Source organism: Amycolatopsis sp. NPDC059027 (assembly GCF_042739735.1).
Lineage (GTDB): Bacteria > Actinomycetota > Actinomycetes > Mycobacteriales > Pseudonocardiaceae > Amycolatopsis.
Genome location: NZ_JBHYIK010000056.1, coordinates 1 through 57671, shown reverse-complemented (window position 1 = coordinate 57671; position 57671 = coordinate 1). Strand labels below are relative to the sequence as shown.

The window sequence follows — 57671 nt, the reverse complement described above, 5'->3', positions numbered from 1 at the left end:
CCTTCGTCGCCGCGGACACCTGCGTCAGGATGTCGATGCAGTACTTGTCCTGCTCGACCATCCGCTGCAGGCCGCGGATCTGGCCCTCGATCCGGCGCAGGCGCTTGAGGTAGGCCTCCCGTTCGCTGCTGTACCCCGCCATGCCACCTGACCCCTTCGTTGTCGTCCGATGCTCCCAGTATACCCACCCGGAGTATGTGGCCCACGATAGCTGACCGGGGTCACGGGATGATCTCCTTCGAGTTCAGCGCGTTGGTGAGCCGTTCGCGCAGCTCGGCGGCCGTGGCGGGTGGGTCGATGGCCGACGGCGGCGAAAGCACCTTCGAGATCACCGTCGACAGGCTCTGGTACGCCGGCGTCAGCGGGCGGACGGCGGCGTCGGACAGTTCGGCCAGGATGTCGGCCTTCATCGGGAACCGCGCGGCGATCGTCGAACGCGGCTGTGCCGGATCGAGCGGTGTGTTGTCGTCGTACACCGATCGGGTGGTGGGGGCGAGACCGTCCTCGATCGCCTGGTATTTCTGGTTCTGGGGATTGCGCAGGCACAACGCGGCCTCGAACGCCTCGGGCTTGTGCTTCGAGTAGCTGCTGACGGCGAAGTTGAATCCGCCGATCGTGACCCGGCTCGGCGTCCCCGGCAGCACCTCGGGGTATCGCGCCCAGCGCAGATGCCCGACGTCGTGTGGCTTCTCCTTGGCGTAGGAGGCGAGGACGTACGGCCAGTTCAGCTCGAACGCGCCCTGTCCACGCTGGAACGCCTGCCGGACCTCGTCCTCCTTCTGACTCGCCAGCGACGCGTCGGTGATCCCGGACGTCGTCAGCTTTTTCAGCAGCTCCATCGCCCGGACCGCGCCGTCGTCCAGCACCACGGACCGGCCGTCGTCGGACAGGATGTGGCCGCGCAGGGAGGCCACGAGCGTGTTGTAGAAGACGACGAGGCCCTCGTACTGGGCGCCGGTGAACAGGATCGACGACGGTTTTCCCTCGGCCTTCAGCCGCTCGGCCCGCGTGATCATCTCGTCGAACGTCTTCGGCGGCGTGGTGGTGATCCGGTCGTCGTACCAGAGCAACTGGACGTTGGTGTGTTTCGTGGCCGCGTAGAGCCTGCCGTTCCAGCGCGCGGTCGACAACGGGCCGGGCAGGACGTCGCGGGTCGCCTCGGCCTCGGCGGCGCCGGTCCACGGCTCGGCCCACCCCGCTTCGGCGAATTCCGGTACCCACGTGACATCGAGGCCCAGCACGTCCAGCGAGGTGTCGCCTGCCGCGAGCCTGCGCACCAGCTGTTCACGCTGGCCGTCCGCGCTTCGGGGCAGCTTGTGGTACTCGATCCGGTACCGCCCGCCCGATGCCGCCGAGCAGCTGTCCACCACGTGCTGGAGGTTGTTCTGCGGGTTGACGTACAGGGTGATCGTGAGCCCCTGGCCGCTTCCACAGGCGGTGAGCGTGCTCGCGCACAGCACACCCGCCAGCGCCGCACTGGCCATTACCGAATTCGGTCGCACGAAGCCCCCGCTCTCGCCGAGATCCACCGATGATCCGGGGACAGCGGCCCGGGGACAAGCCGGGGGTCAGCCGCCGCCCGCGACGTCGGTGAGCGCGGCGACCGGTTTGATCCGCTGGACCGGAACGGCGGGTTTCTCCGCGCCGGGTTCGGGATCGAGGGCGGAATTGGCCTTCGCCAGCAGGTCACGGCACCCGGCGAGGCTCGCGGCGAGCCTGGCGCGGACGTCTTCCAGTGCGGCCACCTTGCCCTCGGCTTCGGTGACGATCTTCTGGGCGCGGGCCCCTGCCTCGCGCACCCGCCGTTCGGCCTCGGCTTTCGCGGCCGCGTCGCGTTCGGCCAGCTGCCGCATCGCGTCGGCGCGCCGCAGCGCCATCGCCTGCGCGAAATCCTCTTCGAGACGCGCCCGCCGCGCGGCGGCCTCCTCGTCCAGCTCGCGGCGGCGTTGCTCGGCCTGGCGCGAGGCCTCCTCGGCGTCGGCGACCAGTTTCCGCTCCCGCCGGGTGAGCTCGACCGCTTCCAGTTCGGCGTCCCGCCGGGTCTGCTCGGCCTTTTCCCGCGCCCGCGTGGTGATTTCGGCGGCCTCTTCGCGGGTGAGCTCGATCATTCGCCGCGAACGCTCCTGTAACGCGTCCGGCGCGATCGGGGTACGGCTGATCCGGTCGATCCGCGCGCGCAGCTCGCGGTTCTCCTCGGCGAGCCGGGCCGCCTGGCGCCGCGCGTCGTCGCGTTCGGCCGTCCTCCGGCGTAGCTCGGTTTCGGCCAGCTCGACGAATTCCCGGACCTGGCCACGATGGAAACCGCGCCATGCCAGGTCGAAGCCGGTCGCTGAGCGGGCCTTCTCCTCGCCACCACCGGGGATCATGCTCACCTCCCATTTGGATGGTTTCTCCTCGGCCGCGTGTTTTCGTTGCGGTACCGGGGTTTCGGCTGCCACCAGTGTGCCGTATCCGGGGCGATCGCGCCCGTGCCGGTTATTCCTCGACCGGATCCTCCGCGCCCGTGGCGGTGCTGCGCACCCCGGGCAGCTCCGCGAGTTCGGCGGTGAGGTCGGGAAGATCACCGCGGCCGTCCAGCAACAGCGTGACCATCGCGACCCGTTGTCCTTCCTCGGAAACCGTTTCCCGGTCGACCGCGACTCGCACCACGATCCAGCCGCGGCCGGTGCACGTCTCCAGCACGGCGCGGAGCACGCCGTGCCCGTCGTTGTAGCTCAGCCGCACGATCGGCGGCTCCTTGCGGTGCCGCGCGACGAACTTCGCCAGCGGCGGGAAACCCCGCGTGATCACGAATAGCCCGATCGTGGTGGCCACGGCGAGCACCGGCAGGCCGGCGCCCGAGGCCATCCCGACCGCCGCCGCCACCCACACGGTGGCCGCGGTGGTCAGCCCGCGGACCGCGTCCCGCCGCACGAAGATCAGCCCGCCGCCGACGAAGCCGATCCCGGACACGATCTGCGCCGCGATCCGGGACGGGTCGAGCGCGACGTGCTCGGTGCTCAGCAGATCGGCGAAACCGTACTTCGAGACCAGCATGAACACCGCGGAACCGACCCCGACCAGGGTATGTGTCCGCAGGCCCGCGCTCTTGGCCCCGGCCTCGCGCTCCATGCCGATCGCGGTGCTGAGCACCAGGGCGAGCAGCACCGGCGGCAGCAGGGCCCACTGATCACCCGTGGACCACAGGGCGTGCACTGACGATCGCCTCCGTCCTTCGCGTCGATCACCGTCCTGGGTCACCTTGCACCTTCTCCGATTTCGCCGTGCGGGCACCCCGGTGCCCTGGTGCGCACGGCGTGAGAACCGCGGGCCCGGCACCCCGCACATACTGAGCGTCACCGAACTCGCGAGGAGGCCGGGTGTGACGATCAGCGAGCAGAACGCCGCGGTGGCGGAGGACTACGTCGGCTATTCCGAAGTGCGGCGCAACATCCGGAAACTGCTCGAGGAATATCCCGGCGCCACCACGCGGTACGTGCCCGCCTGTCCGGAGTGGACAGTCGGTGACCTGCTCGCGCACCTGGTCGAAATCGCCGAACGCGCGCTGGCGCGCTTCGGGGCCGCCGTGCCGCCCGTGCACGGGAAGCTCCGGCTCGGCGAGCTCCTCGACCGGTGGGACGTCCTCGGTGCCGAGATCGAACTGCGGCTCGAGTCGGCGGGCGGGCAGCGCGGCGACGTCCTGGTGACCGACGCCTTCACCCACGAGCTGGACCTGCGCTACGCCCTCGGCCTCGGCTTCCCCGCCGAGCACGTGGCGTGGGTGGCCAGTTTCGAAGTCCTCGTCCGCGGGTTCTCCGGGTCGATCGTGGAACGCGGGCTGCCCGCACTGCGCATCGTCACCCCGGGCGGCAGCGCCTGGCTCGCCGGGGCGGGACCCGCCGGTGCCATCCTCACCGCGCGGCCCGACGTGCTCTACCGCAGCCTCGCCGGTCGGCGGTCGCTGGACCAGATCAGTGCGCTGACCTGGTCCGCGGACCCCGGGCCCTGGCTGCCCGCGTTCGCATGGGGCCCGTTCCGCCCGCCCACGGCCCGCATCGAATGAGCCGCCGCCGGGTCGCGTGACTCAGCCGGTGGGGGACATCGACGAGAGCATCGCCGCCAGCCCCAGCACCGCCGTCGCCAGCACCACCTCCGCGCCGACCGCGAGACGCAGGCGCCGCAACTGGACCGTCCGTACCGCGGTTCCGCCACCTTGCCCGGCCACCTCGTGCAGGATCGCCCGCCGCGCGACGTTGGCGAGCGCGAGCAGCCCGGCGAACCCGGCGAGCTTGAGCAGCAGGATCACCCCGTAGGTCGTCGACCACAGCGCGGCAAGCGACGGCACCGTCCGGACGCCCAGGTACGCCCCGCTGAGCACGACCACCACGACCGACGTCGCGGCGGTGCGGGAGAACCGGGCCACCACGGCGCCGGGGTCCTCGCCGTCGGAAGGGCGGCGCAGGCACAGCGCCAGCTGGACGAGCCCGCCCGCCCACACCGCGATCGCGCCGAAATGCGCCAGGTCGGCGGTGACCGAGAAGAACATGATCGGATCCGTCACCGCGTGCCCCGAGGCGGAAAAGGTCAGCAGCACCACGAACCCGGCCACCATCGCGAGGTTCTCGTACCGCGACCGCAGCCGTTCGGGCAGCGTGCCGCGCGGCACCAGCAGCCGGGGGACGAGCCAGGCCAGCGCCCCGACGGCGGCCAGCCGCAGCAGGAGGAGCTTCCCGTACGCGACCCGCAGCGTCGAGGCGAGCATCTCCGGGTCGAACACAGCCGACACCCCGCGGCCGGCCACGTACGGGCCCTGCAGGAGGAACCCGGCCACCGCGGTGACCGCCGTGAGCACCCAGCCGTAGCGCAGCACCTGGCGTACCCGCGGGTCGGTCCGCCCCGCCGGACGGCAGGTCAGCACGAACACCAGCCCGCCGAGCAGCGCGACCCCGGCGAACGAAACCCACCGGAACACGGTGAACAACACGTCCACCAGCGCGTCGGTGCCGGTCGCCGCCGACACCGCCCCGGCGGAGGTGACGAGCGGCCCCGCTCCGACGACGAAGGCGAACGTACCCCGTACGGGATGCGAGTCCGCCGAGACGAACGCGTACTCGACCAGGTAGCTCGCCTCGGGCAGGTTCGGCTTCAGCCGGACGGCGAGTTCCTCGGCGACGGTGCCGGGCTGGAACACCGGCCCGTCGTCGACCCGGTTGCCCCGCTGGTCCACGACGTGGATCGCGCCGGGCTGGATGCCGACGTTCTCCGAGAGCACCACCGACACCTGGGCCGGGGACGTGCCGAGCCGGGTGCCGTCGCGGGGTGTCGCGGAGATGATCTCGACGTGTGCCGACGCGGGTGCGGCGGCGAGCACGCCCAGCCCGAGCCAGCCCGCCAGGAACAGCAGCAGCGTGAGACCGCGCCGCGCGGTCCGCGTCCTCACGACCCGGACAGCGCGGGAGCCGTGGGCCGGGGCGCCCCGCAGGAGCAGCCGGTCCGCGCGCGTTCGGCGGCCGGCGCCCGCCGGTGCAGGATCACCGCGACGATCATCGGGATGGTGACGATCGTGTTGTAGAACAAATGCAGTTCCACCCGGGGGATGAACAGCTGAATGATGCTGGACGGCACCTTCTGCCCTGCAAAACGCCAGCCCGTCTGCGCCTGCAGCAGCAGGAGCAGATGTTCGATGTGGTGCCAGAACTGGATTCCCAGCGCCAGGTTCCACCATTGCCGCGAACGCCCCGCGAAACCCTTTCGCAGCAGGAACAAAGCGATCAGCATGACGATCGCGTAACCGTAGTGCAGCCATTCCGAACTGATCAGCCACGGAAAGGGAATACCGAGAACGCCGCGCGCGTCGGGGGTTTTCCACCCCAGCGCGTAGATCTGGAACGCCTGCGCGAGGTGCTCGGCCCAGTGTGCGAGCACGACGACCATGAACGCCGCGAGGGCCAGATGGTGGTATCTGCTGTTCAGGCTTCCCAGAAAACCGGTCGGCCGCGTGATTCCGGACGTCGACATGGCAGGCCCCTTAAGCCGGTCACGAACACGATCGTTTCGACGATAGTCGTTCGTCCTGCTTGGACGGTTACTCCGGATTGCCGATAATGGACGGCCGGTTGCGCCGTTCGGCGGATTGTCCGCGGGTTTTCCGGGGACAATCCGCGCCGTGAAGGTCAGCCGATGCCTTCGGCAGGCGTGGGCGGCGCCGGGATGTGGAACAGCTTCGTGAACAGTTCGAGATGCCCGATCTCGCCCTCGATCCGCACCTTCCCGGTCCGGACGGCGTCCGCGGCGGTCAGCCGTCCGGCCAGGACGTCGACGAAACCGGGGCCGGTCGGCGCGACGACGAGGTCGGCCCCCGGATGCGAGCCTTCGCCCGCCTTGAGGGTGCCGTTGTCGATCAGCGCGTGGACGACCACGCCGTTCTGGTGCCGGATCTCGTAGGCGATGTGGACACCGACGGCGTTGTCGGGGCGGAAGGTGGTGTAGAGCGAAAGAATGGCGGAATCGAGGGTGAGGATTTCGCCGGGCGCGGGATGACCGAGGGAGCGGGCTCCCCACAGGCCGAGGTCGAGCACGATCTGGTCGAGTTCGCTGCCGTATTCGGTGAGCTCGTACACCACGCCGGCGTCCAGCTGCGGCAGGACCCGGCGGCGGATGACGCCGGACTGCTCGAGTTCGTTGAGCCGCGCCGAAAGGAGGCTCATCGGGATCTTCGGCAGGGTCCGCTGGAGATCGGTGAACCGCTTCGGGCCGAGTACGAGGTCGCGGATCACGAGCAGCGACCAGCGCTCCCCGACGAGATCGAGCGCGCGGGCGAGGCCGCAGAACTGTCCGTAAGTGCGCGTGGTCATACGTCGGTCCTTACTTGCTCGGTGGTGCCCACAGTGCGCCCGGTGCCGAAGGCGCGGCGGGCGCACGTCCTCTTCGTCGACTGTGACCGAGACGCCGCCTCGAAACCAGTGCCCTCGGCACCCGTCGGGCGTGGGTTCCTCCCCGGTGGCACATGCGTTTCGCATATCAGGCCGGTGTGGCAGGCACTGGCCGTCCACCCGCCGTCGACAGGAGGATCTGCTGCAACCCGGTACGTCCCACCACGGCAGGGAGTGCTCATGCGTGAGTCAGTGTCGGTACCAGAGCGATCCCGGCCCGGTGCGCGATGACCACCGGGGCGGTCAGTCCGACGCTGGCATTCAAACGGCATCTGCGGGCGGAGATCAGCGAGGGGAACGGTGCCTACCTGTTCTCCGAACAGGGCGTGATCGCCATGCGCGGCGCGCACATCGCGTCGCTGGCCGCCCTGCTGGACGGGACCCGCGGCCTGGACGACCTGCTCCGCGCCCGGCCCGACGGGATGGTGCCCGAGCAGGTGACCGGGCTGCTGGCGCGGCTCGTGGAGGCCGGGCTGATCAGCCTGCGGACACCGGAGGACCAGGCCGCCGACGAGCGCACACTGGCGTACTGGGACGCGGCGGGCATCGACGCCGCCGCCGTCGCGCGGGGAAAACCCGCCGGCGTCCGGCTGATCGCCGTCGGCGACGAGGTCGACACGGCACAGGTCGAGCGGGCGCTGGCCGATGCCGCGCTCGAACCGGACCGCGGCGACCGCGGTCTGGCCACCGGCCTTTCCGTCGTGCTGTGCGAGGACTACCTCGACCCGCGGCTGGCCGACATCGACGCCGAGCACCGCCGGACCGGGCAGCCGTGGCTGCTCGCGCGCCCGGTCGGCGCGCAGGTGTGGATCGGCCCGTTCCTGCAGCCCGGCGAATCGGGCTGCTGGCACTGCCTGGAGAGCAGGCTGTGGGGCCACCGGCACGCCGAGGCCTGCGTCCAGGCGGTCCTCGGCCACGTGGGCCCGGCGCGGCGCCCGGTGTCCACGGTGCCGCCGCTGACCGCCGCCGCGGCGCATCTCATCGCGCTCGAGACGAGCAAATGGCTTGCCGGGTACCGAAATCCGGGACAGCGGTGCGTCTGGGTGCTCGACACGCTCGATCTGCACGGCAGGCTGCACGAGCTGCGCCGCAGGCCGCAGTGCCCGGAATGCGGGGACCCGGGACTGGTGGCCGCGCGGACGGCGCATCCGGTACGGCTGCGCCCCGCGGTCAAGGTGACCTCCTCGGGCGGTGGGCACCGCACGCTCACCCCGGTGCAGGTGCTCGACCGCTATCGCCACCTGGTCAGCCCGGTCACCGGGATCATCAAGGAGATCCGGCGCGACCGGAACGCGCCGCCGTTCATCAACGCCTACCGCTCCGGGCTGAACACCGCCCGCGCGGTCACCGGGCTGGCCGGGCTGCAGGCGGGACTCCGCGGGGAGAACGGCGGCAAGGGCGCGACCCCGATGGACGCCGAGGTCGGCGCGCTCTGCGAGGCGGTGGAACGGTTTTCCGGCAACTACCAGGGCGACGAGCTGCGGGTGCGCGGGTCGCTGCGCTCGCTCGGCGGCGAAGCGGTGCATCCGAACAGCTGCATGCTCTTCGACGAGCGGCAGTACCGGGACCGCGCGCGGTGGAACGCCGAGCACGCGCCGTTCCAGAACGTCTGCGAGCGGTTCGACGAGGACGAAGAGATCGACTGGACACCGGTGTGGTCGCTGGCCGGGCGCCGCAGGCTGCTCCCGACCGGTTACCTCTACTACGGCGCGCCGCTGGAGTGCGGGATCCGCGGCGTACGCGCGGATTCGAACGGCTGCGCGGCCGGAAGCAGTCTCGAGGACGCGATCCTGCAAGGGACACTGGAACTGATCGAACGCGACGCGGTGGCGTTGTGGTGGTACAACCGCACGCCGGTGCCGGGCGTCGACCTCGGCGCGTTCGGCGATCCGCTGATCGCGGAGATGGCCGGGCACTACACCGACCTCGGCCGCGAGCTGTGGGCGCTGGACGTGACCTCGGATCTGGGCGTGCCGGTGATGGTCGCGCTGTCCCGGCGGACCGACGGGCCGCAGGAGCAGATCATGATGGGCCTCGGTGCGCACCTCGACCCGCGGATCGCGCTGCGTCGCGCGGTGACCGAGCTGAACCAGCTGCTCCCCGCCCTCGGCGCCGAGGGCGCGGCGTTCGGCGACGTCGACGCGGACCGCTGGATGCGCTACGCGACCGTGGCCAATCAGCCGTACCTGCGGCCAGCCGCGGGCGTACCGGCCAGGACGCAGGCCGACTTCGAGTTCGTGCACCGGAAGGACGTGCGTGACGACGTGGTCGCGCTCGGCCGCCTGCTGGCGGCCCGCGGCATGGAGATGCTCGTCCTCGACCAGACCCGCCCCGACGTCGAGCTGCCGGTCGTCAAGGTGATCGTGCCGGGGCTGCGGCCGTTCTGGGCGCGCTTCGCGCCCGGCAGGCTGTTCGACGCCCCGGTACGGCTGGGCAGGCTGACCGAGCCGACGCCGTACGAGCGGCTGAATCCGTTCCCGCTGTTCCTCTAGGGAGGACGGCTCCGGGAAGACCGGCGACACGGAGTACAGGAGTTTCAGGGTGACATCGCAAGGCAGGGGCGGGCCGGGCGAGACGATCCAGCTGTGGTCGCTCACCGAGGACGCCTTGGTCGAACTCGGCGAGGACGGCTCGGTCGTCGTGGTCACCCGCTGGGGTGAATTCGAGTTCCCCGAGACCGACGAGCTGATCCGCGAATCACTGCGGCGGATGGCGCTCGGGCCCATCTCGCTGACCAATGTGGCGGCGGCCGTCCACTACGCGGAGCCCGCCACCGAGTACTGGGCCGTCGCGCTGCGCAAGGTGCTCGACCGGCTGGGTGGTTCGGTGGTGCGCACCCTCGGCCTCACCGACGGCGGGGCACCCCTGCTCTCGGCGATCCCGGTGACGCTCGCGCCGAGCTTCGCGGTCCGCCCGGTGCCCGGCGAGCAGCCGGTCAAGCTGTCCCGGTTCGTGTCGATGCGGCCCGCCGAAGGCGGGATGCTGCTGGTTTCGCCCTGCGCCCGTTACCAGGTGCTGCTCGTCCGGCACGCCGCGATCGTGATCGCCTCCTCGCTCGCGGTGCCCACCACGATCGCGCAGGTCGTCGCGGTCACCGGGCTGTCGTGGGCGGTCGTCGCGGACGTCGTGGCGTTCCTGGTGGGCGCCGGGGTCGTGCTGGCCGGTGACGAGCTGGGCGGGTTCGCCGAGGACGACGACCCGGAGCTGGGTTTCTGGGCGCCCGACGATCTGCTGTTCCACATCCGCAGCCGCACCTGGCCGAGCGCGGGCCCGCCGGACTTCGGGGCGGCGCGCGACGGGACGCCGCCGCCGGTGGTCAAGCCGGTCACCGCGGGGCCGACTTTTCCTTTGTACCGCCCCGAAATCGCCGCGGACGCGCCCGGGCCGGCGCTCACCGCGCTGCTGGAGGACGATCACGTCTGCCCGGCGTTCACCGAACGCGAGCTGGACGCGAGGCAGGTGGGTGAATTCCTCTACCGCGCCGCCAGGGTCCGTTCGGTCGGGCCGGCACACCTGCCCTCCGGGCCGAGCCATGAGGCGTCCCAACGGCCGTATTTCAGTGTCGCGTGCCTTTACGAACTCGAGCTGTACGTGAGCGTGAATCGTTGTTCCGGCCTGGCGAAGGGCGTCTACCATTACGATCCGCTCTGGCACACGCTGACCTTGATCAATGACGACGGCGCCGATCTCGGCGCGATGCTGGACATGGCGATGGTCGCGGGCGGCAGCAACCGCAGGCCGTCCCTGCTGCTGACCATCGCCACCCGGATGTCCCGGATCGCCTGGGTGCTCGGCGGCGCCGCGTACACCACGACGCTGGTCCACGTCGGGGCGCTGCAACAGGTCCTGTACCTCACCGCCAAGGGAATGGGGCTGGCCGCGCACGCCGTCCCGGTCGACGCCAGCGACCGGGTGGACCGGGCGCTGAAACTGGAATGGCCCGCCGAGGTGAGTGTCGGTGAGTGCGTTCTCGATTTCCCTTGGTGACCGGATGATCGTTTTCCGCCGCCGGCGGTAGCCGCGGGCGAAGTGCGCGCGCGATTGTTCCTTTCGGCTGGTAATCGTTTTTCCTGTTACCTTTGTCGCCACTGGGGAAGTGGGACGCGGAGGGCGACCGTGGTACCAATGGCGAAAAGGATCAGGGCAACAGGCAGACGGACGCGACCGGCGGCGGCGAACGGAGTATCCGGCGGCGCGGCGGGGTCACGAGCGGTCCCGAGTGGTCTGGACCGGTTGTCCGAAGGGCCCAGGCCGCTCATGATCTCCGCGGTGCACGGGGTGGTCTGCGCCGGGATGGCGCTCCTCGCCGCGCTCCCCGTCCTCGCGCTCGCCGCGTCCTGGTTCGCCAAGGTCATGGGGCTCGGTTACCTGGCCGGGCTGGTCGCGGTGCAGCTGACCTGCCTGGGACGGCCGGGCGGCCGGCGCCACGGCGTTCCCGCGCTCGTCGTGCAGGCCGCGCTGGGCATTCTCCCGATCCTGCAGTTCGGCGTCGCGTGGAGTGTGTTGTCGGGTTTCTTCGCGGGTGGGTTGCTGCTGGTGGCGAAGCCGATCCTCGCGATACCGGGGATGCTCGCGGTGGCCGGGGGCGTGGGGGCGCTGACCGGCTTCCCGGGGCAGGCGGGGACGGGACCGGCCGCGGCGCTGGCCACCGCCGTGACGGCGCTGATCGTGTTCGGGCTGACCTGGTCGGCCCGGCTGGCCGCCGAACGGTCCGAGACCCGTTCGGAGCTGACCCGGCGCGCGGTCGCCGAGGAGCGCATGCGGTTCTCACGGGACGCGCACGACCTGCTCGGCCTCAGCCTTTCGGCGATCACGCTCAAGGGCGAGCTGACCCACCGGCTCATCGTCGACCAGCCGCAGCGGGCGATGGAGGAGCTGGTGGAACTCCTGGACATGTCCCGCAAGGCGCTGGCCGACGTCCGCTCGGTCGCGGCGGGATACCGCGACCTCTCCCTCGACGACGAATGCCTGGCCGCGATCGGTGTCCTGCGGGCCGCCGGGGTCGAGGTGTTCGTGGACCGCGGCCCCGTCGAGTTGTCCCCGCCGGTGGCCACCACGCTGGCCACCGTGCTGCGGGAAGGCGTCACCAACGTGATCCGGCACAGCAAGGCGAGCCGGTGCCGGCTCACCCTGCGGGCTTCGGGCACCGCGGCCTGGCTGGAGCTGGTCAACGACGGCGTCCCCGAGGAGCCGGAGACGCCGTGCGCGAGCGCGGGATGCGGGCTGCGGAACCTGCGGCACCGGGTCGGCGCGCTCGGCGGGGAGCTCACCGCGGACGTGCGGCCGGACGGTTCGCACCGGTTGTTCGCCAGGGTGCCGCTGACCGCCTGCGAGGTGCGGCGCCACCTCGGGTGAGCCGGTGCGCGGGGAGGGCTGCCCGGTCGCTCAGAGCCACTCGGCTTCGGTGGCGATCCGGATCGCGTGCACCCTGTTGCGGGCGTTGAGCTTGGTGACCACCGCGGCCAGGTAGTTCCGGACGGTGCCGGGCGAGAGGAACAGCTCGGCGGCGATGTCGGCGACCGTGCGGCCCCGCGCGGTCAGGCGCAGGATCTCGACCTCGCGCGGGGTCAGCGGGCACTCGTCGGTCTCCCAGGCGGTCAGCGCGAGCTCGCTGTCGATGACCCGGCGGCCCACCGCCACCGACCGCACCGCGTTGGCGAGCTTGTCCGACGGCGCGTCCTTGAGCAGGAAGCCGTTGACCTTGGCGTCCAGTGCCCGGCGCACGGTGCCGGACCTGCCGAGCGAGGTCAGGATCAGGGTGTGGCAGCCGGGCAGGCTCGCGTGGATCTCCATCGCCGCGGTGAGCCCGTCCTTGCCGGGCAGGTCGATGTCGATCACCGCGACGTCGGGCTGCACGGCCTTCGCGGTCGGCAGGATCTCCTCACCGGAGGCGACCTCGGCGACCACCTCGATGTCGGACTCGAGGTTGAGCAGCGCGACCAGCGCACCGCGGACCATGTGCATGTCCTCGGCGAGCAATACCCTGATCACGATGGTCCTCACCCCAGTCCGTTTCCTGTTCCCCGCACACATCGTACGCCATTGTCCCGACCCGACAGTGGTATTCGGCCGCCATACCGGTGATTGCCGCGGCACCCGATCAAGCGGCGATCGTACGCATCTTGTCCGGCGACCGGCGGTATATCGCCGAGGGGAATTCGAGGCCGGGAAATGGGGCCGCTAGCGGTGTCGTCTTCGCCGCCCCATCGGCGGGATTCCCGGCCGCGGTCAGATTGTTCGGGCACGAACGATTTCCGTTGTCCCCGTCCCGCCGGTTCCCCCGTCCGGCCCACCGGGAATCCGCCGTTCAGACCGCGAGCGGCTGCGGGACCACGCGGCGCAGGTCCGGGAGTGCCAGCAGGGCCGGCGGGTCGAACCCGCGGCGGGGCCGGAGCCGGACGTCGGCGAGGCTCGCCGCGACACCTTCGTGGATGGTGACCGGCCCGGCGACACCGACGTACGGACGTGGTCCCCCGTCTTCGAGCCGGCAGGCGCCCCACGCGTGTGCCAGCACGTACCAGCGGCCGACCGGCACGTCCTGCAGGTGGTAGGGCCCGGCCCCGGTCAGGAACGTGTGCCGCGCGGGTGTCCCTTCGGTGATGCGGCCGGGGAACAGGCCGAGGAACACCATGCCGACGTCGGTGGCGGGCGGGCACCGGAGCTGGCCGCGCACGCCCGCCCCGGAACGGGCGCACTCCCGCTGTTCGGGCACGCGCGGGGTCCGCCCCCGCAGCTGCCGGTAGGACGACGGCGGAACGCCCACGCTGCTGCTGAACCGCGCGCTGAACGTGCCGACGCTGTTGTACCCGACCTGATGGCTGATGTCCGTCACCGACGTCGAGGTGGACACCAGGAGGCGCTTCGCTTCGGCCAGTCTCAGCGCCGAGAGGAACCGGCCCGGGGAAAGCCCGGTGACCTGGTTGAACACTCTCGAGAAGTGGAACTTGCTGAACATGGCCGACCGGGCCATGTCGTCGATGGTGAGCCGTTCGCCCAGGTTGTCCTGCATGGTCACGATGGCGCGTGCCACGGCGCGCCGGACGATCTCGTCCATGCTGGCCGCCCTCCTCCTCGTCGCCGGTTCCGCCGATCGTGCCGCCCAGCGAAAAGGCCGATCGGCTGAGAATTGTTTCTGCTACGACTCTAGAAGGGTTCGCGTCTACTTCTTAAGTGCTCCGTGCAATGAGTGGATATGTGTTGTCCACGGCGGGGACATGCGTTTCGCATACCCATTTCCGTGCGTCTTGAGCCGTGGTCACGTTCGGTGATCGCAGCAGGTGGGTCCCGTGTCGGCCGGTCGGACTCGTTGTCGAGGGAAGTTCGGTGTATCCGAGTCGAGCGGCTACTTCGGGTGACGATCACGAGGTGAATTCCCGCTAAATCCTCGTTCTGGTAGCTCTATCGGTCTAGTGCTGCGTGCGCTGCCCGGAGCATGAGCAAAGCACGGACGCACGGTGATGTGGGCACTGGAATTCGAGTGACCGCGAGGGGACTATTTGAAATACGTGAAACGTGCTGATTCACCACTGGGAGCAAAGAATGATCAAGGCAATTTCTGGCGATGTTGTTTCCGTCCTCGCCGACCTCGGTGTCGATGTGAAGAATTGCGATCGCTCGACCGAGCTCGAGATCGCCCACTTCGACCAGTGGGCGAATGGCAATCTCGCCCTCTCACCCACGTCGCTTTGTACATCGCCGGTTCTCGAGGCGGCCTGACCTCCGGCGGCGACCACCAGGGAGGTCGGTGCCCGGCCGGCACCGTGGCAGACCGGTCGTCGGTGGCGCGGCAGGCGCACCCGGCGACCGGTTTTCCATTTTTTTTCGAAGGCGGAATTGTGCGCTGCCGGGGGCTGGTTCTCGAACAGTGCACGAGTCACGTTTGGTGATCGGCCGAATGCGAGCGGATATCCTCACAGCCCTTTCGAACCGGTGGTCCGCCCGTTCTTCCGGCTCCGTGTGACCGCGCTACCCGAATGGCTCAACGATAGTCACCAGCGAAGTGTTTAACTGACACTCCGGGGGCGTGGCGAATGGGGGCCTGGTGATCAAGGTAATGGTTGCCGAGGACATGCACATTGTCCGAGGGGCGCTGGTCGCATTACTCCGGCTCGAGCCAGACATCGACGTCGTCGCGGAAGTCGCCTCGGGAAACGAGATCCTGCCCGTCGCGCGGTCCACCGGCGTCCAGGTGGCGGTGATCGACATCGACCTGCCGGGAAAGGACGGACTGACCGCGGCGGGGGAGCTGCACGAGCATCTGCCCGCGTGCCGGACCCTGATCCTCACCAGCCTTGGCAGGCCCGGCACCCTGCGCCGCGCGCTGGCCGCGAAGGTCAGCGGCTTCCTGCTCAAGGACGCCCCGCCGGACAAGCTCGCCAACGCCATCCGCGGCGTCGTCGCCGGACGGCGGATGGTGGACGGCGATCTCGCGCTGGCCGCGTGGGACACAGTGGACTGTCCGCTGACCGGCCGTGAGATCGACGTGCTGCGGCTGGCCGCCGAGGGCTACGAAACGGTCGAGGTTGCCGCACAGCTGTACCTCTCGGCCGGAACCGTGCGGAACTACCTCACGACCGTGGTGGCGAAGCTCAACGCGCGGAACCGGGTCGACGCGATCAGGATCGCGAAGGAGGCGGGCTGGCTGTAGCCGGGTCTCACGCCGGGACGACGGCGTGCAGCCGGAACCGGCCGTCCGGCTCGATTCCCGCGGTCAGCCTGCCGCCGAGGGCGGTCACCCGCTCGGACATGTTCTCGATCCCGCTGCTCGCCGCCTCCGTGCGGCCGTCGGCCTTGAGCGTGACCGCGCCGTTGCCAGACCGGACACCGTCGTTGACGATCTCCAGGCTCACCCTGTTCTCCACGCGCCGCACCGCGATCTCGCAGTGTTCGACCTCGCTGTGCCGGAGCACGTTCGTGACGCCTTCGCGCAGCACGACGGCGAGCACGGTGCGGACGGGCGCGGGAAGGTCCTGATGCTCCATCTCCAGCCGTACCCGGACATCCGCGGCGACCAGAATGGACTGTGCGGTGCGCGACTCGCTTTCCAGCGACAGCTCCCGATAGCCGCTGGCGACCGAACGGACGTCCGAAAGCGCCTGCCGGGTGAGGCCGAGGATCTCGTCGACCTCGTCGCTCGCCTTGTCCCGGTCCAGTTGCAGGACCCGGCAGGCGAGCTGGCTCTTCAGCGTGATGGCGGACAGCGTCATCCCGAGCAGGTCGTGCAGGTCCCTGGCGAACCGCAGCCGCTCTTCGGCGATGGCGACCTGCGCGAGACGCCTGCGGGTGTTGTCCAGCTCGGTGGCCAGCCGCAGCAGCCAGATCAGCCCGAACACGATCATGCTGGACAGCACCGCCGAGGTCGCGGCGTAGACGACGTAGGTCACCTCCACGCCCTGCGCGATGTTGATCCAGACGACACTGCCGACCGTGAGCGCGAAGACGCTCCAGCCGCCGATCGGGCGAAGCACGAGCAGCGCGTTGCCGGCGAGCATGCCGGGAATGCTCACCCAGTGTTGCTGGAGCGGGATGAGGGGCAGGTAGATCAGACACGCCTGGACGAACAGCAGGGCGTACGTCTGCGGCGACCGCAGGCGGGTGGCCGGGCGGCTGAAGTAGGACAGCTGCAGGGCGAGCAGCGCCAGCAGGTAACCGGCGGTGAGCGCGATCTGCCACCACTCGCGGGTCAGGTACAGCAGCCGCAGCTCCACCCCGATGGTGAAGGTGGTGAAGGTCGCGATGAGCAGGTTCCGGACGAGCCGCGCGTCGGCGGGAGGGCGGCCTTCGCCGGTCCCGCTCGTGGTCGTGTCCGGGATGCCGTCCGCCGGCAGGGGCAGCTCGACACCCAGGCGGTGGCGTCCGCCTTCGTCGAGCCCTGCCGACATCGTGCCGCCGAGCGCGGCGACTTCCTCGCGGAGGGCGGCGAGCTCGTCCTGGTCGATGGCGTCTTCGTCGTGGTTCCCGTCGTCGGTGACGACGAGCGAGAGCCGGTTCTGCCGCTGGGACACCGAGATCTCGCAGTGCGCGACGCCGGTGCGGCGCAGCACGTCGGTCACGCCCGCGCGCAGCGCCTTGGCCAGTGCGGACCTGGTCTGGACGGGCAGTGCGTCGTGGTCCAGATGCACCTGCACGGCGATGTCGGACGCGTTCAGCAGGGATTCCGCGGTCCGGAACTCGTTGGCCAGGGAGACCTCGCGGTACCCGCGCGCGACCGAGCGGACGTCCGAAAGGGTCTTCTGCGCGAGATCGGTGATCTCCGTCAGTGTGTGCTGGGCCTGTTCGGCCGACCGGGTGATCAGGCGGCGGACCAGCTCGCCCTTCAGCGCGATCGCGGACAGGCTCAGCCCGAGCAGGTCGTGCAGGTCCCTGGCGAACCGGAGCCGCTGTTCGGCGACCGCGCGCCGGGCCAGCTCGGACCTCGCGTCGTGCAGCTCGGTGACCATGCGGGCGAGCTTGCTCGTCAGGTAGACGTCGAGCGCGAACGTGCACATGCCGAACAGGGTGTAGAGGATGTCGACGAGGTCGCCGGTCAGCGCCGCCTGGATGACGGCCCCCGAGGCCACGACGGCCCCGAAGACCGGCCAGGCGAACCGGACCGGGAGCACCAGCAGGGCACTGCCCGCCACGAACCCGGGAAGGCCGATCCACAGCTGTCCGAAGGTGACGATGGGGAGGTAGGCGAGGACGGCCTGGCCGAACAGCATGAGCACGCTCAGCCGCGAGCGGAGCCGGGTGGTCGGCCTGCTGAAGTAGAGCAGCTGGATCGCCAGCAGCCCGGCCAGCGCCAGTACGGCGTAAGCGGTGCGGGCGAACCCGAGATTCGCGTTGAGGACGGTCGTCAGACCGACCGCGACGTGACCGAAGAAGACGACTGTGACGACGACGCGGGCGAGCAGCCACGCACGTTTCGGCCGCTGGTCGACGCTCGCGGTGCCGGGCGGCTCCGTGGGCGCGGTCAGGTGGCCTGCTTCTCTCCCGGGTACCGGAGGCGTCACACGGATCTCCTCCGGTATCTCGACGGCCGCGCCTTGTCAAAGGCTTTTGTGCAGGTGCGATCCTAACTCAGCCGAGGCCGGGACCCACGCGGTCGAAGCCGGGTCGTTGCCACGAAAAGGATTCTGTCGCCGGGGTGGGGATGAAGATTACGCCGTTCCGACGCACCATGGGCGGAACGGACTACGGCGGCGGCCGCCGGGTGCTAGCCGCACGGGGTCACCGGCGCGGGATCCAGGACGTCCAGCGCGCGCATGAGGAAGACCAGTCCGGGAACACCGATCGAGCCGATGTGGACGATCCCGTCCCCGGTGCGCCGGAAGAAGCTGACGCCGGGGATCTCGTCGTCCCACGTACCCGCCGAAACCCCGGACGTGGCGGGAAAGTCCGCGCCGAAGTCGTGGCCGATCGCCGAGTAGCAGGGCAGATCCCAGCCGAGGTTCCGCCGGTACTGCGCGAGCTTCCGGTACCGTGCACGGGAAACCATGGCGAGCCGGCAGTCCGCCCGGAACGGGCCGGACAGCATGCGCTCCACCTCGGCCGAGGAACTCGTGCGCGTGATCCGGTCGGGGATGGTGTGGTGGACGAGGAGCCACTGGCGGTCGAGGAACATTTCACGAAGCGTGACCAGACCGTTGTCTCCTTCGAAGAGATAGGCCGTCATCGGAACCGGCCGCGCGGTCCCGGATCCGGGTCTGACGAGCTCCGGCACTGTCATCGTGTATCCCTCCCGCTCCGGCGATGTCTCGCCGGGGCACCGAAAACAGGGTGCTCCGCGATTGTGCCCCCGGCGCTCTCGCCTGCGCACGGGCACGGCGGCGAAGAGCGCACGCTGGAAGACGTGCGCGCCGCCGGGCCCCCGAAGGTTTCGCGGCCTAAACTTCCGACATGGCGAAGTACTTCGACATTCATCCCGAGAACCCGCAGCGTCGCGCGCTCGGGCAGGTCGTGGACATCCTGCGTGCCGACGGGCTGATCGCGTATCCGACCGACTCCTGCTTCGCGCTCGGCTGCCAGCTGGGCAACCGGGACGGGATCGACCGGATCAGGGCGATCAGGAAGCTGGACCACCGTCACCACTTCACCCTGGTGTGCCAGGACTTCGCGCAGCTCGGCCAGTTCGTGCACGTGGACAACACGGTGTTCCGCGCCGTCAAGGCGGCCACACCCGGCCGGTACACGTTCATCCTGCCCGCCACCAAGGAGGTGCCGCGACGGCTGATGCACGAAAAGAAGAAGACGGTCGGGGTGCGCATCCCCGACCACGGTGTCACCCAGGCTCTGCTCGCCGAGCTGGGTGAACCACTGCTGTCGAGCACGCTCCTGCTGCCCGAAGCCGGTGAACCGCTGACCCAGGGCTGGGAGATCAAGGAACTGCTCGACCACGTCCTCGACGCCGTGCTGGACTCCGGCGACTGCGGGGTCGAACCGACCACGGTGATCGACTTCTCCTCGGGGGAGGCCGAGGTCGTCCGCCACGGGGCGGGCGACGCCTCCCGGTTCGAATAGCCGCGAGCGGGGACGCGAGCAGGACGCGCCGGGAGTGGGGGAGCCCGGGCGCGTCCCGCTCGCTCGGGGCGGCTCAGCGGACGCTGAGGCCTTCGGGCAGGTCGGGCGGCGCCGGGATGCGAAAGAGCCGGGTGAACAGCTCGAAGTGCTGGGGCTCGCCGTCGATGTGGACCGCTCCGCACTGCAGGGCGTCGGTGGCGCGGAGCTGGCCGGTGAGGACGTCGATGAAGACCGGGCCCTGCGGCGTGATGACGAGGTCGGCGCCGGGATGGGAGCCTTCGCCCGCCTTGACCGTTCCGTCGTCGACGATGGCGTGGACGATCATGTCGTCGGGGTGCCGGACCTCGAAGGTGATGTGGACGCCGGCGGCGGCCTCGGGGTTGAAAGTGGTGTACAGGGAAAGGATGGCGGAGTCGAGGGTGAACACCTGCTCCGGTCCGGGGTGGCCGAGTGACCGCGCGCCCCAGAGCCCGAGTTCGAGGACGATCTGGTCGAGTTCGCTGCCGTACTCGGTGAGTTCGTAGACGACCCCGGCGTCGAGCTGGGGGAGCACCTTCCGCCGGACGACGCCGGACTGCTCGAGTTCGTTGAGGCGCGCGGAAAGCAGGCTGGTCGGGATCTTCGGCAGCGTGTGCTGGAGGTCGGTGAACCGCTTCGGGCCGAGCATCAGGTCCCGGACGACGAGCAGCGCCCAGCGTTCCCCGATGATCTCCAGCGCGCGGGCGAGGCCGCAGAACTGTCCGTACGTGCGAGTTGTCATACCTCGGTCCTCACATGATCTCGATGGGGCTCAACGATTTCCGGTGATCTCCGTCTTCCGTCACACCGCTTGTTCGCCTTCGGACAACAGGTCGTGGTGCAGCACCTGGAGTTCGTCGCAGGGCTCCACGCCCAGCTCGTCGGTCAGCCTCGCGCGCAGGTCGCGGTAGACGGCCATCGCGTCGGACCGGCGGCCGCTGCGGCCGAGCGCCCGCATCAGCTGCCCGTGCAGCGCTTCGTCGAGCGGGTTCTCCGCGGCGAGCGAACGGAGTTCCCCGATCAGCTCCAGGTGCCTGCCGCTGTTGATCTCCGCCTCGAAACGCAGATGCAGGGTGCCACGCTGCTGTTCGAGCAGGTCCACGGTGTAGCCGGACAGCACCGGTCCACAGTGGACGTTGGCGAGCGGCGGGCCCGACCACAGGTCGAGCGCGGCTCGGTAGGTCATGGCCGCCTCGGCGTGGCGGTGCTGGGACTGCAGTGTCCTGCCCTGCTGCTGGAGCCGGGTGAAGGCGTGGACGTCCACCTGCGCGGGGTCGATGCGGAAGACGTAGCCCGGCGGTTTGGTGACGAGCATGGTTTCCGCGTTGGCGGCCAGCTGGTTCTGCTCGATGCACCGGCGCAGATGGTAGACGTAGGTGTGCAGCGTGGTCCGGACGCTGCGCGGTGGCTGGTTGGCCCACAGCTCGGCGATGATCGAATCGCTGTGCACCATCTTCCCCGGCCGCAGCACGAGCAGGGCGAGGAGCTGGAGGATCTTCGGCGTGGTCGGTGCGTGATCGACGCCGTCTCGGAGCACTTCGAGCGGGCCCAGCAAGGTGAAGCGGACGTCGCTGCCCGAAGGGTCGGCCGCGCCCGGAGCGTGGGCACCGGCGAACCGGTCCGACAAGCCGCTCTCGGAGTACATCAGCGAGCCTCCACTCGATAGTCTTCATCCCCAGTGCGGACCTCGTACCGAACGGCGGAAAACGGGGTCCTGACATCGAATGTGACAGAGCCTCATCGCTCGATCCAGTGAACGGACCACAAGCGGTGACGTGTGTTCCGCAGGTGTTCGTATGTGTTTCGCGGGGATCTCCGGCGGTGCCGGATCTTGCCTGTTCCGGTCTGCGCGCGGCGTGCGGAGAGCGCGTTCGCGGACGGCGTATGCCTGGCCGATAAGCCAAAAGGCGGCCGGGCGGCCGCTGTTGTCACCGAAAGCGGTGCCGCGGTCACTCTTCGCCCTCCGGGCGGGTACCGAGTCGGAGAAAGCGCTTTCCGGCAGCTGCGTAATACCCGTCGGTGACCTGCGTTTCGCATGGGCTCTCCTCTGCGTCCTTCCTGTCCTCCCCCTGCGAATCGCACGTCCAAATTGTGCGGCCGATCGGTTCTCGATCGCTTGTCGACAGCATCGCGATCGGTGGCGTCTTGGCTGAGCAGCAGGAAAAGAGCAGGAGAGAAAAGCGGGGTGGGTCTCATGGTGCTACGAGCGGTCGCGTCCTTGACGCACGAGACGATGTCCGACGAACCGGAATGCCGCGTCGCGTCTTCGGCTTCGCCGTACCCGGTGCCGCCTCCCGTGCTGCAGGCGATCTCGTCGATGCAGGCACGGTACTTCGAGCCGATCACGTTGACGGATCTGGCCTCGGAGGTGTTCGTCAGCCCGTTCCATTTCTCACGGGTGTTCGCGCGGGCCACCGGGGTGACGCCGGGGAGGTTCCTGACCGCGGTCCGGCTGTTCGAGGCCAAACGACTTCTGCTGACGACGTCGCTGACGGTGTCGGACATCGTGTGCAGCGTCGGCTACAGCAGTGTCGGGACGTTCACGAGCCGCTTCACCCAGGCCGTCGGGATGACGCCGACGCAGTACCGCGATCCCGAGGTGGGCGAGGTGCTCGTCGCCGTCGCACCGCACTTCCAGCGCCTGCCCTCGCTGCACACGCTGCGCGACACCGGGTACAACTGCTCGTCGCTGCGCGTGGGCACCGGGGTGATCACCGCCAGGATCGAGATGCCGAAGGGGGCCGCGCCCGCCGACGTCCTCGTCGGCGTCTTCGCCGACGACATCCCGCAGAGCAGCCCGGTCGCGTTCGGCGGGATGGCGGGCGCCGGTTCCGGCGAGGTGACGATCCCCGGCGTGCCGGAGGGGGAATGGACCGTGCTGGCCGTCGCCGCGCACGCACCGGGGACGCCGGGTACGACCTTCTCGGTCGGCACACTGGCCAGCCGGGTGACCGTCGGCTGTCACGGCCGGGTTCGCGCCACCTTCGCCATGCGCGAGCCGCGGCCCATCGAGCCGCCCTTCGCCGTCACGCTGGCGGAACGGCCCACACCACTGGCCGGCCGGTCGGGCCTGCCCCGGCGGCCGTACCTGCGTGCCGTCGCCTGAGCTCAACTATCCACAAAGGACGAATCATGTCGACGCTGTTCGGTTTGTTGCGCAAGAAGATGCTCGCGCCGTCGCTGGCTTCGGTGGGCTTCGCCGAGCGTGGCTTCCCGGTGACCCCGTCCGCGGCGACCGTGAAGCTCGAGGCTGTTCCGCAGGCGGTGGTGTGCGGGTTCGAATGGGCCATCGAAGGCGCGTCGCTGTGGGAACTGGAGCGACGGCTGGAGCTGGTGGAACCGGAGCAGCGCGGGTTCGCCTACGAGGGCGCGACCATGGGGTGCACCATCCTCGACGCGATGCCCGGCGGCGGCCGGAACAGAACCCGCGAACTGCTCGAAGGACCGGGAAAACCACACATCTTCCTGACCTACATCGGGATCGGGTTCGCGATGGCGAGGCTGCCGAGGCCGCTGTGGAAGAACATCCTCCCGGAACTGTCCGGGGTTCCCTATCACCCGACGATGAGCTGGCTCGCCGTGGACGGCTACGGTTTCGACCGCGCCTATTTCGACACCCGCCGCTGGGTGGACGAGCAGCATGAACCGGAACCGTATCCGTGGGCGGACCACCCCGGCTACTTCCCGCGTGCCTTCGACCAGGGGGTCGGCCGCGCGCTCTGGTTCATCCACGGCGGTGATCCGCGCGCGGTGGCCGAGGCGGCGGAGCGTTTTCCCGAGCGGCGGCGCCCGGACCTGTGGAGCGGGATCGGGCTGGCCGCGACGTTCGCGGGCGGGTGCGACCGGGCCGGGCTCGCCGAACTGCGCCGCGCGTCCGGGCCGCACCACGACGAACTGGCGCTCGGCGTCGTGTTCGCGGTGAAGGCGAGGACCTTCTCCTCTTTCGTGCCAAGGCACACGATGACCGCCGCCGGGATACTCGCCGGCCTCACCGTGGAGGCGGCCCGCGTACTGGCCGACCGCACCGAGGTGGCATCGGACTTCGAGGCACCCGAACCACCGTACGAGGTGTGGCGGGACCGGATCCGGGCCGAGTTCTCCGCGGGCGACCAGCGCCGGGCGGGCTGACTCGCCGCCGCGGCGTGGCCGGGCAAGGCAGGAGAACCGCGGGGCAACGGTGAAGTAGACCGGCCTTCACGAAATATGTGAGCCTGAGTGAAAGAAATGCACGGAAGATTTTCCTACCCGCAAGGGGGAGAGTGCGTTGGGCAATGGTTGGCGCGCGCTCAGGCGCCGTATCCTGACTCCGGACGTCTCGGAGACCTCGCTGGACAAGCGTGGTTTCCACAAGAAGAGCCCAGCCGCTCAGGAATTGCTGGAGACGGTGGGTGAAAAGTTCCTCCTCGGGTACGCGCACGCGGTGGAGGCACGGTCGTATCGGCAGGCCGAAGAATGGCTGGAGCGCATTCCCGCGCAGTTCAGGGGATTCGCCTACGAGGGCGCGGGAATGGGCTACGCGATGCTCGACGGGCTGCCCGGCGGCGGCCGTTCGCACATCACGGACTTCCTCGACGGCCCCGGGGACAAGCACAACTACATCATCTACGTCGGTGTCGGCTGGGCGATGGCGCGGCTGCCCCGGTTCCGCTGGCCGTCGCCGTCGGACTTCGACCCGTTGCTGCGCTGGCTCGTCCTCGACGGCTACGGCTTCCATCAGGCCTACTTCAGGACCGAGAAGTACGTGCGGCAGCAGTATCAGGAGCAGGGATTCCCCTGGCCGGACAAGGAACGGAGCGCGTACGCGCTGCGGGCCATCGACCAGGGAATCGGGCGGGCGCTGTGGTTCATCTGCGGCACCGACGTCGACCTCGTGACCGAAACGATCGCCGGGTTCGCGCCGGAGCGGCACGGTGATCTGTACGCGGGCGTCGGCCTGGCTTCGACGTACGCGTGCGGGGTCGACGCGGAAGAACTACGGAAGCTGGCCGAGTTCGCGGGCAAGCACCGCGGCAGGCTCGCACAGGGCAGCGCGTTCGCCGCGGAGGCCCGCGTCCGCGCGGGTCTGCTCATCCCCGAAACGGAGGTCGCCACCGAGGCGATCTGCGGGCTGCCCGCCACCCGCGCGGCAGCGATCACGCAGGAGGTCCGCCCGGCGGTGGTGGTCGACGGCGACCTGCCGGCTTTCGAGACCTGGCGGCAGGAGATCGCCGACGGAGTGTTGGCACACGGAGGTGTGGAGGAATGACCGCGACCTTGGGCTGGCTGCGCAGGCAGCTGGCGGGCATCGTGGCGTTGGTGCTGGTGCTGGGATTGTTCATGGTCGCCCGGCTGCCCAGCGTCTCCGCTTCGGAACAGGACACGATGGCGTCGAAGTACGCCTTCCAGCCGATGTCGATCGCGCTGCCCGCGGCGAAGAAGCAGCAGTCGATCCGGCCGGTGAACAAGACCTACGAGCACATCCGGGCCTGGGTCTCCTCGGTCGGTGCCGGGATCGCGATGGCGGATCTGTCGGGCACGGGCAAACCCAAGGACCTGTGCCTCGTCGACCCGCGCAGCGACCAGGTGGTCGTGACACCGGTGCCGACGTCGGGCCCCCGGTACGCGCCGTTCGCGCTGGACGAGGCCCCGCTGCCGACGAACCCGAACATCGCGCCGATGGGTTGTGTCGCGGGCGACTTCAACGAGGACGGCCGCACCGATCTGCTGGTCTACTACTGGGGCCGCACCCCGGTCCTGTTCCTGGCCAAGGCGGACGCCGCGAAGTTCGACGCGAGCGCGTACGAACCGGTCGAGCTGCTGCCGGGCGAAAACCGCGCCAAGGACGGCACGTACAACGGTCCCAAGTGGAACACCAACGCGGCCACCGTCGGGGACTTCGACGGGGACGGGCACCAGGACATCTTCATCGGGAACTACTTCCCCGACAGCGCCGTGCTCGACCCGGATGCCGACGGCGGTGTGCAGATGAACCAGTCGATGTCGCACGCGCCCAACAGCGGCGGGAAGCACATCTTCCGCTTCACCGGTGCGTCCGCGGGTGCGAAGCCGGCGGCGGCCTTCGCCCACGAGCCCAAGGCCATCCCCGAGGCACTGCAGATGGGCTGGTCGCTCGCGGCGAGCGCGACCGATGTGGACGGTGACGGGCTGCCCGAGCTCTACATCGGCAACGACTTCGGCCACGACCGCCTGCTGTACAACAAGTCCAAGCCCGGACACGTCGAGTTCGCCGAGGTCACCGGGGTCCGCGGGATCACCGATCCGAAGTCCAAGGTGCTCGGCAACGACTCCTTCAAGGGCATGGGCGTCGATTTCGGTGACCTGAACCACGACGGCCTGTACGACATGTACGTCTCGAACATCACCACCTCGTGGGGTATCGAGGAGAGCAACTTCCAGTTCATGAACACGGCCAAGGACACCGCGGACCTGCGGGCGAAACTGGCCAAGGGCGAGGCGCCGTGGACCGATCGCAGCGCCGAGGCGGGCACCGCGTGGTCCGGCTGGGGCTGGGACGTCAAGATCGCCGACTACAACAACAGCGGCGACGCGGTGATCACCCAGGCGACCGGGTTCGTCAAGGGCCAGGTCAACCGGTGGCCGCAGCTGCAGGAACTGGCCACGGCGCACGACGGGCTGCTGTCCAACCCGTTCTGGTGGCCGAACGTCCGCGCCGGTGACGACATCGGCGGTGACCAGACGCTGCACTTCTTCGCCAAGAGCCCCGGCGGTCGCTATGTCGACCTCGCGCCGAAGCTGGGACTCGCCGTCCCGGTGCCCACGCGCGGTATCGCGGTCGGTGACCCGGACGGGACCGGTCTGCTCGACTTCGCCGTCGCCCGGCAATGGGAAGCGCCGGTGTACTACCACAACGTCAGCCCGAAGCCCGGGAAGTTCCTGGAGCTGGAACTGACCACCGACGCGGCGAAGTCGGCGGGTCCGCTGACCGCGCCGGGCAGCCCGGCGATCGGCGCCGAGGTCACCGTGACCACGGCCGACGGCAGGAAGTACATCGACCGCGTGGACGGCGGCAGCGGCCACTCCGGCCGGCGCAGCCACCAGGTCCACATCGGACTCGGGGAGAACGTGTCCGGCCCGCTGAACGTGCACCTGCAGTGGCGGGACCGCACCGGCCAGCTCCGGCAGCAGGATCTGAAGCTGGAGCCCGGCTGCCACATGTTCCAGCTCGGTACCCAGGCCATCCAGGAAGGAATGTGACGGTCATGGCCCAGACAACGGCCCCGGCGCCGCCGAGGCACACCAACAAGGTCGTGACCGCGCTCCGGCGGTTCGCCATCTCGATCACCGTGTTCAACATCGTCGGCTACACCGTGCTCGGCTTCGAGCAGCCGTGGCTGTACCCGTTCATCGCGCTGGCGACCGCCTATGTCACGGAGATCGGCCTCGAGATCATCGGCGCCAACGCGCAGAAGCGGCCGGTCCGGTTCAAGGGCAACGGGTTCAAGGGGCTCGCCGAGTTCCTGCTCCCCGCGCACATCACCGGGCTCGCGCTGAACATGCTGACCTACGTCAACGACCAGTGGCTGGTCATGGTGTTCGGCGTGGCCGTGGCCGTCGGGGCGAAGTGGGTCCTGCAGGCGCCGGTGCGGGGCAGGCTGCGGCACTACATGAACCCGTCGAACTTCGGCATCACGGTGATCCTGCTGGTGTTCCCGTGGGCGAGCATCGCCCCGCCGTACCACTTCACCGAGAAGGTCGACACCTGGATCGGCTGGCTGATCGTGGGCATCATCATCGTGTCGGGCACGGTGCTCAACGCGATGCTGACCCAGCGGATGTGGCTGATCGGGGCGTGGCTGATCACCTTCGCGCTGCAGGCCGTCGCGCGTGGCCTCGTCTTCGACACCGCGATCCCCGGCGCGCTGGGCATGATGACCGGCGTGGCGTTCGTGCTCTACACGAACTACATGGTCACCGACCCGGGTACGTCACCGTCGAAGCCGTCTTCGCAGATCCTGTTCGGCTCCGGGGTGGCGCTGGCGTACGGATTCTTCATGGTCGTGCACGTCGCCTACGGGCTGTTCCTCGCCACGGCGGCGGTGTGCCTGATCCGCGGATTGTTCCTGTGGGGCCTGCACTTCTCGAACAAGGCACGGCTGAAGTTCGAGGCGGAGCAGGCGAAGCTGGCGCAGCTGCCGAGTTCTGCCGGTGAAACGAAACCCGACACCGGGGCCATCGCGGCATGAGTGACCACCAGGACCCGGCCCGGACGGCGCTGCCCGCGCCGCCCGGGCCGCCGCGGCGGCAGACGGTCAAGCTGCTCAGGCAGTTGTTCACCGACCGGCTCGCGCTCATGACGGACTCGGCGGCCGGGTACGGCGACGTGGTCCGTATCGCGATCGGGCCGAAGGCGATGTACCTGGTGAACCATCCGGAGCTGGCCAAGCACGTCCTCGCGGACAACAGTGCCAACTACCACAAGGGAATCGGCCTGCAGGAAGCCCGGCGCGCACTCGGGGACGGGCTGCTCACCAGCGACGGCGAGACCTGGCGTGCCCAGCGCCGGACGATCCAGCCGGTGTTCCAGCCCAAGCGGATCGCGCGCCAGGCGGAGCTCGTGGCGTCCGAAGTGGACGGTCTGGTCGGCAGGCTCGCGGCACACGACGGCCCGGTCGAGATCCTGCACGAGATGACCGGCCTGACGCTGGGCGTGCTCGGCAAGACGCTGCTCGACGCGGAACTCGGCGGGTACGAAACGCTCGGCCACTCCTTCGAGGCCGTGCAGGACCAGGCGATGTTCGAGGCCGTCACGCTGAGCATGGTGCCGGAATGGGCGCCGCTGCCCAAACAGCTGCGGTTCCGTACCGCGCGCGACGATCTGCGCCGGATCGCCGACGAACTGGTCGAGCAGCGGCTGGCGAACCCGGTCGAGGGCGGCGAAGACGTGCTGTCCCGCCTCATCGCCTCGGCCGGTGACGACGTCGAAGGCGCCCGTGAACGGATGCGGGACGAGCTGATCACCCTGCTGCTGGCCGGGCACGAGACGACGGCGAGCACGCTGGGATGGGCGTTCCACCTGATCGACGAGCACCCCGAGGTCGGCGAGCGGCTGCACGCCGAAGCCGTCGAGGTGCTCGGCGATCGGCTGCCGGCGCACGAGGATCTGCGGAAGCTGCGCTACACCGCGATGGTCGTCGAGGAGGTCATGCGGCTGTACCCGCCGGTGTGGCTGCTGCCGCGTGTCGCGCAGGCCGACGACGAGATCGGCGGCTACCACGTCCCGGCGGGCTCCGACGTCGTCGTGGTGCCCTACACCCTGCACCGGCATCCGGGCTACTGGGCCGATCCGGAACGGTTCGACCCCGAACGGTTCGATCCGGACAATCCGGCGGGCAGGCCGCGGTACGCCTACATCCCGTTCGGCGCGGGGCCGCGGTTCTGTATCGGCAACAGCCTCGGCGTGCTGGAGGCGGTGTTCGTGCTCGCCATGGTTTCCCGCGACCTGCGGCTGCGCAAGCTGCCCGGCTACGAGGTCGTCCCGGAGGCGATGCTCTCGCTGCGGGTGCGGGGCGGGCTGCCGATGACCGTGCACGCCAGGACCAGCCAGACGCGGTCGCTGGCCGCGTAAATCCATTATGGACAGTGCCGTCGGCGCTGCCCGGTTTCGACGAGGAGGTAGGCCGGTGTCCCCAGCCACCGACGAGGAACGCGTCAAGATCCTGACTCTGGAGGCCTACGCCGACACGATCGTGCCGGGGGAGAAGCGGTCCGAGGACGACCGTGCCGTCGCCGGGGCCTCGGCGGGTCCCGGCGCGGTCGAGGCGGGCGCGCTCGAACTGCTGCACACCGACGCGACCGGCGTGACCGCCGGGCTGCCCTACCTGGCCCAGTCGCTCAACGACCACGCCAAGACGTACGCGGGCGAGCACGGCGTGGTGCTCGACGACGACGTACCGCCGTTCGTGGCCCTGCCGTTCGAACACCGGACCGCGCTGGTGCGGCAGCTGACCGCCCCGGGACATCCGGAGAAGGACGGCTGGGTGAGCCTCGCGTTGTTCAGCAACATGGCCTACGACAGCGCAGCGCACCTGCACACCGCCGACGCGATCCGCGCGGGGCACCCCGGCCTGCTGGCGATGGGCTACCGCGAGCCGGACGCCGACGGGTTCTGGCGGTTCCCAAAGTTCTCCTACGGCCGGAAGCTGGCCGAAGTCCACCCCGACACGACGCCTTCAGGGAGCCCAGCGTGAGCGCGATCGAGAAGACCGACGTCGTCATCGTCGGCAGCGGTTTCGGCGGCTCGATCCCCGCCTACCACCTCGCGGCGGGCGGGGCGAAGGTCACCGTGCTGGAGCGGGGCCCGTGGCTGGCCACCGACGAGTTCGAACACGACTACCTGCTCGGCTCGTCCTACACCCGCGCGTTCGACTTCGTCGTCGGCGACGGCATGAGCGTGCTCGGCGGCAACTGCGTCGGCGGCGGCAGCGTGGTCTACTTCGCCGCGATGCCGCGTGCCCCGCGGTTCGTGTTCGAACGGCACGGCAGCATCGGCCGCCGGATGTGGCCGTCGGTTCTTTCCCGGGACGCGCTGGAGCCTTGGTACGACCGGGTTTCCGAATCGCTCCCGGTGTCCACACAGGACTGGAACGACGTGTCCTACGCCGGCGGGCTGTGGGCGGCGGCGTGTCACCACTCCGGGCGCACCGCGAACCCGGCGCCGGTCGCCGTCGACAACGACCGCTGTGTCAACTGCAACTTCATGATGGCGGGCTGCAAGTTCGACGCCAAACGCTCGCTGCTGACGAACTACCTGCCAGCGGCGCTCGCGCACGGTGCGAAGATCCGGCCGTTGCACGAGGTGCAGAAGCTGGAGCGCACCGAGGACGGGGACTACCGGGTGCACTTCACCGTCGTCGACGACGAGGACTACCGGGTGCACACCGGCTCGGGCGTGATCGACGCGAAGATCGTCATCATCGCCGCCGGCGCGGGCGCCACCCCGGTGATCCTCCAGCGCTCGGAGGCCACGCTGGGCACCATGCCGCACGCGGTCGGCCGATACTTCTCCGGCAACGGCGAGCGGCTCAACACCGCGATCCTGAACGAGGACAAGGTGCGTGAGGTGCTCGGACTGTCCCGTGAGGACGGTCTGGGGTACGCGGCCAACCACATCGGCAAGGGCCCGACCGTGGCGAACTGGGACAAGCTCGACGGTTCGCTTCCCGAGTACGAGCGGTACTCGCTGGAGCAGCTGTACTTCCCGCCGGGGCTGGGCACGATCCTCGCGCAGGTACCAGACGGGGACGAACCCCGGTGGTTCGGGGTGCAGAAGAAGGAAATGCTCAAGCAGTGGGCGTCCTGGCTGACGATCTTCCTGATGACCGAGGACGACAACGAGGGTGTCTTCGGCACTCCGCCGCCCACCGGTAACGCCTATCGCATCTCGCAGCAGATGCTCGGCCGCGGCGCGCTGCGCTACGACCCGACCGAGAACACCCGCCGCGGCTGGGCGCTCGCGGACGCGGAGTGCAAGGAGATCATGGAGAAGGACGGCCTGGCGAAGGTCGCGCCGTGGACCAACGACGTCGTCGGCGCCTACACGGTGCACCCGCTGGCCTCGTGCCGGATCGGCGACGACCCGGACACCTCCGCGCTGCACCCGAACCACGAGCTGCGCAACCACCCGGGCATTTTCGTCACCGACAGCGCGTCGGTGCCGGGTGCGCTGACGGTCAACCCGGCGATGACCATCGCCGCGCTCGCCGAACGCGCCGTACCCGGCATCGTCCGCGCCGCCCGGGAACGCGGCGTCGACGTCACCTACGGCGCCCCGGCCCCCGACGGCTCCATCACCGGCCGCCGCGCCGTCAGCAAGCTCAGCCTCGTCGCAGGCAACTGAGGCACGAAACCGCGATCTCGCGTGATCAGAGACGTATCTCGCGTGATTGAGCGGAGATCTCGCGTGATTGGACGAGATCTCCGTCTGATCACGCGAGTGCGCTCTCCAATCACGTGAGTGCGCTTTCTGATCACGTGAGTTCGCCGGTGACGGGAGGTCGGGATGACGCCGGGAGTGGTGCGGCTCGCGTTGCGGCGGGCGGTGCGGGAGGTGCGGTACGTCGAGGTGGTGCGGGCCCGGCGGGCGAAGGGGCTCGTCGGGCAGGTGTACCGGCAGATCGAGCGGGACTTCGGGATGCTCGCGCCGCCGGTCGCGCTGCACGCGGCCGCGCCGCCGGTGCTGGCCGCCGCGTGGGCGATGCTGCGGGAGTCGCTGATCGCGGGCGGGGCGGCGAGCCGGGTGGCCAAGGAGGTCGTCGCGACGTCGGTGTCCGAGGGGAACGCGTGCCCGTACTGCGTCGAGGTGCACGGGATGACGCTCGGCTCGCTGGGCTCACCCGCCGAGGCCGCCATGATCGAGAGCGGCGAGTACGCCGCGATCGAGGACACGGACACCCGGGAGCTGGCGCGGTGGGCACGGGGAGAAGGGCCGCTCCCCGACGGCATCTCTCCGTCGACGGCGGCGGAGCTGACCGCGGTCGCCGTCGTCTTCCACTACCTCAACCGGATGGTGAACGTCTTCCTCGGCCCGTCGCCGCTGCCGCCCGCGGTTCCCTCCTCGGCGCGGCCGAAAGTCCGGGACGTCCTCGGCCGGTTCCTCAAACCTGGGACGCCCCCGAAGCCGGGCGCAGCGCTCGAACTGCTGCCGAAGTCCGCCGTGGATAGTCCACTATGGACAAACGAAAACCCGGTCATCGCCGACGCTTTCGCCAGGGCGGGGGAAACGATCATCACGGCGGCGAGCTGGATCCCGCCGGGCGTCCGGCGGCTGGTGACGCGCGAGGTGGCCGTCTGGGACGGACGGCCACCCGGGCTGAGCCGGGCCTGGCTGGACCCCGTGGTCGCCGAGCTGCCCGAGGACGAACGTCCGGCCGCCCGGCTCGCCCTGCTCGTGGCGAAGGCGGCATACCAGGTGGACGCCGACGTCGTCCACGATTCCGGCCTCGGCGATCGAGGCCTGATCGAACTGACGGCGTGGGCGAGTTTCACCGCCGCCGCCGAACTGGGGTCCCGTCCGCGTCACGGCGCGGCTCGCCGGGTGATGCCCTGACGGAGCGCCGATTACGGGACCGTGCGGACATATTCGCCCGGCACACAGGGAGAAGACGGGAAGGGGGCCTCGGATTCATGCTTGATCGGACTGCGCGAAACGGACCGGGGCCGGTGACGTCTCGGCAGGCACGACAGCGGGACGGTGCCCGGAGGTGCGGCAGGGCCGGGTGGCCCGACGAACGGCCTGAGAGCTAATGGGAGTGCGGTGGGCATGAGCGTTGAGCGGATTGCGATTGTCGGGATCGGACTGCGGTATCCGGACGCGCGGTCTCTGGCGGAGCTCTGGGAGAACGTGCTGGCCGGGCGCCGGGCGTTCCGGCGCCTGCCCGACGAGCGGATGAACCGCGAGGACTACTACTCACCCGACCCCAAGGCCCCGGACCGGTTTTACGCGCAGAAGGCCGCGGTGCTGCGCGACTTCGAGTTCGACCGGGTCCGGTACAAGGTCGCGGGCAGCACTTTCCGCGCCACGGACACCACGCACTGGCTGGCCCTCGACGTCGCGGCGCGGGCACTGGCCGACGCCGGGTTCGCCGAGGGCGAGGGCATGCCGAAGCAGACCACCGGCGTGGTCATCGGCAACAGCCTCACCGGCGAGTTCTCCCGGGCGAACATCATGCGGCTGCGCTGGCCGTACGTGCGCCGCACCGTCGCCGCCGCGCTCGCCGAGCGTGGCTGGGGCGACGACGAGACCGTGACGTTCCTGCGTGATCTGGAAGCGCAGTACAAGGCGCCGTTCCCGGAGATCAACGAGGACACCCTCGCAGGCGGGCTGGCCAACACCATCGCCGGCCGGGTCTGCAACCACTTCGACTTCGCCGGCGGCGGGTACACAGTGGACGGTGCGTGCTCGTCCTCGCTGCTGGCGGTCGTGAACGCCGCGAACGGGCTCGCGCAGGGCGATCTCGACGTCGCCATCGCCGGCGGTGTCGACCTCTCGATCGACCCGTTCGAGGTCATCGGGTTCGCCAAGACCGGCGCGCTGGCCAAGACCGAGATGAAGGTCTACGACGCCGATTCCAACGGGTTCTGGCCCGGTGAGGGCTCCGGCATGCTCGTCCTGATGCGCGAGAGCGACGCCGTCGCGCAGGGCAAGCGCATCTACGCCTCGATCAGCGGCTGGGGTGTTTCCTCCGACGGCAAGGGCGGCATCACCCGGCCGGAGGCGGCCGGGCACCGGCTGGCGATCAGCCGCGCCTACGAGCGCGCCGGGTACGGCGTGGAGACCGTGTCGTACTTCGAGGGCCACGGCACCGGTACCGCGCTGGGCGACGCCACCGAGATCGAGGCGCTCTCCACCGCCCGCCGGGACGCCGACCCGCTCGCCGCGCCCGCCGCGCTGGGCACGATCAAGGGCAACATCGGGCACACCAAGGCCGCGGCCGGGGTTGCCGGGCTGATCAAGGCGACGCTCGCGGTGTACCACCAGGTGATCCCGCCCGGCACCGGGCATTTCCAACCGCACGAGTCGCTGCTCGGCGACTCCGCGCGGATGTACGTCCCCGGTGAGGCCGGGCTGTGGCCACCGGAACAGCCGGTGCGCGCAGGCGTCTCGGCGATGGGCTTCGGCGGGATCAACTCGCACATCGCGGTCGCCGAGGCGCCGGGCGCCGCGCGGCGGCGGGTGCTCGACGAGCGGACCCGCGCGCTGGTCTCCGGACGGCAGGACGCCGAGCTGCTGCTACTCGACGCCGCCGACTTCGACGCGTTGCGGGCGCGGATCACCGAACTGCTCGATTTCGTGCCGAAGTTGTCGATGGCCGAGCTGACCGACCTCGCGGGCGCCCTGCCGGCCGAGCTGACCGGCAAGCCCGTCCGCGCCGCGATCGTCGCGAGCACCCCCGAGGACGCCGAGCGCAAGCTGATCCGGCTGGCGGAGCTGGTGTCCGAAGAGGACGGTGAGGTTTTCGCCGTCACCGAAGGGATTTTCGCGGGTTCGCGGACCGGCGCGGCGAGGATCGGCTTCCTCTTCCCCGGACAGGGGTCGGGCAAGGGCGCGGTCGGGGCCCTGCGCCGCCGCTTCGCGGGTGTGGAGGAGATCTACCGGTCCGCGGGCCTGAACGTCGCGGGCGACCAGGCCGCGACCGAGATCGCCCAGCCGAGGATCGTCACCGGGTCGCTGGCGGCGTTGCGTGTTCTGCGGCATCTCGGCATCGAAGCCGACACCGCGGCCGGGCACAGCCTCGGCGAGCTGACCGCCCTGCACTGGGGTGGCGCGCTCGACGAGCACGAGGTGCTGCGGCTGGCCAAGATCCGCGGCAAGGTGATGGCCACGGCGAGCGCGGGCGATGGCGCGATGGCCGGGCTCGCCGCGAGCCCGAGCCGTGCCGAAAAACTCAGCCAGGGCGAGGATGTCGTGATCGCCGGGTACAACGCGCCGGGCCAGACGGTGATCTCCGGCCCAGCCGCCGCTGTGGAGCGGGTCTGCACCCGCGCCCGCGCCGAAGGCGTGACGGCCACCCGGATCAACGTCTCGCACGCGTTCCACTCGCCGTTGGTCGCGCCCGCCGCCGAAGCGATGACCGAGCAGCTCGCCGAATTCGACTTCGCGCGGCTCGACCGGCCCGTGGTCTCCACGGTGACCGGTGACGTGCTGCACGCCGCCGAGAACCTGCGTGAGCTGCTGCGTGACCAGATCGTGCTGCCGGTGCGTTTCCGCGAGGCCGCCGCGAAGGTGGCCGAACGCAGCGACCTGGTGATCGAGGTCGGCCCCGGCCGTGTCCTTTCCGGACTGCTCGAGGAAATCGCTCCCGAAAAGCCCGTTCTTTCGGTCGACACCGACAGCCAGACGCTGGGCGCGGTGCTGCGGGTCGCCGCGGCGGCACACGCGCTGGGCGTCACGATCGACACCGGTGCGTTGTTCGCGGGCCGTGTCGTGCGGCCGCTGCCGATCGACGGCGAGTTCAGCTTCCTGGCCAGCCCGTGCGAGGCGGCTCCGGCGATCGACGCCGAGCTGGCCCGCGAACTGGCCGCCGAGCGCGAGCAGCAGGCCGCCGCGGCCGAGGGCGTCGCGGCCGAGAGCAGTGGGAGCACGACGCTCGACCTGCTGCGGAAGCTGGCCGCCGAGCGCGTCGAGCTGCCGCTGGAGACCGTCACCGCGGACACCCATCCGCTCGACGACCTGCACCTGTCCTCGATCACCGTGGGGCAGCTGGTCAACGACGTCACCCGGGCACTGGGCCGTCCCGCGCTGGAGGGCATGCCGAACTTCGCGACGGTGTGCCTCGGCGACCTCGCCGAGATGATCGACGAGCTGGCGCAGACCGCCAAGCTCGAAGACGCCAACAGCGCGGCCGAGGTTCCCGGTGTCGGCCCGTGGGTCCGGCCGTTCTCGGTCGACTACGTGCCCGCGCTGCGGCCGAATCCCGATCTCACCCCGGGATTCGCGGCCGCCGACTGGCAGGTCTTCTCGACCCCGGGCCACTCGCTGGCCGAGCCGCTGCGCGCGGCACTGGCCGGTGCCGGTCTCGGCGACGGTGTCCTGCTGTGCCTGCCGGCGGACTGTGACGCGTCGAACGTCGGCCTGTTCCTCGACGCGGGCCGCGCGGTCATGGCCGCGCCGAACGGCACGCGGTTCGTCGTGGTGCAGCACGGACTCGGCGCGTCCGGGCTCGCGAAGACGCTGCGGCTCGAAGACCCGTCGGCCCGCACCACGATCGTCGACCTCGCCGAGCCCTCGCCGGCCGACCCGGCCGGCATCGACGAGGCGGTGCAGACCGTGCTGCTGGAGGTCGCCGCGACCGACGACTTCACCGAGGCCCGGTACGACGAGCAGTGGACGCGCACGGTGCCGAAACTCGGCGCCCTGCCGCCCGCGCCGGTCGGCCCGATCCCGGAGCCGCTCGACACGACCGACGTCCTGCTCGTCACCGGCGGCGGCAAGGGCATCACCGCCGAAAGCGCGCTGGCACTGGCCAAGGACTCCGGCGCGAAACTGGCTCTGCTGGGCCGCAGCGACCCCGCCGAGGACACCGAACTGGCGGAGAACCTGCAGCGGATGGCTTCGGCGGGCATCACCTACCGGTACGAACGCGCCGACGTCACCTCGGCCGAGCAGGTGGCCGCCGCGGTCGCCGCCGTGCAGGCGGACCTGGGCCCGGTCACCGCGGTCCTGCACGGAGCGGGACGCAACGAGCCCGCCGCGTTGTTCAGCCTGACCGAGGAGAGCTTCCGCACGACGCTCGCCCCGAAGATCGGCGGCCTGCGGGCGGTGCTCGACGCGGTCGACCAGGACCGCGTCAAGCTGCTCGTCACCTTCGGCAGCATCATCGGCCGCGCCGGTCTCCGCGGCGAGGCGCACTACGCCACCGCGAACGACTGGATGACCGAGCTGACCGTCCGATTCGGACAGACACATCCGAAGGCGCGGGCGATCGCGCTGGAGTGGTCGGTCTGGTCCGGCACCGGTATGGGCGAGAAGCTCGGCGTGGTCAGCGCTCTCATGCGCGACGGCATCACGCCGATCCCGACCGAGGAGGGCATCGCGATCCTGCGTCAGGTGCTCGGCGATCCCGGCGCGCCTTCGGTGCTGGTGGTCTGCGGCCGCACCGCGGGACTGCCGACGCTGCCGGTGGAGAGCGAAGAACTGCCGCTCACCCGGTTCGTCGACCGCGCCGTCGTGCACTACCCGGGCATCGAGCTGATCACCGAAGCGGACCTGTCCGCGGGCAGCGATCCTTATCTGGCCGATCATCTGCTCGACGGGGACCTGCTGTTCCCGGCCGTGCTGGGCATGGAGGCGATGACCCAGGTCGCGTCGGCGACCCTGCGCGGCAGCCAGGTCACGCCGGTGCTGGAGGACGTCGAGTTCCTGCGGCCGATCATCGTGTCGCCCGCCGGCACCACCACGATCCGGCTGGCCGCGCTCGCGATCGACGCCGAGACGGTCGACGTCGTGCTGCGCAGCGGCGAGACCGGGTTCAGCGCCGATCACTTCCGGGCCCGGCTGCGGTTCTGCCGCCCGGACGAACTCGGCGAGCGCGTCCCGCGTGACGTCGCGTTGCCGCCGGTCCCGGTGGACCCGGTGACCGAGCTGTACGGCTCGGTCCTGTTCCAGGGCAAGCGGTTCCAGCGGGTGCTGGGCTACCGGCGGGCGAGCGCGCGGCACGCGGTGGCGGAGATCGCGACCGGTTCGGACGTCTCATGGTTCGCACCTTTCCTTCCACAGCAACGACTCCTGGCCGACCCTGGCACGAGGGACGCGATGATGCACGCGATCCAGTGCTGCATCCCCGACGCGACGTTGCTGCCGCAGGGGATCGAAAAGCTCCACCTGGCCGAGCCAGGCGCACAGGATCTCGAATACGTACTGCTCGACGCCCGCGAACGCGAGCAGGACGGCGACAGCTACGTCTACGACCTCGACGTCCGCAATCCCGACGGGACGCTCGTCGAGCGCTGGGAAGGATTGAAGCTGCGGGCGGTCCGCAAACGGGACGGCGCGGGGCCGTGGGTCCCGTCGATGCTCGGGTCCTATGTGGAGCGTGCGGCCGAGCGGATGCTCGGCGGCAGCCGGTCGGTGGTGCTCGAACCGGACCCGGTGGGCATCGAGGTCGCCACGATCGCGCAGCGGCGGGCGCAGACCGCGCTGGCCGCGGGCCGCGCGTTCGACCGGCTGGTCGAGGTGCGCTACCGCCCGGACGGGAAGCCGGAAACCGACGGTGCCGAGGTGACCGCGTCGCACACGTCCCGGCTCACCCTGGTGGTCGCCGGGAGTGGGCAGGTCGCCTGCGACATCGAGACCGCTGTCGAACGCACCGAAGAGGACTGGGCGGGCCTGCTCGGCGAGGAACTGCTCGCCGTCGGGCAGCTGCTCGCGGCGGACGCGGGCGAGCCGGCCACGGTGGCGAACACCCGGGTCTGGAGCGCGCTGGAATGCGTGCGCAAGACCGGCGACATGACCCAGGCGCTGACCGTGCGCCGGGTCGAGGCCGACGGCTGGGCGCTGCTGGCGTCCGGGCAGTTCCGCATCGCCACCTGGGCCACCACGATCAACGACCGGACGGACCCCGTGGTCTTCGCGGTCCTCCAGGGTGAGGAGTGAACGGGCAATGGCCGACTACTACGAGATCCGCCACACGGTCGGTTTCGAGGAGACCAACCTGGTGGGCAACGTCTACTACGTCAACTACGTCCGCTGGCAGGGCCGCTGCCGCGAGATGTTCCTGAAGGAGAAGGCGCCCGCGGTGCTCGAAGAGGTCCGCCAAGACCTGAAGCTGTTCACGCTCAAGGTCGAATGCGAATTCTTCGCCGAGATCACCGCGTTCGACGAGCTGTCCATCCGGCTGCGCCTGGAAGAGCTGACCCAGACGCAGATCCAGTTCACCTTCGACTACGTGCACCTGACCGACGAGGGTGAGCGGCTGGTGGCGAGGGGACGGCAGCGGATCGCGTGCATGCGCGGGCCCAACACGAACACCGTGCCCTCGCGGGTTCCCGAACAGCTGCGTGCGGCGCTCGCCCCGTACGCCACCGGGTCCGTGCGGGGGCTGGGCGGTCCGGCCGATGGCAAGGGGGAGTGACGTGATCGACTCCGGCGACGACTTCGACCGTCCCGCGCTGAACCGGTTCGTGCCGTCCCAGCCGCGCCGGCGGCTGTCCGAGCAGGCCGGGCTGCGCGAGGTGATGGGGCGGTTCGCCACCGGCATCACGGTGCTCACCGCGGGCGGCGAGCGCGGCCACGGGATGACCGCGAACGCGTTCACCTCGGTCTCCCTCGAACCGCCGATGGTGCTGTGCTGTGTCGCGCGGGCCGCGCGGATGCACCAGGCGATCGTGGCCGCGGGCTCGTACGGCGTGTCGGTGCTCGGCGGCGAACAGCGCGAGCTGGCCCGGTACTTCGCCGACTGGCGGCGTCCCGCGGGCATGGCGCAGTTCGAGCGGGTCGACTGGTCGCCGGGACCGAGGACCGGCGCGCCCCTGCTGACCGGCGCGCTGGCCTGGGTCGAATGCGAGCTGGCCGAGATCCACGAAGGGGGCGATCACTCGATCTTCGTCGGCAAGGTGCTCGCCTCCAGCCGCAGTACAAGTGCCGAAGCGCTCGTCTTCTACAACGGCGGCTACCACCGCGTCGACGGCCGCGTCCGGGCCTCGGCCTGAACCGGGAGCGGACGATGGACATCAGCGTCACCGGCGGCACCGGTTTCCTGGGCGCCCACTCGGCCGCCGAGCTGCTGCGGCGGGGACACCGGGTCCGCGTGCTCGCGCGTGACCCGGACCGGCTGCGGCCCGCGCTGGAGCCGTTCGCCGTCGATTCCGGTCGTGTCGAGGTTGTCGCGGGTGACGTCCTCGACGAGAGCGCGGTGGCGCGGCTCGTGCGGGGCGCGGACGCGGTGCTGCACGCCGCGTCCGTGTATTCCTTCGACAGCAGGCGTCGCGCGGAAATGAGGCGCACCAACGAACGCGGCACCGAAGTCGTGCTCGACGCCGCTCGTGCCGCCGGTGCCGGACGGATCGTGCACGTCTCGACCGTCGGGGCGTTGTTCCCGTCGGAGACCGCCACGATCGGCCCGGAGTCACCGGTCGCCGCGCCGCGTGAGACGTACCTCGCGACCAAGGCGGCGGCCGACCGCGTCGCGCGGCGGCACGCGGCCGAGGGCGCCCCGGTCGTCATCAGCTACCCGTCCGCGCTGATCGGGCCGGACGATCCGTACGTCGGTGACCAGAACGCCCGGCTGCGCAACGTCCTGCGCGGCCTGATGCCGTTCTGGCCGTCGGGCGGGCTGCCGATCGGGGACGTCCGCGACACCGCCGTGCTGCACGCGAACCTGCTCACCGGGACGGAGCCCGGCGCGCGGGTTTTCGGGCCGGGGCACTGGGTTCCGACGCCGCGTTATCTCAGCGTGCTGCGTGAGGTCACGGGTCGGGCGCTGCCCGCGCTGTTCCTGCCGCCGCGTGCGATGGTTCCGGTGGGGAGATTCGCCGACCTCGCGCAACGGGTGTGGCCGTGGACCATTCCGGCCGAGTACGGCGCCATCCATGTGTGCGCCGTCGCGGTGCCGGTGGACGGCGATCCGGTCGTCACCGGCGGCGTCGTGGCCCGCTCGTTGTCCCGGACCGCAGGGGACACGGTCGCCTGGTTGCACCGGCGGGGGCTGCTGACCGACCGGCAGGCGGGCGCGGCGGCAGGACGGAAAGCGGACGGACCGGTGACCGCCGGTTCGACAGGAACGGAAGAGGTGTTGTCATGACGACGAACGAGGCCAGGGACACGGGGGTGGCGGCGCCGGAGCAGACGGCCGTGCTCGTCCCGATGCCCCGGCTCGGCCGCGGTATCCGGTGGAGCGACATCCTGGCCGAAATCGAACGCGACAACCGGGCCAGGTCCGGCGGAGACGAGCGAGTCCGGGACGCGGCGTGAGTGACGCTCGTGAGCTAAGCGAGGCGATCGCGTGAGTAGCGGCGGTGAAGCGGGAGCCAGGGCCACCGGCGACGACGTCGTGGTGACCGGCGGCTCCGGCTCCCGCCGCGGTCACCGCAGGCTGCCGCGCCCCGGCGGCGGGGACGCCCACGTCATCCCGCTGGCGCGGGGTACCGAACCGGTGCACCCGCCCGCCCCGGACATGCCGATGGTGCGAGCGCAGCGGGAAGAGCTTCGCGCGCACATCGTCGAAGGCCGGTTCGAGGGCGTCCGGCGCCAGCACTCGCTCGGCAAGCTCACCGCGCGGGAACGGATCGAGCTGCTGCTCGACGCCGATTCGTTCACCGAGATCGAGCTGTACCGGCGGCACCAGGCGAGCGGGCTGGGGCTGGCGGAGAACCGGCCCTACACCGACGGCGTGATCGCGGGCTCCGGCACGATCGACGGCCGCCGGGTGTTCGTGTACGCCCAGGACTTCACGGTGTTCGGCGGTTCGCTCGGCGAGGCGCACGCGGCGAAGATCCAGAAGGTGCTGGACCTGGCGATCAGCACGGGATCGCCGGTCATCGGGCTCAACGACAGCGGCGGCGCGCGGATCCAGGAAGGCGTGTTGTCGCTCAACGGTTACGGCGGCATCTTCCGCCGTCAGGTCGAGGCTTCCGGTGTCGTCCCGCAGATCAGCGTCGTGCTCGGCCCGTGCGCGGGTGGCGCCGCGTATTCGCCGGCGCTGGCGGACTTCACGTTCATGGTCCGCGACACCGCAAGGATGTACCTGACCGGTCCCGATGTCGTCGAAGCCGTCAGCGGGCACCGCGTCAGCCACGAAGAGCTCGGTGGCGCGGACGTGCACGGCACGTATTCGGGCGTGGCGACCGTGGTGCACGACGACGAGGAGAGCTGCCTCGAAGACGTCCGCTACCTGATTTCCTTGCTGCCAGCGAACTATCTCGACCCGGCGCCGGACGCCGGGGCCCGTGGCGCGCATCGCGACCGGCGTCCCCGGCTCGCCGAAATCGTCCCGGTGGAACCGAACCGGCCCTACGACATGCGCGAGGTGTTCGCCGAGATCGCCGACGACGGCGAGTTCTTCGAACTGCACGAGGGCTGGGCCCGCAACGTGCTGTGCGCGCTGGCCCGCGTCGACGGGGCGGTGGTCGGGCTGGTGGGGAATCAGCCGATGGTGTTCGCCGGTGTGCTGGACGGTCCCGCCTCGCAGAAGGCCGCGCGCTTCGTGCGATTCTGCGACGCCTTCGGCATTCCGCTGGTGACGCTGGTCGACGTGCCCGGCTTCCTGCCCGGCGTCGAACAGGAACGCTCCGGCATCATCCGCCAGGGCGCCCAGCTGCTGCACGCCTACTGCGAGGCGACGGTGCCGCGGATCCAGGTGATCCTGCGCAAAGCTTACGGCGGGGCGTACATCGTGATGGACTCCCGCTCGATCGGCTGCGACCTTTCCCTGGCGTGGCCGACGAACCAGATCGCCGTCATGGGCGCGGAGGGCGCGGTGAACGTGCTGTTCCGCCGCGACCTCGCGGCCGCGAAGGACCCGGACGCGTTGCGGGGCAAGCTCGTCGCGGAGTACACCGAGGAGTTCATGAACGCCCAGTACGCGGCCGAACGCGGTTTGGTGGACGACATCATCGATCCGGCGGACACCCGCGCGGCGCTGGCCCGCGGGCTGGCGATGGTGCGGGACAAGCGCAAAGCCGCACCGTCACGCAAACACGGCAACCTGCCGATCTGAGTGTTCTGGGAGTCCACAGTGGATTATTCCGTGCTGCGCGTGGTGCGAGGTGTGCCGGACGAGGTGGAGCTGGCGGCGCTGATCTCCGTGCTCGCCGGTCTCGCCACGACGAGTGCTGCCTGCGTTGCTCGAGGTGCCCGGGGTGCTCGGGGTGCCGGGGAGGGACGGCGGGTCTGGGCGCATCCTGTTTGGCGTCCCGGCACTTCGCCGCGTGCTGCCCGCGGCGCGTGGCGCGCCTCTTTGTTGCCGCGGTAGTTTCCCGGGCCTGCCGAACGCTGTGAACGGGTCCTTCGCAGCGCTCAGCGCCCTGAAGGACCCCTTCACAGCACCAAAGTCCACAAAGGATACAGACGCGGAGCGCGGAAGTGGCTCAGGCGGCGAGGACGCGTCGCAGCCGGTCGGCGATGCGCCGCTCCCGGCGGCTCGCGTAGATGCTGTGGCCGGGATGTACTGCGGTGTACCGGATCTCGCCGTCGGTAAAACTCTGCAGCTCGGTCCGTTCACCGGGCGAGAACGGCACGCCGCACACCGCGCACGTCCGCTGGTGCGCCGCCGCGCTGAGCGGGGTTCCGGTCCGCTGCCGGGGTACCCGCCAGTCCGGGACGACGCTGGGCCGCCGCGGCTTCCGCGGCTCGGCCAGGCCGTCCGCCGGGTCGTGCCGCGGCAGCAGGCTCACCGGTCCAACCGCCTGACTTCGGCGACCCGCGGCTCCAGCGGGAGTTCGTACCAGATCGGCGCCGACAGGTCGATGTCGGTGTCGTCGTCGGCGAAGATTTCGTACGGGTCAAGGCGTTCGGTCATGGTGTACTCCGTGGCGTGAGAGCCGGCCGGTGAGGCCGGCCACCGGCCCGCGAAGTGGTGGTCGCGGGCGTTTCCGTTGTCCCTTCAGGATCGCCGCCACCCTCCCCCTGCCGACCACTCTCAGCTTGCGCAGCACATCCCCGCCGCATCGGGCAAGTGCGTTTTCCACTGGTTCCCCATTAACTCTCCATCGGCGGAGCGCACACTTCTCCCATGTCCGAAGTGGAGGCCGCATCATGACAGCACAGCTGGACCTGTACGAGGTCGACCCGTTCGAAGAGGACATCGAGCTGCTCGGCACGCCCGTCCCGGCCGAGGAGCCCGTGGCCGTACGCGAGTATCTCGCCGAACACATCGTGCTCGGCTACAACTGAGCACTTCCGGTACGCGCGGTGCCCGCACCGCTACCGAAAAGCAAGGTCGAAGATGACCTCCGCCACGGCCGGGTTCGATACTGGAAACCGACTGTCCGGCCGGAGGTGTCACCTGATCCCGCCGGCGGGCGCCGGGCGGACGGGACGAGTCCGGGTCGCGACGGTCCTGCGGGACGTCGCGCCACCACCAGGCCGGCACCTCGCCGGCGACTGCTGAGTTGAGGAGGCCGGCGGATGGCTATGCGCCTCCAGCTCACTTCGGGGATCGAAATCCTCGAGGAATGGGCCCAGGCCGCCAGCCAGGCCGACCGCAACGTGATCTACGAGGCGCTGTTCTCGATCGCGGACGGTTCGGCCTTCCTGGTTTACGACATTTTCGGCGACGGCCGGAACCCGCACAATTTCGTGATCGTCGTGAAAAGAAACCTTGTCATCAAATTCAATATGCGACGCAGTGAATCCTCTTTCGAGCTGATTTACGTCGGTGACCTCCAGGATGGCGTGATCGCGGCGGCCTGGGAGCAGGAGTACGACGAGACCTGATCATGGGAGCCGGGACCGGGGCGGACTCCGCCCCGTACCGCCGAACGGACCAATCGCTCGCCGCCGTTCCGCCGAATTCCGCGAGTGCCGTGTGGTTTGCCGGTTAACCTGATTCACGCGCCGTCGAGGTCGTGCATATCTCATCTTGACACCCCAATGGGCTTGTGAAACTCTTTCCCTGCTTGATGCGCAACTTTCTGCTCCGGGGGCAAGCGAGGAGGCACAATAAAATGTCGTCACCGGAATTCGCTGGATTGGATGTCTCGACCCGGGTCCGCGCGCGTGACATTCAAATGGCGGGAGTCGCCGACGTCCGCCGCCGGGTGCTGATGATCTCGGGTGCCATCGACACCACCGACCACGACGTGTCGGTCAGCGTCAACCTCCCCGAACCGGGCCGGTGGCAGGTGATCAAGTCGGAGACGAACCTGACCGACAAGACCTGGGTCGCGATGCAGGTCGTCACCGACGAGGACTCCACCTTCGTCAACGATCCCGACACCCTCGTGCTTTCCCGCCAGTTCTCGAAGTCCTTCATGACCCCGGACCAGCGGCGCCTGACGTTCTACGACGGCGAGGTGCGCCCCGGCGAAGCGGTCCTCAAGGTGTACACGCTCGAAGCGGGCGGCCGGAAGCCCACCTACGCCTACTCCCGGTACAGTCCTATCGCGACCGACACCGCCGAGCAGTCCCGGCAGACGCTCGAAGAGCTCGTCACCAACGGGATGCGACAGCGGCCGGTGATCGAGCTGATCGTTCCCGTCACCGTCATCGGCTGAGCATGATCACCTTCGTCCCCGAGCCGCGACTGCTGGATTCGCCGCGCGGGCGGGAGTGGCCGGTGCTGCCGGGAGAAACGGGCGCACCGGCCGGAAACCCACCGCACACCGCGGACGTCGTCGTGGTGGGGGCCGGCCCCGCCGGGCTCGCGGTGGCTTCCGCCCTGTGGCACCACGGAATCCACGACGTCGTGCTGGCCGACCGTTTCGGGCGGCCGTGCCGCCGGTTCTTCGGCCGGGTCGACCGGCTGGGGCAGCGGGTGCTGCGCTCGCCCTACGAACACCACCCCGGCGTCGAGGGCTACCGCGACTGCGAGCTGCTCGACTTCGCGCGGCTCCACTGGGGACTGCTCACCCCGGTGGAACGGCGGGAGATCCGCATGGCGCAGGCCGGGCATCGCTCGGTCGTGCCCGTCGACGTCTTCGACGCCTACTGCCGGCACCTGGCGGCCGGCCACCACGTCACCGAGAAGACCTGGCGGGGCGTGGTGCGGGAGATCCTGCCGACCGCCGACGCGGTCACCGTGCGCGCGGACCGGTTCGGCGTGACCGCGCGCTGTGTGGTCCTGTGTCTCGGCGAGGAACGCAAGGAGGCCCCGGAGCACTGGTGGGGCGGCGGGTTCCCGCCCCCGTCGGTGAGCTACTGGGACCAGAAGCTGCCCGCCTACGGCGAACGGCTCGTCGTCGCCGGCGCCGGGCTCACCGCGGCGCACCTGATCGGCAACGCGCTCGCCGCGGGCAAGCGGGTGCACTGGGTGGTCCGGGAACCGGGAGAGCGTTATCAGTGCGCCGACGTCAACTCCACGTTCTTCCGGCCAGAGGGCAGGGCCCGGTTCGACGGGGTGAGCTGGGACGACCGCCTCGATCTCATGAGCCGTTACCGGCGCGCGTCGATCATGTTCGAGTTCCGCCCGGCGCTGGAACGCGCGGAAGCCGAGGGACGCCTCGTCGTCCATCGCGGCGAGACGATCACGAAAGTGGCGCCCGGCGTGGGCGGCACGGCCGTGCTGCGCCTCGAGAGCGGCGGCAGGGTCACCGGCGACCACGTCGTGCTGGCGCTCGGCACCACCCCGTCGATCGGCACCGGGCTGCTGCCCGGCGAACTGGTCGGCGAGCGCGACGGCTGGCCGGAGCTCGACGGGCGGACGATGGCCTACGCACGCGCCCCCCGCGTGTTCGTGGTGGGCGCGGCGGCGGGCATGGTCCTCGGCCCGGCCGCCCGCAACATCGACGGGCACCGCGTCGCGACGGCACGGGTCGCCGCCGCGGTCGCCGAAAGCGTGCGCCGCGAGGCCCGCCGCACGGAATCCGTCCCCGCAAAGGAAAAGGCCGTCGCCCGTGGCTGATGCGACAGCACCCGATCCCGCCGCGTACGACACGCGGTTCTCGCTGCCCTCGATCGACGATCCGGCCTCGACCGAGATCGGGGTGATCCTGATGGGCTTGGCCGCCGAACGGCTGCTGGCCGGTGTCGGCCTCGCCTGCCTCGCCGACGACCCGGCGCTCGTGACGCTCGCGGTGGACCAGGCCCACCACGGCGCACTGGACCGGCTCGGCACCGCCGCGCTGGTCGAAGCGGGGCGGACCCGCTGGCGCTCGGTACGCCCGGCTATCGAGGCGGGACCCGAGGTGACCGCGGCCGGTTCGCTGCGCCAGGAATGGGACCGGACCACCGAACGGGTCACCGCCGCCGTCCCCGGCCTCGGCCCCGCCTCGGCCGCCTACCTGACCGCCTGCTGGCTGCGCCGCGCCGACGTCGACCGGCTCGCCGTCGGGCGGCCCGAACCCGAGGGAGCCGTCCCCGATGTCCTATCTGAGGTCCTTGCCGACTGAAACGACCCTGCTGGACGTGTTCCGTGCCTACCCGGCGTCCGCGCGGCCGTTGCTGGATTTCCACGAGCTGGTCATGCGCGCGCCGTCGAAGTTCAGCGCGGGCGAGCGGGAACTGATCGCCGCCTATGTTTCCGGGGTGAACGGCTGTGGTTACTGCCACGGCGTGCACACGGTCACCGCCGAAGCCTTCGGCGTCCCCGAAGGACTGCTGACGGCCGCGCTCGCCGATCTCGCCGGCGCACCGGTCGACGAGCGGCTCAAGCCGGTGCTCTCCTATGTCGGCAAGCTCACCAGGACCCCCGCCGAGATCACCGACGCCGACGCCGAAGCGGTCTTCGCCGCGGGCTGGGACGAGCAGGCGCTGCACGACGCCGTGCTCGTGTGCGCGCTGTTCAACTTCATGAACCGCATGGTCGAAGGGCTCGGCATCGAGGCGGACACGGCGTACGCGAAGACCTCAGGGACCCGGCTGCGCGACGGCGGCTACTCGGGCCTGGCCACCCTGCTCGACACCTGACTCCTTTGTGGACCCCCATCTTCCCGAGGCGTCCCGTCCTTCGTGCAACCACTGCTGACAAAGCCCCCAATGAGGTTTTCTCGCTAAGGGTTCTGGGGCCGTATGTGTGTTGCCGGTTGTGTTGTAGGACGCCTGGGGTGCGACAAGGGCGTCCCTGGGACTTCCCTGGGACTTTCCTGCGCTCGCCGACTCCGTTCGCCTGATGTCGCGAACGCTCCGTTGCCGACGATGAGCGTCCCGAACGGAGCGTTCGCGACACGCGCCCCGAACCCCACCGCATGCCGTGAAGGCCTCCTTGCCGGCGCTCAGCGCCGCGAAGGACCCCTTCACCACACCACCAAGCCCCCGGGAAAGCACCCACCAGCAAAACCGCACCCCCGCACCTACCGAGAAAACCCCAATGTGGCATTGGGTGCTCCACCCTTGCCCCCGCCACCACCCTCAACGGAGACGCTCCGCGTCCAGCCTTGATTCCACGCACCGAACGCCACAGTGGGGCGCATGACCGCGGCAAGCGGGCGGTGGCGGAGTGAGCCGGAGGAGACGCCGGGAGGCCGGTCACAACGGACTTGCGACGGCCGGGCGGTTCGTGATCTGATCGGAGCAGCGTCGCGTGCCGGTGGCGGACAGCGTCAGGCATGGAGGCGTCGGTTCGAAGGGTCATTCATGACCACGTTGTTCAATCACACCATCGTCGCCGCGCGCGACAAACGGGAATCCGCTTCCTTTTTCACCGAGATGTTCGGCCTGCCCGAGGCGGAGGAGGGCGGCCCCTTCCTCACCGTCCGGCTGGACGGCGGCGTGCTGTTCCAGTTCGCCGAGCCGGGCGTGGAATTCCCGCCGCAGCACTACGCGTTCCTCGTGACGGAGCCGGACTTCGACGAGATCTACGCGCGGATCCAGGCCAGGGGACTCGACCACTGGGCGGATCCGCGGGGTGAGCGGCCAGGGGAGTACAACACCAACCACGGCGGTCGTGGCGTGTACTTCGCCGACCCGTCCGGCCACTACCTGGAGGCCATCACCCAGCCCTACGGCGCGGACGTGGCGAGCTGACCGCGAGGTCCCGGGCCACCCCCTCGGTGACCCGGGACCTCCTGCGCCCCAGGGGTTTCAGCGCCCGAGGACCTGGGAGAGCGCTTTCCTCAGCACCCCGGCCGGGTGTTCCGGGCACGTGGGCGAGTGCCACGCCACCACGGCATCCGGGCGGACCAGGACCGCGCCGGTGCCGGTGAGTTCCGCGGCGGTGAGCCAGCCGCCTTCGTCGTCGGAGAGATCAGTGACGTCGGTGCCGATCCGGTACACCTCCACGGCGACCCCGGATTCCGCGGCGACCTCGGCTGTGGCCCGTTGCCACGCCTCGCCGTCCGGACCGGTCAACAGCGTGAAGCCGGGGCCCACGAGGTCCAAAGTGGACACCCGGTCGCCGTCGCGGCCGAGCCAGACGTGCGGGATCCGGGTGCCCGGTCGCGCGCCGGGCGCGTATCGGTCTTCCGGGGAGGGGCCGCGGTCGTCGGGGACGAACGCACCCTCGGGGTACTGGACGCCGAACATCGCGGCGCCGATGTCGGCGCGCTGGGCGCCCCCGCCGGTGATCGTCTTGAGCATGGTGCCGAGATGGCCGCTGACTTGACTGGAGAACGCGGCGGTGGCGTAGCCGATCGGGTAGCGCTCGGCGTGATAGCTGTCGAGCAGCGCGCGTGACGCGTTCCCGTCGAGCACCGCGGCGAGTTTCCAGGCGAGGTTGGCGACGTCGGCGATCGCGGTGTTGGCCCCGGCCGCGGCCATCGGCGGCATCGCGTGCGCCGCGTCGCCGGCGAGAAACACTCGCCCTTCGGCGAACCGCTCGGCCACGTACATCCCGGACTCCCACGGCATCTTCGACAGGATCTCGACGTCCACATCGGACACTCCGAGCACCTCCCGCAGCAGGTGTGCCCATTCTTCGTCGTCGAGGTCGCGGGCGCGCCGGTCGCCGACGGCGAAGTCGGCGGTGGAGAACAGCCAGACGTCCGTGCCGTTGACGGAGACGAACGCCCCGGACGCGGCCGGGTTCTCGATCCGGCACAGGTTGAATTCCTTGCCACGCACCAGTTCGGCGAGATCGGCGCGGAAGCACACGTCGAGGTTGTCGGCGAGATGCCCGGCGCCGTCGCGCGGGATGCCGAGAGACTCGCGGATCGGGCTGCGGGCCCCGTCGGCGGCGATCAGGTAGTCGGCGACGACGGTGTAGGGCTCGCCATCCGCGGGGCGCAGTTCGGCGAGTACGCCGTCGGCGTCCTGCTTGAACGTCACCAGTTCCGTGCCGAACCGCAACCGCGCGCCGCGGGCTTCGGCTGCCCGGCGCAGTACCGGTTCGAGCACGTCCTGCGGGCACAACACGCTCGGCGCCGGGCTGAGTCGCCCGAGTTCGGTGTGCTGGGCCGCGACCGCGCTCAGCTGAGGTGTCATTTCGGGCCAGGTCGCTTCCGCCAGCGTCGGCCCGGTCAGCATCCCGGTGAACTTCGCGAGCGGGGCGCCGGCCTCGGCGACCTCCTCGCTCAGTCCGAGCGCGCGGAAGACTTCGTTGCTGCGCGGGTTGAACCGCCGTGCCTTCGGCTGCGGTGAGGTGCCCGCGTGCTTTTCCACGAGCACCGCGCCGACGCCGTGCTGCTGCAGCAGCAACGCCGCCGTCAGCCCGGCCACGCCGCCACCGACGATCAGGACGGGTACGTATTCCTCGGTCATCGTCATTCCCCAGATTCGTGTACGTCGTACATTCCATGTACGTTGTACACGACGTGTACTCTGTACGCAAACCGTGGGAGGTAGTGAGTGGGTGGCTCGAAGGAGCGGGGTTCGTCGAAGGTCCCGCCACCGATCTGGCTGCTGCCGGAGCCTCCGGAACGGAAGTGGGGGCTCGGCCGCGGCGAGATCGTGCGCGCGGCGGTGGCCATCGCGGACGCGGGCGGCGCCGAGGCGCTGACCATGCGTGCCGTCGCGGCGAAGCTCGGGTCGAGCACCCCGATGTCGCTCTACCGGTACGTGCACAGCAAGGAGGGCCTCGTCGACCTCATGCTGGACGCGGCGGGCGCGGAGGTGACGACGCCGGCGCATCCCGGCGAGGACTGGCGGGCCGACCTGACGCTGGTCGCGACGGAGTACTGGGCGATGGCGAAGCGGCATCCGTGGTTCGCCGAGCTGGTGCACAGCCGACCGCCCGCCGGGCCGAACGCCTCACGGGTCAAGGAGTTCATGCTCGCGACGTTCGACCGGCTCGGGCAGGACCTCGGTACCGGGCTGGGTTACCAGCGGCTGATCGAGGGCTACGTGCTCGGGGTGGCGCTCCAGCGAGCCGAAGAGGTGAAGATGTGGCGCCACAACGACTTCTCCTCCCCTGAGCAGGTACGGGAGATGGCTCGTGACTGGTGGGGGGACGGCTCCGGCGAAGGCCCGTACCCGCTGCTGGGCCGGTTCATGCGGGGCTTCCTGCGTGACGAGGACCCGGAGGTGATCGGCCCCGGTGAGGACGCGCAGTTCCGGCTCGGCCTGGACTGCCTGCTCGACGGGATCGCCGCCCGGCTCTGACCGCGCGCACCGAGGGACGCCCTTGTCGCACTCAACGCACCCAGGGCGTCCCTCGGGCCTGCCCGCGACAGGCCGTTCGCGACGTCCCGCTCAACCCCGGTAGACGCGGAAGTAGTGGAACACCGCGGTGGCGGGCGGGGTGTCGCCGCCATGGGCGATCAGCCCGATCCGCGGCGTGGTGCTCGCGGGGAACGTCCAGGTGCCGCCCCATTCCCAGTGGCATCCGTCGAGGCTCGCGCCCGCGCGGAACCGGTGCTCACCGGTACGGTAATCGACGCTGTGCGCGAGCCGGAGCCACGTGGTCGCGGCCGGTGCGGTGAGTGCCATCCCGCCGAAGACGGTCCGGCCCGCGTAGGGGAGTTCGCGACCGTACTCGATCTGCCGGGTGTTCCAGATCGCGACGTGGCTCAGCCGCGCGAAGTCGTCGTCGCTGACGTAGGCGATCAGGCCTGCCTGCTCGAAATTGCGCACGGTGCCGACACCGACATCGAGGTCGAATTCGGTCTCGACCACGTAGTCGCCGTTGGGCGCGTCACGCAGCAGGACGCTCGCGTCGTTGCCGGTGCCGACCAGCTCCGCGGCCTGTGTCGGCCAACGCAGCGCCCCCGATTCGACCGTGGCCGAGGGATCGGGCCGTACCCAAGTCCACTGTGGACCCAGTGATCCGGCGAAATCGTCCGAAAAGGACGGATCGAACCAGCCTGCCCGTGGTTCGGGCGCCACCTGCCGTGCGGGGCGGGACGCCGGAGCGGCCGAGACGTTGTCCACTTTGGCCGGTCCCGAGGCGAGAACGGTCAGCCCGCCGTCATCGGGCCACCACGGCAAGTCGCGTTCCTGCTCGGCAACGGGATTGCCGGGACGCCCTTCCGTCACGGCCACCCGGAGGACCTGGCCGACGATCCGGACGGTGAGTGTATGCCAAGTCCCGTAACGGAAACCCGGAGGAAGCGGGGTGCGCCGCATACTGTGTCCACTGTGGACGGTGACGTCGGTGATGAGCGCGGCGGCGGACTCGTCGAGTGTCACGGACACCTGGTCGCCCTGGCTGCGCACGCGTAGCGCGACCCCGGCCGCGCCGCCACCGGTGACGCGGAGGCCGAGGTCGATCTGCGCGTCGGCGGGGATCCGTTTCGTGGACGGCAGCCGGCCGGGTCCCTCGCCGGTGTGGCGCAGCAGGCCGCCGGAGTCCGGATCCGCGTGCGGTACGACGGTCCAGTCCGGCGCCGGGCCCCGCCATCCCGGGCCGAGCCGGGAGCGTTCGAACCGGTCGTCGACGACGCCGGTCGTGACCGGCGCGGGCTGCTCGCCGTCCGAGGCCCCGGCACCGCCGCGGACCACCGGCCAGCCGTCGATCCAGTCCAGCCGGTCGAGCAGCATCGGCCGCCGGTTGATCCCGTACGGTTCGTCGAGGTAGGGCTTGTCGCGCGGGATGGCGTGATAGAGCAGCCAATCCTGGCCGGCCGCGTCGCTGACGACCGCGTTGTGCCCGGTCCCGGCCCAGCGGTTCCCGTTCGGCTGCAACACGGGTGTCCCGCCGACCCGGGAATCGAGCAGCGAGCGGCCGGCGCGGTCGACGAACGGCCCCGCCGGATTCGCCGAGCGACCGGCGAAAACGCTGTAGCCCGTGGCCGGTCCCGCGCAGCAGTTCGCGGCCGAGGCGAACAGGAAGTACCAGCCCTCGTGCCGGACGACGTAACTCGCCTCGTAGCGGTCGGCGATCGCGACCTGGATCGCGTCACCGGTGACCCGCAGCCCGTCGGAGGACAGCGGGACGACGAAGAGGCCGCCGACGTACGAGCCGAAGTAGAGCCAGCGCCGTCCCTCGGCGTCGGTGAGCATGGCCGGGTCGTACGTCCACTGGTACCCGCCGCCCGCCGCGGGACGGGGCGCGACGACGGGGCCGCCGCTGTCGGTCCACGGCCCGGCCGGCGTCGGTGCCGTCGCTACGCCGATGGCCGGGTCCGAGCCGGGATTCGCGGTGGTGTCGGTGACCGTGAAGTAGAGGAGGTAGCGGCCGTCGGCGTAGCGGATTTCCGGTGCCCACAGCCCGGCGCCCGGCGCTGCCCACCCCGGCCGGTTGGCCGGGGTGAACACGTCGGCGACGTAGACCCAGCGCACCAGGTCGGCGGAGCGGAGGATCGGGATGCCGTGGTGGAACCGCTCGCCTTCGTGCAGCGGATCGGCCGTGCCGTAGGCGTACCAGAATCCGTCCTCGCCGCGCAGCACGGCCGGGTCGGCGAAGGTGTCGGCCGCCGGGCTGGAGATCGGATTGGTGAACGTCTGGCGCCGGGCGCTCTCGGCGCCGGAGATTCCGGGAATTCCGGCGAAGACGAGTACGAGCGCGAGGACGAAAGTGGCGGCGCTGCGCAGAAGTCCGGTCATCGCACTCCCCCTGGTGGAGGGGAAGACTCCCATGCGTGACCGGCCGATCACGACCGCCGGGTGCCGTATTCGATCTCGGCGAAAGGGGTAACGCTCCGCCGCCTATTGCACGCTGAGAAATTCACCACGGATTGTTCAAATGCGCTACTGATCACTGCTCCGCTATGTCACTATTACTCCGTTCGCGGGTTGAGGGACCCGGTGAACGGCAACTGGGGGTCACCTGGGGTTCGTACGATCGGTGGGCCGAGTTGCCCGTATGTACCAGGCAGATCAGCAGGGGAGGCTATCGCAATGTCCACACCTACGGACGTCACCGACACCACGATCGACGACGAACTCGAGCCGCTCGACCCGTCGGCTCCGCCGACCGAGCCGAGGCCGGAGGACGAGCCGCACGAGCACACCGATGACTGCGGTGGCGGCTGCGGCCAGCACGTCCCGGAATCGCAGCAGCACTGAGTCGGTGGCCCGCCCCGGTTTGCGCCGTGGGCGGGCCATCAACCACTACGTTCTGTACTCTAATGACGTTGTGTGCGTTACTGGACTGACTCAGGCCGAGACCATCGACAAAGCTCGCCTTCTGCACCGCAGAGGTGTTGAGGTGGGGTGCGCCGGCCGGCAGCGCGAGAGCGTCCGGCTGATGCGTCGCGGGCTGGCATTGCTGGATGGAATTCGACCGGTGGACCGGGCGAACGAGCAGGACTGGCTTACCGTTCGGATACGGCTTTCCTGTTTGCTGGCACTGCACTCCACCGAGGTGACCGGAGCGGTCGCGGACGGTCTGGCGAAGTTCGACGAGGTGCGTGAACTCGTCGCCTCGATCAGCAGTCCCGTTTCGAGGGCGGAACTGCACGGGGTGGTCGACCACAATCACGGCACCCTGCTCATGGCCGTCGGGCGCAACGACGAGGCCACCGCGTACTTCGATTCCTCCATCGCCCACAAACGCGATCAACTGTCGCGGGTCGCCGATCAGGCCGCGCTCATGGGCCCGTATATCGGCACCCTCGCCACTCGCGCGATGGCGTGCACTCGCCTCGGCGAACTCGGCCGGGCGCGGGCCGACCTCGTCGAAGCCATCGAACTCGCGGAGAAACACGATCGGGGGACCGACGCGGCCGATGTGCGGCGGACGCTCGGCGGGCTGGAGCTGCGGGTCGGCGACGTCCCGGCGGCGCTGCGCCACTACAACGAAAGCGAGCGCGGCTATCAGGAGCTGGGTGCCGAGATCCCGGCCCGGCTGCGGATCGAGCAGGCGCAGGCGCTGCTGGCGGCCGGGCTCGCGGACGAGGCGGGCAGGCATCTCGACGAGGTGCTCCCGATCATGCGGGAACAACGCAGTGTCAACCGGGACCTCTCCGACGTCGAGCAGTACCGGGCCGCCGCCGCGCTGATGAACGGGGACCTGGAGCTGGCCAAGACGCTGGCCGCGTCCGCGCGGCGGCGGATGGTGCGGTGGGGCTGCCAGACCTGCGTTGCCAACACGACGCTCATCGGGTTCCACGCCGAGTTGCGGGAAGCGCTCGCGACGTCGGAGTTTCCCGCCGGGCTGCCGAGCCGGATGCTGCGGGCCGCCGACGCGATGCCGGTGCCACGGCTGGCCGAGCAGGCCGCCGTCGCGCGGATGCTCGCCGCGCGCCTGGAAATCGCCCGCCGCAGGCTCGCGAAGGCGGACGAGCTGGTGGCCCGGATCCCGCGGCCGGGCAAGCTCACCTCGATCGACTACCAGCTGCTGCGCAGGCTGTGCCGCGCCGAACTCGCCGTCGCGCGCGGGGAACACGGCAAGGCACTGGCCGAGATCCGGGCCGGGCTGGCCGAACTCGACCGGGTCCGCGACCGGATGGGCGGCGGGCTCGAACTGGTCTCCGGGGTCGCCGTGCACGGCAGGGAGCTGGCGGAACTCGCGATCCGGCTGGTGCTGGCCGACGGGAACGCCCGCAAGCTGTTCGACTGGCTCGAACGCACGCGCGCGCAGACCTACCGCTACGAGCGGCTCGCGCGGGTCGACGATCCCGAGCTGGCGGAGCGGATCGCCGAGGTCCGCGGCCTCGAACAGGCCATCCACCAGGCACAGCACGACGGGCACCCGGTCGCGGCGCTGCGCGCCCGGCATGCCGAGCGGTTGCGGGAGGCACACCGCCTGGGCTGGCACAGCAGCCGATGGGGCGCGCCACGGCCGGTGGTGACCGCGAGCGGTGTCGCCGGGCAGCTGGGGGACCGGGTGCTGGTGAGCTTCGCGACCTCCGGGGGCGAGGTCGTCGCCGTCGTGCTCGGCAGGGGCCGGTGCGAGCTGGTGCGGCTCGGCCCCGCGGGCACGGCCGCGGAAAACGCGCGCATGCTCCACACCGACCTCGACGTCCTCGCGCCGGACAACCTGCCCGCCGCCCTCGCCGACACGGTCCGGGCATCCGCCCGCAAACGGGCCGACCTGCTCGACACCCAGCTGCTGCGGCCGCTTGCCGGGCTGCTCGGCGACGGCGAGGTCGTCGTGGTGCCGACCGGCGCGTTGTATGCCGTGCCGTGGGGTGTGCTGCCGAGCCTGCACGGCCGTCCGGTCGCTGTCGCGCCTTCGGCGACCGCGTGGCTCGCCTCGGCGAAGGTGCCCGTCACGGGGGCCGCCGACGTCGTGCTCGTGTGCGGCCCGAACGTGCCCGGCGCACTCGGCGAGGTCGGCAAGCTCGCGGTGCGCTTCCGCACGGCCAGCGTGCTCGACGGCGATCGCGCGACGGTCGCGTCCGTGCTCAGCGAACTCGACGGTGCCGCTCTCGCGCACATCGCGGCGCATGGCTCGCACGAGCCGGAGAACGCGTTGTTCTCCCGGCTCGAAATGACCGACGGTTCGCTGTACGCGCACGAGATGACCGGGCTGGGCCGTCCGCCGCGGCAGGTCGTGTTCGCGGCGTGCGACCTCGCGCTGAACCGGATCCGTCCCGGCGACGAACCGCTCGGCTTCGCGAGCGTCCTGCTCGCCGGCGGCTCCCGCACGGTGCTGGCCCCGGTGTGCCGGGTGGGCGACGAGGCCGCCGCGTCGACCATGGACGACTACCACCGCACTCTCGCCGCGGGCGCGAGCCCCGCCGCGGCGCTCGCCGAGGCGATCGCCGCCGACCCGTTCCGCCGCCCGTTCGTCTGCCTCGGCGCCGGGTGACGTCCTGGTCTTCTGCGCAAGGGAGAGGAGTTCCCGGCGCGCGTGGTGCGGGATGGTTGTCTCGACCTATCGGCGCGCGACGAACAGGGAGAACAACAGCATGGCTGCAACGACCACGCCGTGGGGTGACGCGTCGGCCATCCTCGCCGCCGCGGGGATCGAAGAGGACACCTCGTACTACCGCGAATTCACTGGCGAGGACGAAAAGGCCGTGCTCACGGTCGCGATGCGGATCCAGGAGGGCTGGGAACGCAACGACGCCGACTACTTCGCCGACACCTTCGCCGACAACGGCAGCCTGCTGATGAAGGACGATCAGCTGACCAGCCGTGAGCAGATCCGCGAATACATGAAGGCGGGCTTCGAAGCGCAGTTCCGCGGTGCGCGGGTGCGCGGGTGGCCGCTGTCGGTCAAATTCCTCGGCGACGACACGGCGATGGTGATCAGCCAGGGCGGCATCCTGCTGGCGGGCGAGACGGAGACCGCGCCCGAGCGGCAGGTCCGGGTCACCTGGGTGATCGTCAAGGAGAGCGGCGGGCTGAAGCTGCTTTCCCACCAGACCAGCCCCATCAAGGGATGACGGAAGGGTATCGGCTCATGGCGGTGGAAGCAGGTTCGGCGGCGCCGGACTTCGCCCTGAATGACCACAACCGGGAGCAGGTCACGCTGAGCGCCCTGTGGCGGGAGAAGAACGTGCTGCTCGTGTTCTTCCCGTTCGCGTTCAGCCAGATCTGCCAAGGCGAGATGTGCCAGGTCCGTGACGAACTCGCCGGGTACGGCGACGAGGACGTCCAGGTGGTCGGCGTCTCCGTCGACACCCCGTTCAGCCTGAAGGTCTGGGCGGAGCAGCAGGGTTTTTCCTTCCCGCTGCTGTCCGACTTCTGGCCGCACGGTGCGGTCGCCAAGGCCTACGGCGTTTTCAACGACGTCGGCGGCATGGCCAATCGCGGCACCTTTCTCATCGACACCAAGGGAATCGTCCGGTTCGCCGAGATCGTCTCGCCACGCGAGGCCCGCGACCAGGCCGAGTGGAAGAAGGCGGTCGCCGCCCTGCGCGGCTGACCCTCCGCGTTTGTGGATCGATGGTCCGTGAAGGCCTCCTTCACAGCGTTGAGCGCTGTGAAGG

Annotated in this window: 52 protein-coding genes (1 of these 52 running past the window's edge); 35 read left to right on the top strand and 17 right to left on the bottom strand. The window is 70.1% G+C overall.

The window, feature by feature from the left end:
• The 4 genes from ACFWY9_RS32195 to ACFWY9_RS32180 all read right to left on the bottom strand — a co-directional run.
• Positions 1–142 carry the 5' portion of a metal-sensitive transcriptional regulator gene (locus ACFWY9_RS32195; RefSeq protein WP_378330010.1) on the bottom strand. Its footprint begins 140 nt before the window's first position, so only the first 142 of its 282 coding nucleotides appear in the window; it begins with the start codon at positions 140–142; its stop codon lies beyond the left edge, outside the window.
• Positions 143–221: 79 nt separating this feature from the next.
• The gene (locus tag ACFWY9_RS32190) at positions 222–1484 is read right to left on the bottom strand and encodes an ABC transporter substrate-binding protein (protein ID WP_378340620.1); all 1263 of its coding nucleotides are present in this window, start codon (positions 1482–1484) and stop codon (positions 222–224) included.
• A gap of 84 nt (positions 1485–1568) precedes the next feature.
• On the bottom strand, positions 1569–2366 hold the full coding sequence (locus ACFWY9_RS32185) for a hypothetical protein (protein WP_378330023.1): 798 nt from the start codon (positions 2364–2366) through the stop codon (positions 1569–1571).
• Positions 2367–2475: 109 nt separating this feature from the next.
• Positions 2476–3195: an MgtC/SapB family protein gene (locus ACFWY9_RS32180; RefSeq protein WP_378330008.1), complete on the bottom strand. Its 720-nt coding sequence runs from the start codon at positions 3193–3195 to the stop codon at positions 2476–2478.
• Positions 3196–3361: 166 nt separating this feature from the next.
• Between ACFWY9_RS32180 and ACFWY9_RS32175 the strand changes: the two genes are divergently transcribed.
• Positions 3362–4042, top strand: a complete 681-nt coding sequence (locus ACFWY9_RS32175) for a maleylpyruvate isomerase family mycothiol-dependent enzyme (RefSeq protein ID WP_378330007.1) — start codon at positions 3362–3364, stop codon at positions 4040–4042.
• A 21-nt stretch (positions 4043–4063) separates the two neighbouring features.
• Here ACFWY9_RS32175 and ACFWY9_RS32170 read toward each other — a convergent pair whose 3' ends face one another.
• From ACFWY9_RS32170 to ACFWY9_RS32160, 3 genes are all read right to left on the bottom strand, one after another.
• Positions 4064–5419, bottom strand: coding sequence for a copper resistance CopC/CopD family protein (locus ACFWY9_RS32170; protein ID WP_378330006.1), 1356 nt, complete (start codon positions 5417–5419; stop codon positions 4064–4066).
• The gene (locus tag ACFWY9_RS32165; RefSeq protein ID WP_378330005.1) at positions 5416–5997 is read right to left on the bottom strand and encodes a hypothetical protein; all 582 of its coding nucleotides are present in this window, start codon (positions 5995–5997) and stop codon (positions 5416–5418) included. Before ACFWY9_RS32165 ends, ACFWY9_RS32170 begins: the two co-directional genes overlap by 4 nt.
• Positions 5998–6152: 155 nt before the next feature.
• Entirely contained in the window at positions 6153–6833 is a 681-nt protein-coding gene (locus ACFWY9_RS32160; protein ID WP_378330004.1) for a winged helix-turn-helix transcriptional regulator, read from the bottom strand.
• A 305-nt stretch (positions 6834–7138) separates the two neighbouring features.
• Between ACFWY9_RS32160 and ACFWY9_RS32155 the strand changes: the two genes are divergently transcribed.
• The 3 genes from ACFWY9_RS32155 (at position 7139) to ACFWY9_RS32145 (ending at position 12266) form a co-directional block, all read left to right on the top strand.
• Positions 7139–9403, top strand: coding sequence for a TOMM precursor leader peptide-binding protein (locus ACFWY9_RS32155; RefSeq protein ID WP_378330003.1), 2265 nt, complete (start codon positions 7139–7141; stop codon positions 9401–9403).
• A 49-nt stretch (positions 9404–9452) separates the two neighbouring features.
• Complete coding sequence (locus tag ACFWY9_RS32150; protein ID WP_378330002.1) at positions 9453–10898, top strand: SagB/ThcOx family dehydrogenase; 1446 nt, start codon at positions 9453–9455, stop codon at positions 10896–10898.
• A 270-nt stretch (positions 10899–11168) separates the two neighbouring features.
• Positions 11169–12266 (top strand): sensor histidine kinase, encoded by a 1098-nt coding sequence (locus tag ACFWY9_RS32145; RefSeq protein WP_378330001.1) that lies wholly within the window; start codon positions 11169–11171, stop codon positions 12264–12266.
• A 30-nt stretch (positions 12267–12296) separates the two neighbouring features.
• Here the strand turns inward: ACFWY9_RS32145 and ACFWY9_RS32140 are convergent, their stop codons facing one another.
• Together ACFWY9_RS32140 and ACFWY9_RS32135 are read right to left on the bottom strand one after the other, a co-directional pair.
• A complete protein-coding gene (locus ACFWY9_RS32140) occupies positions 12297–12902 on the bottom strand; it encodes a DNA-binding response regulator (RefSeq protein WP_378330000.1) in 606 nt (201 codons plus the stop codon).
• A gap of 316 nt (positions 12903–13218) precedes the next feature.
• Positions 13219–13965 carry a helix-turn-helix domain-containing protein gene (locus ACFWY9_RS32135; protein WP_378329999.1) on the bottom strand — a complete coding sequence of 249 codons (747 nt, stop codon included), beginning with the start codon at positions 13963–13965 and terminating at the stop codon, positions 13219–13221.
• Positions 13966–14450: 485 nt separating this feature from the next.
• Between ACFWY9_RS32135 and ACFWY9_RS32130 the strand changes: the two genes are divergently transcribed.
• Complete coding sequence (locus ACFWY9_RS32130) at positions 14451–14627, top strand: hypothetical protein (RefSeq protein ID WP_378329998.1); 177 nt, start codon at positions 14451–14453, stop codon at positions 14625–14627.
• Positions 14628–14952: 325 nt separating this feature from the next.
• Complete coding sequence (locus ACFWY9_RS32125) at positions 14953–15558, top strand: DNA-binding response regulator (RefSeq protein ID WP_378340619.1); 606 nt, start codon at positions 14953–14955, stop codon at positions 15556–15558.
• Between the two features lie 7 nt (positions 15559–15565).
• Here ACFWY9_RS32125 and ACFWY9_RS32120 read toward each other — a convergent pair whose 3' ends face one another.
• Both ACFWY9_RS32120 and ACFWY9_RS32115 read right to left on the bottom strand, forming a co-directional pair.
• Positions 15566–17902 carry a sensor histidine kinase gene (locus tag ACFWY9_RS32120; RefSeq protein WP_378329997.1) on the bottom strand — a complete coding sequence of 779 codons (2337 nt, stop codon included), beginning with the start codon at positions 17900–17902 and terminating at the stop codon, positions 15566–15568.
• Positions 17903–18105: 203 nt separating this feature from the next.
• The gene (locus ACFWY9_RS32115) at positions 18106–18618 is read right to left on the bottom strand and encodes a DUF899 family protein (protein ID WP_378329996.1); all 513 of its coding nucleotides are present in this window, start codon (positions 18616–18618) and stop codon (positions 18106–18108) included.
• 170 nt (positions 18619–18788) lie between these two features.
• On the opposite strand from ACFWY9_RS32115, the gene ACFWY9_RS32110 reads away from it, so the two are divergent.
• Positions 18789–19409, top strand: a complete 621-nt coding sequence (locus ACFWY9_RS32110; RefSeq protein WP_378329995.1) for an L-threonylcarbamoyladenylate synthase — start codon at positions 18789–18791, stop codon at positions 19407–19409.
• A gap of 73 nt (positions 19410–19482) precedes the next feature.
• On the opposite strand, the gene ACFWY9_RS32105 is transcribed toward ACFWY9_RS32110, so the two are convergent.
• Together ACFWY9_RS32105 and ACFWY9_RS32100 are read right to left on the bottom strand one after the other, a co-directional pair.
• Complete coding sequence (locus ACFWY9_RS32105) at positions 19483–20169, bottom strand: winged helix-turn-helix transcriptional regulator (RefSeq protein ID WP_378329994.1); 687 nt, start codon at positions 20167–20169, stop codon at positions 19483–19485.
• Positions 20170–20229: 60 nt separating this feature from the next.
• On the bottom strand, positions 20230–21072 hold the full coding sequence (locus tag ACFWY9_RS32100; RefSeq protein ID WP_378329993.1) for a BTAD domain-containing putative transcriptional regulator: 843 nt from the start codon (positions 21070–21072) through the stop codon (positions 20230–20232).
• A 549-nt stretch (positions 21073–21621) separates the two neighbouring features.
• On the opposite strand from ACFWY9_RS32100, the gene ACFWY9_RS32095 reads away from it, so the two are divergent.
• The 16 genes from ACFWY9_RS32095 (at position 21622) to ACFWY9_RS32020 (ending at position 42853) form a co-directional block, all read left to right on the top strand.
• Complete coding sequence (locus ACFWY9_RS32095; RefSeq protein ID WP_378329992.1) at positions 21622–22533, top strand: helix-turn-helix transcriptional regulator; 912 nt, start codon at positions 21622–21624, stop codon at positions 22531–22533.
• A gap of 26 nt (positions 22534–22559) precedes the next feature.
• Complete coding sequence (locus ACFWY9_RS32090; protein WP_378329991.1) at positions 22560–23555, top strand: DUF1702 family protein; 996 nt, start codon at positions 22560–22562, stop codon at positions 23553–23555.
• A gap of 136 nt (positions 23556–23691) precedes the next feature.
• Positions 23692–24672 carry a DUF1702 family protein gene (locus ACFWY9_RS32085; RefSeq protein ID WP_378329990.1) on the top strand — a complete coding sequence of 327 codons (981 nt, stop codon included), beginning with the start codon at positions 23692–23694 and terminating at the stop codon, positions 24670–24672.
• Complete coding sequence (locus ACFWY9_RS32080; RefSeq protein WP_378329989.1) at positions 24669–26642, top strand: CRTAC1 family protein; 1974 nt, start codon at positions 24669–24671, stop codon at positions 26640–26642. Before ACFWY9_RS32085 ends, ACFWY9_RS32080 begins: the two co-directional genes overlap by 4 nt.
• A 5-nt stretch (positions 26643–26647) precedes the next feature.
• The gene (locus tag ACFWY9_RS32075; RefSeq protein WP_378329988.1) at positions 26648–27631 is read left to right on the top strand and encodes an enediyne biosynthesis protein; all 984 of its coding nucleotides are present in this window, start codon (positions 26648–26650) and stop codon (positions 27629–27631) included.
• Positions 27628–29013: a cytochrome P450 gene (locus ACFWY9_RS32070; protein WP_378329987.1), complete on the top strand. Its 1386-nt coding sequence runs from the start codon at positions 27628–27630 to the stop codon at positions 29011–29013. Before ACFWY9_RS32075 ends, ACFWY9_RS32070 begins: the two co-directional genes overlap by 4 nt.
• A 55-nt stretch (positions 29014–29068) precedes the next feature.
• The gene (locus ACFWY9_RS32065; RefSeq protein ID WP_378329986.1) at positions 29069–29635 is read left to right on the top strand and encodes a DUF5987 family protein; all 567 of its coding nucleotides are present in this window, start codon (positions 29069–29071) and stop codon (positions 29633–29635) included.
• The gene (locus ACFWY9_RS32060; RefSeq protein ID WP_378340618.1) at positions 29632–31284 is read left to right on the top strand and encodes a GMC family oxidoreductase N-terminal domain-containing protein; all 1653 of its coding nucleotides are present in this window, start codon (positions 29632–29634) and stop codon (positions 31282–31284) included. Before ACFWY9_RS32065 ends, ACFWY9_RS32060 begins: the two co-directional genes overlap by 4 nt.
• Positions 31285–31446: 162 nt before the next feature.
• Entirely contained in the window at positions 31447–32493 is a 1047-nt protein-coding gene (locus ACFWY9_RS32055) for a carboxymuconolactone decarboxylase family protein (RefSeq protein ID WP_378340617.1), read from the top strand.
• Positions 32494–32706: 213 nt separating this feature from the next.
• Positions 32707–38538, top strand: a complete 5832-nt coding sequence (locus ACFWY9_RS32050; protein WP_378340616.1) for an SDR family NAD(P)-dependent oxidoreductase — start codon at positions 32707–32709, stop codon at positions 38536–38538.
• A gap of 7 nt (positions 38539–38545) precedes the next feature.
• On the top strand, positions 38546–39016 hold the full coding sequence (locus tag ACFWY9_RS32045; RefSeq protein WP_378329982.1) for an acyl-CoA thioesterase: 471 nt from the start codon (positions 38546–38548) through the stop codon (positions 39014–39016).
• Positions 39017–39119: 103 nt separating this feature from the next.
• The gene (locus ACFWY9_RS32040) at positions 39120–39593 is read left to right on the top strand and encodes a flavin reductase family protein (protein ID WP_378330021.1); all 474 of its coding nucleotides are present in this window, start codon (positions 39120–39122) and stop codon (positions 39591–39593) included.
• 14 nt (positions 39594–39607) lie between these two features.
• Positions 39608–40684: an SDR family NAD(P)-dependent oxidoreductase gene (locus ACFWY9_RS32035; protein ID WP_378329981.1), complete on the top strand. Its 1077-nt coding sequence runs from the start codon at positions 39608–39610 to the stop codon at positions 40682–40684.
• The gene (locus tag ACFWY9_RS32030; RefSeq protein ID WP_378329980.1) at positions 40681–40854 is read left to right on the top strand and encodes a DUF6222 family protein; all 174 of its coding nucleotides are present in this window, start codon (positions 40681–40683) and stop codon (positions 40852–40854) included. Before ACFWY9_RS32035 ends, ACFWY9_RS32030 begins: the two co-directional genes overlap by 4 nt.
• Before the next feature lie 160 nt (positions 40855–41014).
• A complete protein-coding gene (locus ACFWY9_RS32025) occupies positions 41015–42598 on the top strand; it encodes an acyl-CoA carboxylase subunit beta (RefSeq protein WP_378330020.1) in 1584 nt (527 codons plus the stop codon).
• A complete protein-coding gene (locus ACFWY9_RS32020) occupies positions 42599–42853 on the top strand; it encodes an acyl-CoA carboxylase subunit epsilon (RefSeq protein WP_378340615.1) in 255 nt (84 codons plus the stop codon).
• 115 nt (positions 42854–42968) lie between these two features.
• Here the strand turns inward: ACFWY9_RS32020 and ACFWY9_RS32015 are convergent, their stop codons facing one another.
• Complete coding sequence (locus tag ACFWY9_RS32015) at positions 42969–43274, bottom strand: hypothetical protein (protein ID WP_378340614.1); 306 nt, start codon at positions 43272–43274, stop codon at positions 42969–42971.
• Complete coding sequence (locus tag ACFWY9_RS32010; RefSeq protein ID WP_378340613.1) at positions 43271–43399, bottom strand: hypothetical protein; 129 nt, start codon at positions 43397–43399, stop codon at positions 43271–43273. Before ACFWY9_RS32010 ends, ACFWY9_RS32015 begins: the two co-directional genes overlap by 4 nt.
• Before the next feature lie 236 nt (positions 43400–43635).
• On the opposite strand from ACFWY9_RS32010, the gene ACFWY9_RS32005 reads away from it, so the two are divergent.
• The 7 genes from ACFWY9_RS32005 (at position 43636) to ACFWY9_RS31975 (ending at position 48501) form a co-directional block, all read left to right on the top strand.
• On the top strand, positions 43636–43773 hold the full coding sequence (locus tag ACFWY9_RS32005) for a hypothetical protein (RefSeq protein WP_378329976.1): 138 nt from the start codon (positions 43636–43638) through the stop codon (positions 43771–43773).
• 234 nt (positions 43774–44007) lie between these two features.
• Positions 44008–44316: a DUF6235 family protein gene (locus ACFWY9_RS32000; RefSeq protein WP_378329975.1), complete on the top strand. Its 309-nt coding sequence runs from the start codon at positions 44008–44010 to the stop codon at positions 44314–44316.
• 293 nt (positions 44317–44609) lie between these two features.
• The gene (locus ACFWY9_RS31995) at positions 44610–45095 is read left to right on the top strand and encodes a DUF6423 family protein (RefSeq protein WP_378330019.1); all 486 of its coding nucleotides are present in this window, start codon (positions 44610–44612) and stop codon (positions 45093–45095) included.
• Between the two features lie 2 nt (positions 45096–45097).
• Positions 45098–46441, top strand: coding sequence for a hypothetical protein (locus ACFWY9_RS31990; protein WP_378329974.1), 1344 nt, complete (start codon positions 45098–45100; stop codon positions 46439–46441).
• A complete protein-coding gene (locus ACFWY9_RS31985) occupies positions 46434–46928 on the top strand; it encodes a DUF6187 family protein (protein ID WP_378329973.1) in 495 nt (164 codons plus the stop codon). Before ACFWY9_RS31990 ends, ACFWY9_RS31985 begins: the two co-directional genes overlap by 8 nt.
• Positions 46900–47445, top strand: coding sequence for a carboxymuconolactone decarboxylase family protein (locus ACFWY9_RS31980; RefSeq protein ID WP_378329972.1), 546 nt, complete (start codon positions 46900–46902; stop codon positions 47443–47445). Before ACFWY9_RS31985 ends, ACFWY9_RS31980 begins: the two co-directional genes overlap by 29 nt.
• A 666-nt stretch (positions 47446–48111) precedes the next feature.
• Positions 48112–48501 carry a VOC family protein gene (locus tag ACFWY9_RS31975; RefSeq protein ID WP_378329971.1) on the top strand — a complete coding sequence of 130 codons (390 nt, stop codon included), beginning with the start codon at positions 48112–48114 and terminating at the stop codon, positions 48499–48501.
• 57 nt (positions 48502–48558) lie between these two features.
• On the opposite strand, the gene ACFWY9_RS31970 is transcribed toward ACFWY9_RS31975, so the two are convergent.
• Positions 48559–50172, bottom strand: coding sequence for an FAD-dependent monooxygenase (locus tag ACFWY9_RS31970; protein WP_378329970.1), 1614 nt, complete (start codon positions 50170–50172; stop codon positions 48559–48561).
• Positions 50173–50259: 87 nt separating this feature from the next.
• Between ACFWY9_RS31970 and ACFWY9_RS31965 the strand changes: the two genes are divergently transcribed.
• A complete protein-coding gene (locus tag ACFWY9_RS31965; protein ID WP_378329969.1) occupies positions 50260–51012 on the top strand; it encodes a TetR/AcrR family transcriptional regulator in 753 nt (250 codons plus the stop codon).
• A 90-nt stretch (positions 51013–51102) separates the two neighbouring features.
• Here ACFWY9_RS31965 and ACFWY9_RS31960 read toward each other — a convergent pair whose 3' ends face one another.
• The gene (locus ACFWY9_RS31960) at positions 51103–53394 is read right to left on the bottom strand and encodes a family 43 glycosylhydrolase (protein WP_378340612.1); all 2292 of its coding nucleotides are present in this window, start codon (positions 53392–53394) and stop codon (positions 51103–51105) included.
• 294 nt (positions 53395–53688) lie between these two features.
• Between ACFWY9_RS31960 and ACFWY9_RS31955 the strand changes: the two genes are divergently transcribed.
• The 4 genes from ACFWY9_RS31955 (at position 53689) to ACFWY9_RS31940 (ending at position 57607) form a co-directional block, all read left to right on the top strand.
• Complete coding sequence (locus ACFWY9_RS31955) at positions 53689–53856, top strand: hypothetical protein (RefSeq protein WP_378329967.1); 168 nt, start codon at positions 53689–53691, stop codon at positions 53854–53856.
• Positions 53857–54037: 181 nt separating this feature from the next.
• Positions 54038–56545: a CHAT domain-containing protein gene (locus ACFWY9_RS31950; protein WP_378340627.1), complete on the top strand. Its 2508-nt coding sequence runs from the start codon at positions 54038–54040 to the stop codon at positions 56543–56545.
• A 100-nt stretch (positions 56546–56645) separates the two neighbouring features.
• Entirely contained in the window at positions 56646–57125 is a 480-nt protein-coding gene (locus tag ACFWY9_RS31945; RefSeq protein ID WP_378340611.1) for an SgcJ/EcaC family oxidoreductase, read from the top strand.
• A 17-nt stretch (positions 57126–57142) separates the two neighbouring features.
• A complete protein-coding gene (locus ACFWY9_RS31940; protein WP_378329964.1) occupies positions 57143–57607 on the top strand; it encodes a peroxiredoxin in 465 nt (154 codons plus the stop codon).
• Positions 57608–57671 lie beyond the last annotated feature (64 nt).

Coding starts and splice junctions, on each gene's coding strand:
- ACFWY9_RS32035 (WP_378329981.1), top strand. CDS start 39,608: ATGGACATCAGCGTCACCGGCGGCACCGGTTTCCTGGGCGCCCACTCG.
- ACFWY9_RS32155 (WP_378330003.1), top strand. CDS start 7,139: ATGACCACCGGGGCGGTCAGTCCGACGCTGGCATTCAAACGGCATCTG.
- ACFWY9_RS32090 (WP_378329991.1), top strand. CDS start 22,560: ATGTCGACGCTGTTCGGTTTGTTGCGCAAGAAGATGCTCGCGCCGTCG.
- ACFWY9_RS32045 (WP_378329982.1), top strand. CDS start 38,546: ATGGCCGACTACTACGAGATCCGCCACACGGTCGGTTTCGAGGAGACC.
- ACFWY9_RS32130 (WP_378329998.1), top strand. CDS start 14,451: ATGATCAAGGCAATTTCTGGCGATGTTGTTTCCGTCCTCGCCGACCTC.
- ACFWY9_RS31975 (WP_378329971.1), top strand. CDS start 48,112: ATGACCACGTTGTTCAATCACACCATCGTCGCCGCGCGCGACAAACGG.
- ACFWY9_RS31995 (WP_378330019.1), top strand. CDS start 44,610: ATGGCGGGAGTCGCCGACGTCCGCCGCCGGGTGCTGATGATCTCGGGT.
- ACFWY9_RS32040 (WP_378330021.1), top strand. CDS start 39,120: ATGGGGCGGTTCGCCACCGGCATCACGGTGCTCACCGCGGGCGGCGAG.
- ACFWY9_RS32190 (WP_378340620.1), bottom strand. CDS start 1,484: ATGGCCAGTGCGGCGCTGGCGGGTGTGCTGTGCGCGAGCACGCTCACC.
- ACFWY9_RS32030 (WP_378329980.1), top strand. CDS start 40,681: ATGACGACGAACGAGGCCAGGGACACGGGGGTGGCGGCGCCGGAGCAG.
- ACFWY9_RS32100 (WP_378329993.1), bottom strand. CDS start 21,072: ATGTACTCCGAGAGCGGCTTGTCGGACCGGTTCGCCGGTGCCCACGCT.
- ACFWY9_RS32105 (WP_378329994.1), bottom strand. CDS start 20,169: ATGACAACTCGCACGTACGGACAGTTCTGCGGCCTCGCCCGCGCGCTG.
- ACFWY9_RS32145 (WP_378330001.1), top strand. CDS start 11,169: ATGATCTCCGCGGTGCACGGGGTGGTCTGCGCCGGGATGGCGCTCCTC.
- ACFWY9_RS31945 (WP_378340611.1), top strand. CDS start 56,646: ATGGCTGCAACGACCACGCCGTGGGGTGACGCGTCGGCCATCCTCGCC.
- ACFWY9_RS32080 (WP_378329989.1), top strand. CDS start 24,669: ATGACCGCGACCTTGGGCTGGCTGCGCAGGCAGCTGGCGGGCATCGTG.
- ACFWY9_RS31980 (WP_378329972.1), top strand. CDS start 46,900: ATGTCCTATCTGAGGTCCTTGCCGACTGAAACGACCCTGCTGGACGTG.
- ACFWY9_RS31955 (WP_378329967.1), top strand. CDS start 53,689: ATGTCCACACCTACGGACGTCACCGACACCACGATCGACGACGAACTC.
- ACFWY9_RS31960 (WP_378340612.1), bottom strand. CDS start 53,394: ATGACCGGACTTCTGCGCAGCGCCGCCACTTTCGTCCTCGCGCTCGTA.
- ACFWY9_RS32095 (WP_378329992.1), top strand. CDS start 21,622: ATGGTGCTACGAGCGGTCGCGTCCTTGACGCACGAGACGATGTCCGAC.
- ACFWY9_RS32005 (WP_378329976.1), top strand. CDS start 43,636: ATGACAGCACAGCTGGACCTGTACGAGGTCGACCCGTTCGAAGAGGAC.
- ACFWY9_RS32010 (WP_378340613.1), bottom strand. CDS start 43,399: ATGACCGAACGCCTTGACCCGTACGAAATCTTCGCCGACGACGACACC.
- ACFWY9_RS32135 (WP_378329999.1), bottom strand. CDS start 13,965: ATGGACGAGATCGTCCGGCGCGCCGTGGCACGCGCCATCGTGACCATG.
- ACFWY9_RS32185 (WP_378330023.1), bottom strand. CDS start 2,366: ATGATCCCCGGTGGTGGCGAGGAGAAGGCCCGCTCAGCGACCGGCTTC.
- ACFWY9_RS32000 (WP_378329975.1), top strand. CDS start 44,008: ATGGCTATGCGCCTCCAGCTCACTTCGGGGATCGAAATCCTCGAGGAA.
- ACFWY9_RS31940 (WP_378329964.1), top strand. CDS start 57,143: ATGGCGGTGGAAGCAGGTTCGGCGGCGCCGGACTTCGCCCTGAATGAC.
- ACFWY9_RS32165 (WP_378330005.1), bottom strand. CDS start 5,997: ATGTCGACGTCCGGAATCACGCGGCCGACCGGTTTTCTGGGAAGCCTG.
- ACFWY9_RS32110 (WP_378329995.1), top strand. CDS start 18,789: ATGGCGAAGTACTTCGACATTCATCCCGAGAACCCGCAGCGTCGCGCG.
- ACFWY9_RS32050 (WP_378340616.1), top strand. CDS start 32,707: ATGAGCGTTGAGCGGATTGCGATTGTCGGGATCGGACTGCGGTATCCG.
- ACFWY9_RS32115 (WP_378329996.1), bottom strand. CDS start 18,618: ATGACAGTGCCGGAGCTCGTCAGACCCGGATCCGGGACCGCGCGGCCG.
- ACFWY9_RS32075 (WP_378329988.1), top strand. CDS start 26,648: ATGGCCCAGACAACGGCCCCGGCGCCGCCGAGGCACACCAACAAGGTC.
- ACFWY9_RS32070 (WP_378329987.1), top strand. CDS start 27,628: ATGAGTGACCACCAGGACCCGGCCCGGACGGCGCTGCCCGCGCCGCCC.
- ACFWY9_RS32160 (WP_378330004.1), bottom strand. CDS start 6,833: ATGACCACGCGCACTTACGGACAGTTCTGCGGCCTCGCCCGCGCGCTC.
- ACFWY9_RS32055 (WP_378340617.1), top strand. CDS start 31,447: ATGACGCCGGGAGTGGTGCGGCTCGCGTTGCGGCGGGCGGTGCGGGAG.
- ACFWY9_RS31950 (WP_378340627.1), top strand. CDS start 54,038: ATGCGTCGCGGGCTGGCATTGCTGGATGGAATTCGACCGGTGGACCGG.
- ACFWY9_RS31990 (WP_378329974.1), top strand. CDS start 45,098: ATGATCACCTTCGTCCCCGAGCCGCGACTGCTGGATTCGCCGCGCGGG.
- ACFWY9_RS31970 (WP_378329970.1), bottom strand. CDS start 50,172: ATGACCGAGGAATACGTACCCGTCCTGATCGTCGGTGGCGGCGTGGCC.